The following is a 50,472-nucleotide window of genomic DNA, read 5'->3' on the forward strand; positions in this document are numbered from 1 at the left end:
AGCGCTCCGCCGACCAGGAGCAGCAGGGAGATCCGCTCCAGGGCGTGCGCGAGCGAGCGGGCCGGCGGCAGCGCGAACAGCTTCGGCACCACGGACCACAGTTTGGCCAGCAGCACCGGGATCAGGGTGATGCCCAGGGTGACGTGGACGCCCTGGTTCAGCCGGTACAGCCAGTGCGGGTCCGTCGGCCAGGCGAGGAGGTAGAGGCCGAGGATCCCCTTGTCCGGGGTCTTGTCGTTGACCGGCGCCAGGTCCGGGTTGTAGGCGGCGTACGACAGCAGGCCCGTCACGAACAGCACGGTGACGCCGGCCAGGAGGACGAGGCCCAGCACCGAGGTGAACCAGGGGCCGCGCAGAGGGCTGCGCCAGAAGCCGGGCGCGGAGGGAAGCCGTGGATCGTCTCGCATGCCCCGACCGTAGGCCCGCGCACCCCGGCGGACGGGCGCGCGACCCATGACGAAACGCTGACGTCCGGCGCCGCGGGCGGCCCGGCGCGGGCCGCGCGGCCTAGCGTTCCGGTGTGACCCGCACCCCGCGCCCCACCCGGCCCCGCACCCCGCATTCCGGCTCCGGCTCCGGCTCCGGCTCCGGCTCCGGCAGCGTACGCCGCGATCTGTACGCCGTCGGGGCGGCCGTCCTGCTGGTGACGGCGGCCGTGCTGATCGGCCGTCACATCCAGCGCGACCGCCGCACCCTGTTCGTCGACTGGCCGCCGTTGCTGGCGAGTTGGGGACCTCATGTGGGACCGGGCACCCCGGCGGCGGTCGTCCTGGCGGTGGCCTGCGTGGCGTACGGCCCCGCCGTGGCGGCCCGCCTGCCCTGGCGGGCGCTGCTCGCGGCGGTCTGGGGCACGGCGACGGCGTGGATCCTCTCCCTCGCCCTGGTCGACGGCTGGCGGCGGGGCGTCGCCGGCCGGCTCACCACGCGCCACGAGTACCTGCGGGTCGTCGACCGCTTCGCCGACGTCCCGGCCGCGCTGCGCGGCTTCGACGGGCACATCCTCCTCGACGCGCCCGACAACTGGCCCGCCCACGTCGCCGGTCACCCCCCGGCCGCCACGCTCACCTTCGTGCTGCTCGACCGGATCGGTCTGGACGGCGGGGGCTGGGCCGGGGTGTGGTGCGTCACGGTCGGCGCGACGGCCTGCGCGGCCGTGCTGGTCGCGGTGCGGGCCCTGGCGGGCGAGGAACTCGCACGGCGGGCCGCCCCGTTCCTCGTGGTGGCCCCGGCGGCGGTGTGGATGGGCACGTCGGCCGACGCCTACTTCGCGGCCGTCGCCGCCTGGTCGGTGACCCTGCTGGTCCTCGCCGTCACCGCCCGGTCAGCCCGGCGTTCGATCGGATGGGCGGCCGGTTCCGGCCTGCTGTTCGGCCTGACCTGCTATCTCTCCTACGGCCTCACCCTGTTCGCCGTCGTCGGCGCGGCGGTGCTGCTGCTGGGCCGGCGGCGCGTGCGGGAGCGACCCGCGTCGCTGCTCCTGCCGCTGCTCGCCGGGCTCGCGGTGGTGCCGTCGCTCTTCACCTTCGCCGGGTTCGACTGGTGGGAGGCGTACCGCCTGCTCGTGACGCGTTACCGCCAGGGCGCGGGCGGGGTCCGCCCCTACGGCTACTGGGTGTGGGCCAATCTCGCCTGCACCGTCCTCGTCGTCGGCCCGGCCTCGACGGCGGGCCTGGGACGGGCCGGTGCGGTGCTGCTGCGGCACCCGCGCGCGGTGCTCACCGCCCCCGGCGACCAGGACCGTCCCGCCGCCGAGGCCAGGCTGGCGCTGCTGGCCGCTTCCGCGTCGCTGGCGCTGCTGGCCGCCGACCTGTCCGGCATGAGCAAGGCGGAGACGGAACGCATCTGGCTGCCGTTCGCGCTGTGGCTGTTCCCGGCCTGCGCGCTCCTGCCCCGTACGCGCGCCTGGCCGGCCGCCCAGGCGGTCCTGGCCCTGCTGCTCAACCACCTGCTGAGGACGGGCTGGTGACGCGGGCCAGGACGCGCCGGCGAAGGCGAGGACGCGCATGCGGGCGGCGGGGGCGCGGGCGCGGGACGAGCGTGGCCGGTCAGCCGGCGGCGAGCAGTCCGAGCGTGTCGATGACGCGGTTCGAGAAGCCCCATTCGTTGTCGTACCAGGCGACGACCTTGATGTGGCGGCCGTCGACGCGGGTGAGGGCCGAGTCGAAGATCGACGAGGCCGGGTTGCCGACGATGTCGGCCGACACCAGCGCGTCCTCGGAGTACTCCAGGACCCCGGCGAGGGGGCCTTCGGCGGCGGCGCGGTAGGCCGCCAGCACCTCGTCGCGGGTCACGTCGCGGGACACGGTCGTGTTGAGTTCGACGATCGAGCCCACCGGGACGGGCACCCGGATCGAGTCGCCCGACAGCTTGCCCTCGAGGTTCGGCAGTACCAGGCCGATCGCCTTGGCGGCGCCCGTCGTGGTCGGCACGATGTTGACGCCGGCGGCGCGGGCGCGGCGCGGATCGCGGTGCGGGCCGTCCTGGAGGTTCTGCTCCTGGGTGTAGGCGTGCACCGTGGTCATGAAGCCGTGCTCGATGCCCGCGAGGTCGTCGAGGACCGCGGCCAGCGGCGCGAGCGCGTTGGTGGTGCAGGAGGCGTTCGAGACGATCGTGTGCAGCTCCGCGTCGTACGCGTCGGTGTTGACGCCGAACGCGAGCGTGACGTCGGCGCCGTCGGAGGGCGCGCTGACGAGGACCTTCTTCGCGCCCGCGTCGAGGTGGGCGCGCGCGGCCTTCGCCGAGGTGAAGCGGCCGGTCGCCTCCAGCACGATGTCGACGCCCAGTTCGGCCCAGGGCAGCTGGGCCGGCTCGCGCTCGGCGAGCACCTTGATGCGGCGGCCGTCGACGACGAGGGTGTCCCCCTCGGCGCTCACCGGGCGGCCGAGACGGCCGGACGTGGAGTCGAAGGCGAGCAGCCGGGCGAGGGCGGCGGGCTCGGTGAGGTCGTTGACGGCGACGACCTCGAGGTCGGTGTCGCGTTCCAGCAGCGCACGCAGCACGTTGCGTCCGATACGGCCGAATCCGTTGATGGCGATGCGAGTCATGTGTGGTGTCCCTTCCGTTCGCCTCCCCAGGTTCGCGCGCAGCCCGCGGCCCGGACAGCGGCGAGATCGCCACGGTTCGAAAGGATCGCGCCAGCCGCGCGTGTGCCCGGCCGGGTCGCTACTCGCCCCGGGTGAAGGTGCGCCGGTACTCGCTGGGGGTGGTGCCGAGGATGCGCTGGAAGTGCGTCCGCAGGTTGGCGCCGGTGCCGAGGCCGACATCGGCGGCGATCTGCTCGACGCTCCGCTCGGACCGTTCGAGCAGTTCCCGGGCCGCGTCGATACGGGCGCGCATCACCCACTGCATGGGCGTGTATCCGGTGTCCTCGACGAATCGCCGCGAGAAGGTGCGGGGCGAGACCGCCGCGTGCCGGGCGAGCACCGTGAGGGTGAGGGCGGCATCGAGGCGGCGCAGTGCCCATTCGCGGGTGGCCGCGAACCGTTCGCCGAGCGGCTCGGGCACGCTGCGCGGCACGTACTGCGCCTGGCCGCCGCTGCGGTAGGGGGCCGCGACGAGGCGCCGGGCGGTGTGGTTGGACGCGGCCACCCCGAGGTCGCCGCGCAGGATGTGCAGGCACAGGTCGATGCCGGAGGCGGCGCCGGCCGAGGTCAGCACGCTGCCCTCGTCGACGAAGAGGACGTTCTCGTCGACCCGCACCAGCGGGTACCGGGCCGCGAGGGCCCGGGCGTAGTGCCAGTGCGTGGTGGCACGCCTGCCGTCGAGGAGGCCGGTGGCGGCGAGTGCGAAGGCGCCCGTGGAGATGGCGGCGAGACGGGCGCCGAGGCCGTGGGCGGTGACCAGCGCGTCCACGACGGCCGGCGGGGGGTCGTCGCGGTCGGGGAAGCGGTAGCCGGGGATGAAGACGATGTCGGCCCGGGAGAGGGCGTCGAGCCCGTCCGCGACGTGGTAGGAGAGGCCGTCGCCACCGGTCACCGGCCCCGGCGCCGCGCCGCAGACCCGTACCTCGTACGGCATGCTCGCCCGCGTCGTGAACACCTGCGCGGGAATGCCCACGTCCAGCGGTTTCGCCCCTTCGAGCACGAGGACGGCGACACGACGGAGACGGGGGGCCTGCACGGGGCCAGGTTACCGGGCGGGGACCGACGGCCTCGCCGCCCGCCCACCGACAGCCCGCTCGCCCTCCCGGGCGGGGGGGGGACGCCCGGCTGCCCGGCCGTCGCCGCCTCACGGACTGGTCAGGACCTGGGGCGACAGGATCTTGATCATGGTGTTGGTCCAGCGCATCCGCCGCAGGGTCTGCGGGTGGCACGCGGTGGCCAGGGCGAGGAGGTCGTCGTCGCGGGCGGCCCGGGCGGCCCGGGCGAGCATCTCCCAATGGAGGGAGTTCCCGGTGGCGTCCAGGTGCAGCTGCCGCAGGTCGCGCAGGAGCAGCAGGCCGGGCTCGGGGCGGTGGCCCACCGCTTCGGCGGCCCTCTCCCGGAGCGTCGACAGAACGCCCGGCGCGGATGCCCCGGAGGAGTCGCCGAGGTCGAGGCCGTGGGCCCGGCCCGCGTCGCCCAGGCGCCGGACGTGTTCGCGGGACCAGCCGGCGAGGTCGCGTCGGGGACCCCGTGGGGCGGGAGGTAGCCGGCCGCCTTGATGACGGCCTTCCCGTCGGGGTTGAGGGAGCGGTACTCGACCGCGTCGGCGCTCGCGCCGGTGACCAGGTGCTTGCCGTAGCTCTCGCAGACGTCGGGGTGGGCCCAGCCGATCCCGTCGGTGTGGAGGCGTTCGGTGCCGTCCGGGGCCTGTTCGTTGCAGGGCCACTGGATGCCGCTGCCGCCCCGCAGCCTGTCGTAGGTGATGCCGATGCAGTCGCACGGCCGGCCGGCGCTGCACCGTTTCCACGCCTCGATCGACCTGGGCCGCGTTCGTCCAGCAGTTCCCGTGAACGGGTGACGATCCGGTCCAGCGCGGTGTCCCAGTCGCACTCGACGAGGCGTCCGTCGCGGCGGATCAGCGGTGTGGTCAGCCGGTCCGGGGAAGCGTTGGCCTGCCAGCCGAAGAGGTCCTTGGGCCCCAGCCGTCCGTGGTTGACCCGGTCGTCCGCCCGGCCGCGCACGCCGACCATGCGGCCGTCCAGCACGGCGATGTCCATGGCGTCGCCGTCGGGGTGCAGGATCGACGCCGCCTGCACCCACCGCTGGACCCGCGCCGGATCGACGCCCGCCGCCAGGTGGGTGTCGACGCGCACGGGCCACGGCTCGTGCGGCCCGTAGGGGGTGCGGCTGCCCCACGGCCGCGCGATCCGGTCCACTGAAACGTCCATGTCTGCCTCCCGGCGGTTCCTGGGCCATCGACCGGTGCGGCACCCCGTCCGGGCGGCTCCGCCGACCCCGGTGGCACCCGGCACGGTACCGGCGTCCCCGCGGCCCCGCGTGCTGTGCCGCCGCCCGTTCCGGTATCCCCCGGTGCCCCGGGGCCACGCCGTAACGAAGCCCGAGGCGCCTCCGCGCGGGCGCCCGGGTGCGGTCACGCCGATTGACGGCGACGCCGCCGGGGCACCCGGGCGCCACGCGGACGTTCCGGCCACGACCGGCCCGGAACGCTCCGGCGCACCCGTCCGGACGACGACACGATCCAGGAGGACCTCCCATGAACGACCACACCCCCAGCCAGGCCGAGGGCGAGCCCGAGGAGCCCGACACCGGGAACAGGACGGACACGCCTTCTCCTGACCACCCGACGCCGTCCCAGGCCGAGGGCGAGAGGGACGACGAGCCCGACAACGGAACAGGGGCGGGGGCCGGCGGCGGGACCGGGAGCTGATCCGGCACCTCACCGGCGGGTCCGGGGCGGCGCCGCGCCCGGCGCGGACAACCGCCTTTGCATGATCATGCGAGATGCTGCATACTCTTCCCATGTCCAAGGTCCTCACCTCCCTTCCCGCCGGCGAGCGCGTCGGCATCGCCTTCTCGGGCGGCCTCGACACGTCCGTCGCGGTCGCGTGGATGCGCGACAAGGGCGCCGTCCCCTGCACCTACACCGCCGACATCGGCCAGTACGACGAGCCCGACATCGCGTCGGTGCCCGGTCGTGCCAAGACGTACGGCGCCGAGGTCGCGCGTCTCGTCGACTGCCGCGCGGCGCTGGTCGAGGAGGGCCTGGCCGCACTCACCTGCGGGGCGTTCCACATCCGCTCCGGCGGGCGCGCCTACTTCAACACGACGCCCCTCGGCCGCGCGGTCACGGGCACCCTGCTGGTCCGGGCGATGCTCGAGGACGACGTCCAGATCTGGGGCGACGGCTCGACGTTCAAGGGCAACGACATCGAGCGGTTCTACCGGTACGGGCTGCTCGCCAACCCGCACCTGCGGATCTACAAGCCCTGGCTGGACGCGGACTTCGTGACCGAACTGGGCGGCCGCAAGGAGATGTCGGAGTGGCTGGTCGCCCACGACCTGCCCTACCGCGACAGCACGGAGAAGGCGTACTCCACCGACGCCAACATCTGGGGCGCCACCCACGAGGCCAAGACCCTGGAGCACCTCGACACGGGCGTGGAGACCGTGGAGCCGATCATGGGCGTGCGCTTCTGGGACCCGTCGGTCGAGATCCCCACCGAGGACGTGACCATCGGCTTCGACCAGGGCCGCCCGGTGACGATCAACGGCAAGGAGTTCGCCTCCGCCGTGGACCTGGTGATCGAGGCGAACGCCATCGGCGGCCGGCACGGCCTCGGCATGTCGGACCAGATCGAGAACCGGATCATCGAGGCCAAGAGCCGCGGCATCTACGAGGCGCCCGGCATGGCCCTGCTGCACGCGGCGTACGAGCGGCTCGTCAACGCCATCCACAACGAGGACACCCTCGCCCAGTACCACGCCGAGGGCCGCCGGCTGGGCCGCCTGATGTACGAGGGCCGCTGGCTGGACCCGCAGGCGCTGATGATCCGGGAGTCGCTGCAGCGCTGGGTCGGCTCGGCGGTCACCGGCGAGGTCACCCTGCGGCTGCGGCGCGGTGAGGACTACTCGATCCTCGACACCACGGGCCCGGCGTTCAGCTACCACCCGGACAAGCTGTCGATGGAACGCACCGAGGACTCCGCGTTCGGTCCGGTGGACCGGATCGGCCAGCTCACCATGCGCAACCTGGACATCGCCGACTCGCGCGCCAAGCTGGAGCAGTACGTCGGACTCGGTCTGATCGGCACCGGCAGCCCGGCCATCGGTGCCGCGCAGGCGGCCGCGACCGGCCTCATCGGCACCATGCCGGAGATGCCGCAGGGCGGCGCCGAGGCCATCGCCTCGCGCGGCGAGGTCACCGGGGACGACGAGCTGCTGGACCGCGCCGCCATGGAGTTCGGCACGGACTGACGTCCCGGCACGTGAAGGGCGGTCCGGCACCCGTGGGTGCCGGACCGCCCTTGCGCGTCGCTCACCGGGGGTCGCTCACCGGGCGTCGGGCCACCGGGAATGAGCCGGTCGCGTCACCGGACGCTCAGTGGACGGAGAAGCCGCCGTCCACGAAGACCGACTGACCGGTGACGTAGCCGGAGGAGCGGCCGGCCAGGAAGACCGCGGCCCCGGCGAAGTCCTCGGCCAGCCCGTTGCGGCCGACCATCGTGCGCGCGGCCAGCGCCGCCACCTTCTCCGGGTCGCAGGACAGCCGTGCGTTCAGCGGCGTCATGACGAACCCGGGCACCAGCGTGTTGCAGGTGACGCCGTGCGGTGACCACGCCTCGGCCTGGGAGCGGGCCAGGGACTCCAGCGCGCCCTTGGAGACGCCGTAGGCACCGCTGTCGGCGAACGCCCGGTGTGCCTGCTGGGAGGTGACGTGGATGATCCGCCCGTAGCCCCGCTCGGCCATGCCGGGTCCGAACCGCCGGCCCAGCAGGTGGGGCGCCTCCAGGTTCACCGCCATCGTCGCGTCCCACACGTCGTCGTCCAGCTCGCCCATGGGCGGTCGCGGGTTGACGCCGGCACTGTTGACGAGGATGTCGGGCTCGCCGAACACCGCGACCGCCCGCTCCGCCGCCGTACGCACCCCGTCTCGGGTGCTCAGGTCGCCGCTCACCCATCCCGCGCGGCAGCCGTCCGCCGTCAGCTCGTCGACGGTGGAGGCGAGTTCCCGCTCGTTGCGGGCCACGACGACCACGCTCGCCCCCGCTCGCGCGAGCGCCCCGGCGACGGCCCTGCCGATGCCGGAGCTGCCGCCCGTGACCAGGGCGGTCAGGCCGTCCAGCGAGAACAGGTCGGAGAGGTAGTCGCGCGAGGTCATGAGCGCACCCTAGACGCCCGGTGTCCGGTACACGGTGACGGCCCCGGGGCGGGGAGGTGACGGCCCCGCCGCCTCCCGCCACGGGCGCGGACCGGGAGGCGGCGGCGCGTCAGACGGCGGCGGCGTCGGCGGGGTGCTCCAGGAAGCTGAGGTAGGGCAGGTCCGTCAGGGGCTCGCCGGTGCAGAACCGGACGATGAGGTCGGCGTGGGCGACGTCCTGCTCCAGGGTGAACATGTGGTCGGCGTCGCGGAACGTCGCGAACGGGGCACGCAGTTCGCGGGCCAGCCGCCGTCCCTGGGCCGGGGTGGTGAGGTGGTCCTGCTCGCCCGTGTAGACCACGGCGGGCACGTCGAGGACGATCGGCTCGTACCACTCGTGCAGCAGCATGCGGGCGTTGTGGTCGCAGGCCTTGGCGAGGTCCTGGCCGCTCTGGGTGCGGAACTGGTGGCTGAGCATCCGCCAGACGGCCGAGTGCCGCGGGATACGGCGGTCGGGCGGCTTCACGAACGTCGCCATCAGGCTGTCGGCGAGTTCGTCGCGCCGGCCCTCCGCGACCATCGCCCGCCACCGCGGGATCATGCCGAGATACGGCTGCGGCAGCCGTCCGGTCATCGCGCCGAGCAGCAGCCGGGACACCTGCCGGGGGTACCGCTGGGCACAGCGCAGGGCGATCGCGCCGCCGTAGCAGGTGCCGAGCAGGTTCGCGTCGCGGAGGTCGAGTTCGACGAGCAGGTGGTGCAGGGCGGCGGCGAGGAAGTCGTAGCCGTGGGCGGCCGGGAGCGGGTCGGCCGCGCCGAAACCGGGGAGTTCGACGGTCACCAGTGAGGCGTGCCCGAGCAGCAGTTTCTCGTAGTTGGCCCAGGAACCGCGGTCCTGCATCATGCCGCCGATCACTACGAGCGGCCCGGTGACCGGGTCGGGCGCCTCGGCCACCCGGCAGAGATAGGTGAACCCCTCGAACTGCAAGCGGTGTTCACGCCTGCGCCCGGTCATCGGCGGCTCCGTCCGGCCGTCGGGCCGCGGTCGTGACGAGCACGGGACCACGAGCTCGCACGGTCGCTCGGCGTCGGCGGGACGGCTGTGGTGAGGGCATGTTCCATGGGAGGTTCAACGCCCGCCCGGCCCTGTTTGTCACGCTCGCCGGTGGGGCGACTTCCGCCCGCGGGGCCCGGCGGGACGGGCGGCGCCGCCGGGCGGAGGCTTCACACGGGACGCCCGAGGAGTTAACCTACAACCAAATGGTTGTAGACGAAGCCGCCGACGGTGACCTGAACCGCCTCTTCCACGCCCTGGCGGACCCGACCCGCCGGGACATCCTGCGCCGCTGCGTGTCCGGCGGCCTGTCGGTGTCACGACTGGCCGACGAGTACGCGATGAGCTTCGCCGCGGTGCAGAAACACGTCACGGTGCTGGAGGGGGCCGGACTGGTCTCCAAACGGCGCAGGGGACGCGAGCAGCTCGTCCGCGCCGAGCCCACCGCCCTGGCACGGGCGCGGCAGGCCCTCGACGAGCTGGAAGACCTCTGGCGGGGCAGGGTGGACCGCATGTCCTCCCTGCTCACGCCGGAACCCGGCACGGCGGAGCGGGAACCCCCGTAGGGCGCACACCCAGAGGAAAGGACCGGACAGATGACCGTGACCAGCGTGGACAAGGACCTCGACCGCCTCACCCTCACCCTCACCGCCGACTTCGCGGCCCCGGTCGAGAAGGTGTGGCAGCTGTGGGCCGACCCCCGTCGGCTGGAGCGCTGGTGGGGGCCGCCGACCTACCCGGCGACCTTCGAGGACCACGACCTGACCCCTGGTGGAGAGGCCACCTACTTCATGACCGGCCCCGAGGGCGACAAGCACCGCGGCTGGTGGCGCGTCACCTCGGTCACGCCGCCGGCCTCCCTGGAGTTCACCGACGGCTTCGCCGATCCGGACGGCACCCCCAGCACCGCGATGCCGACCACCACCGTGCGCGTGCGCCTGACCGGGCACGACGGCGGAACGCGCATGGAGATCACGTCCGCCTTCGAGACCCGTGAGCAGATGGAGCAGCTGATGACCATGGGCATGGAGGAGGGCCTGGCGCAGGCGGTCGGCCAGATGGACGCCCTCCTCGCCGGCTGAGCCGGCACCGGACCGCACGCTCCGTGCGACCGTCGAGCCGTTTCCTGTGCTCGCGACGAACACGACCACCGAGCCCGTTCCGGGCGCCGTGCGCCTGCTCCTCACTCCGCGTCGGCCGGTCGGTCGGCGAGGGGGCATTCCCTGAGCGGGGTGGCCGGGTCCGCCTCCGCGGGTGAGGGCGGCAGGGCCACGGCCACGGTGACGGCGCCGAGGACGGTACGCCGTCTCGTCGGCGGGGCGGCGGGGCGGCGGGGCGGCGGGGCGGCGGTGGGGAGCGGAACCATGAACGACCTCCAGCGGGAGCGGACTTGACGGCTGGAGGCCAGTCGGCGGCGGAGGGCGCCGGACATGGGTGCGCCCGCCGTGCCTGCCCCGTACTTCGAGTGGGCTGACGCCGTGCACGGCCGTTCCGTGCACGGCCGGCGTCCGTCACGGCCCCGGATCAGGGGCAGGCGGTGCCGGCGACGGTGAAGCGGCGGACGGGTGACTCCCCTGGGGGGTGGGTGACGGGTGACTCCCCTGGGGTGTGGGTGACGAAGGTGTCGTACAGGCCCATGGCCCGGCCGGATCCCTCGGCGTAGGTGTGGCCGCCGGCGGTGGTGGTACGAACGGCCTGGCCGTGGGCGTGGTCGCTTGCACGGCGACTCCCTGGGCGGCCTGGGGGGACATCGGTCCGCTGAGCGGCCCGGTGGCCGGCACCGTAGGAGTCGTACACCGGGCGACGGTACCGCCGTGGGCACCACGACCCGCCGGACACCGGGCGCATCCGCACGGGTTGCGCCGTCCGACGACAGCTGCTGGGCCCGCCGAACGGGCGGCACGGTGGTGCCCGGCGGGGTCCCGATGCGTGCCCGCGCGGGCACGTGCTGCCCGACACGTGGGGGCCCGATTCGGCAGCGGTCGCCGGAACGTGCAGGATGGGGGCATGACGACCAAGGTCTATTTCGACATCACCATCAACGACGAGCCCGCTGGGCGCATCACCTTCAACCTGTTCGACGACGTCGTGCCGAAGACCGCGGAGAACTTCCGCGCGCTGGCCACCGGCGAGAAGGGCTTCGGCTACGCCGGCTCCTCCTTCCACCGCGTGATCCCCTCCTTCATGCTCCAGGGCGGCGACTTCACGCGCGGCAACGGCACGGGCGGCAAGAGCATCTACGGCGAGAAGTTCGCCGACGAGAACTTCACCCTCAAGCACGACCGGCCCGGCCTGCTGTCCATGGCCAACGCCGGTCCGAACACCAACGGCTCGCAGTTCTTCATCACCACGGTCGTGACCGGCTGGCTGGACGGCAAGCACGTGGTGTTCGGCGAGGTCGCCGACGACGCGAGCATGGAACTCGTGCGGAAGATCGAGTCCCTCGGCTCGCAGAGCGGCAGCACCTCCGCGAAGATCACCATCGCGGCCTCCGGCCAGCTCTGATCCCGTGCCCCGCACGGGCCGCCGGCGCACGGCCGGCCCGTGCGGGGCCCGTCACGTCCCCCGGAACACCTGCGCGCGGGCACGTCCCGCCCGGGGTCCGGGCGGGACGTGCCCGCGCGGGTGCGACCCGTGCGGGGTCACTCGGCGTGCGCCACGGGCCGGTCGCGCGATGGGCCGTGTGCGCGATGTGCGGTGGGGCGTGTGCGCGATGTGCGCGCCTCCGGCCCGGCCGTGGGTCGCTCCCGGACGGCCGGGTGCCGCACCCGCAACGCCGTACCGCCCGCCGGAGCGGGCTCGGTACGGCCTCCGCTCACAGCTTGGCGCCGAAGTTCTGCGTCCACCAGGGGCCGCCGCTGCCGTCGTGGATGCCCACACCGATGTTCTTGAAGGCGCAGTTGAGGATGTTGGCGCGGTGTCCGGGGCTGTTCATCCAGGACGTCATCACCGACTCGGCGGTCTGCTGGCCCTTGGCTATGTTCTCCCCGTAGGTGGACCAGCGGTAGCCCGCGGCGGTGATGCGCTTGCCGGGGTCGCCACCGTCCGGATCGGTGTGGTCGAAGAAGCCGCGGGCGGCCATGTCCTCGGAGTGGCCCTGCGCGGCGTCCCGCAGCTTCGCGTCATCGGTCAGCGGGCCGCAACCGGCCGCCGCCCGCTCCTCGTTGACCAGGGCGATCACCTGTGCCCCGAGGCCCGACGGAGCCGACTGCGCGACCGGCGTGCGCGAGGCCGCCGGCTTCGGCGCGGGGGCCTTCGCCGTGGCCGGGGGCGTGCTCCTGCTCTCCCGGGGACTCGGGGAGGCGCTCGGGGTGGGCGACGCCGAGGCGGACGCGGACGCCGACGGGGAGGGGGAGGGGGAGACGGACGGGGAGTTCCCGGGGGTGGTGCCGGTCGTGGCGGGATCCGTCAGGAGCGCCTCGTCGACGGTCCGTGCCGCGGTCTCCCCGCCGGGTTCGTCGCCCGGCCGGGTGCCGAACCAGTAGAGGCCGCCGCCCGCCACACAGGCGGCCACGACCGCCGCGCCGGCCGCCCGCCGCCGGACGCGACGCCTGCGCCGCGCCGCGTCGCGGGCGGTGGTCCGTCCTCCCGGTGAGCGGTGGCCGCCGGACGCAACGGTCCCCACGACGCTCTCGCCCGCTCCGGGACCGCCACCGAGGCCGTCGCCGACGCTCTCGCCGGTGCCGGGGCCACCGGCAGCACTCCCGCCACCGAGGCCGTGGCCGGCGCCGAGCGGGGAGGCCGCTCCCGTCGCGGCCAGGGCCGACGGGTCACAGGCCGAGCGGACCCTGGCCGCGAGCGCGGGCGACGCCGCCACCAGCGCGAGGCCCGCGAGCAGTCCCTCCGCGGGCAACAACCCGCTCCACAGGCCCGAACAGCGCGTGCAGCCGCGCGCGTGCCGGGCTATTCGCTTGCGCCACAGCGCCGACGGCCGTCCGTCCCAGCTCCCCAGTACGCCCCGCAGCTCCTCGCAGAGCGGCTGGGCGTCGAGCGCTCGCACGACCACGCGTGCGGCTTCCAGCTGCGCCTTCATGCGCTGCACGCGGACGGCGGCGTGTTGCGGGGACAGTTCCAGGGCCTCGGCCACCTCGGCGCGGGTCAGCGCGCCGGCGCACTCGAGCCACCACAGGGACAGCAGGCTCCGGTCGTCGGGCTCGAGCCAGCGCGTGGCGCGCGCGGTCTCCTGGCGCTGCCCCGACAACTGAAGCCGCACCATGGTGAGATCGACGAAGTCGGCGCCCGGGTCGGCCAGGTCGCCGGCCTCCTCCACGGGGCCCTGGGCGAGCTGCCGTTGCTGCCAGTGCGCGCGGACCTGGTTCATGGTGATGGCCACCAGCCACGACCGGAAGCTCCCGGGGTCGCGCAGCGCGGCCAGCGAGTCCAGGGCGCGGAGCATGGTCTCCTGGACCACGTCGTCCACGTCCACGGAGCCGTTCAGCGCCCGGCCCACGATGTTGTAGACCAGCGGAAGGTACGCGCTGACCAGAGCGTCCTGTGCCGCCGGGTCGCCCCTTCGGGCAGCGGTCACCAGTGCCGCCTGCTCCCTCGTGTGCTGAGTACTCATTGCCGCTTCCCTGTCGTCGATGCCGAACACGTTGCTGTCCGTGACAAGGGAGATCTCTGAGACGGCCTCGGATAACAGTTATTCGGAAATTCGTGTGGTGCGATGTTCGTCGCACTGCCCTCGCCACCGCAATGGGGAGGATCACACCGGGCCCACCGCCCGACTCGACTGCCCGCCGTCGGGCGGCCGTCGGGCGACCGTCGGCAAGCCGTCCACCGCGTCCGCGACGTCCTGCCCGAAGGCGGTGGGCGCGACGAGGAGGGTGAGGACCGGCGGTGCCGCGCGACGGCTCCCGGAGCGGCGCGCGCCCCGCCCGTCCTTCCGGGCGCGTCCGTACGGGTGGCATCGGCCGGGCGGCGAAGCGGCACGGGGCCGGGCGGCGTTGTGCAGGACCCAACCACCGTCATCGGGAAAGGCACTTCGATGCGACGTACGTTCCTCCTCGCCGTCTGCGCCCTGATCACCGCGGCCGCCACCGGCTTCTTCGCCACCAGCGCCCTGCGCAACCGCTGAGGCGCCCCCATCGGACCGGTCACCGGAAGGACACCGGCTCCGCGACACACGCACACACCAGCCCAGCGCCTCGACACACGCACACCCCAGCCCAGCGCCTCGGCGCGCGCCGACCCGGCGTGCGCCGAGGCGTGCGGCTGTCGGGGCGCACCCGTGTCGGGGCGCGCGCCACGGAGCCACCGGAAACCGAAGTCTGTGATTGGCATGGACCTGTCCACGACGGATGGCTACCCTCTACCCATCCGTACGAGAGCGCTCTCAGACGCGGTTGTTCCACCCCCACCCCGCTGGAACGACGAAGGGGCAACTCCCTTGAGACACCGCAGACTCAAGTACGCCGGACTCGCCGTCCTGCTCCTGGCCGGCAGCTGGACCACCGGCTCCGTCCTGCCCGCGGCGGCGAACGACTCCCCCGCACCGGCCGCCGCGGACTCCCGGCCGGTCTCCACCGGACTGCTGGCCGCGATGCAGCGCGACCTCGGCCTGTCGAAGCGTCAGGCCGAGGAGCGGCTCTCGGCCGAGCGCACCGCCACCGCCGTGGAGCCGCGGGCCCGCAGCGCCGCCGGAGCGTCCTACGGCGGTGCGTGGTTCGACGCGGCGGAAGGCCGGCTGACCGTGGCCGTCACCTCCGACGCCTCCCCCGCGACGCTGCGCGCCGTCCGCTCCACCGGCGCCGCCGTGCGCACCGTCGAGCACAGCGCGCGCGAACTCGACGCGGCCAAGGAGCGCGTGGACCGGCTGCCCGCCCCACAGGGGGTGAGCAGCTGGCACGTCGACCCCGAGGCCAACACGCTGGTGGTCGAGGTGGTCCGGGACAGGGCCGCCGACAACGATGTCCGCCGGTTCGTCTCCCGGGCCCGCGAGGCCGGTCCCGTCAGCGTCGAGACGGTCGCCGCGGCGCCGCGGACCTTCGCGGCGGGCACGGTCGGCGGCGACCCGTACTACACGGGCAACGTCCGCTGCTCCATAGGCTTCTCGGTGCACGGCGGGTTCGTCACCGCGGGGCACTGCGGCCGGGCGGGCGCCGGTGTCAGCGGCTGGGACCGCTCCTACGTCGGCACCTTCCAGGGCTCGTCGTTCCCGGACAACGACTACGCCTGGGTGAACGTCGGCAGCGGCTGGTGGACCGTACCGGTCGTGCTCGGCTGGGGAACCATCCCCGACCAGCTGGTGCGCGGTTCGGCCGAGGCGCCGGTCGGCAGCTCGATCTGCCGGTCGGGCTCCACGACGCACTGGCACTGCGGCAGGGTGCTGGCCAAGAACGAGACGGTGAACTACAGCCAGGGCGCGGTGCACCAGATGACGAAGACCAGTGTGTGCGCGGAACCCGGCGACTCGGGCGGCTCGTTCCTCAGCGGTGACCAGGCGCAGGGCGTCACCTCGGGCGGCTGGGGCAACTGCGCGAGCGGCGGGGAGACCTGGTTCCAGCCGGTCAACGAGATCCTCAACCGCTACGGGCTGACCCTGCACACGGCCTGATCCGCGGCGGACCCGGGAGCCCCGGCCGGCAGGCCGGTCACGCCCCCGGGTCCGTACGCCGGCGCCCCGGGTCCGTACGCCGGCGCCCCGGGTCCGTACGCCGGCGCTCCCGGGCCCGCCCCGGTCGCCGCGGGTTCAGTCCTCCAGTGCCAGCCGCATGATGGTGAGGTCGAACCACCGGCCGAACTTCAGCCCCGCCTCGCGCACCGTGCCCACCTCGGTGAAACCGAACCGCCGGTGCAGCCGGATCGACGTGGCGTTGCCCGACTCGATCCCGGCGATCATGCTGTGGTGCCCGGCCCCGCGCGCCGCCTCGACGAGGGCGCCCAGCAGCGCGCCGCCGATCCCCAGGCCCTGGCTGCCCTCACGGACGTAGACGGAGTTCTCCACGGTGTGGCGGTAGCCGTCGAGGTCGCGCCAGGGGCCGTAGACCGCGAACCCGACGACCTCACCGCCGGACTCCGCGACGAGCGCCGAGCCTCGCGCGAGGTGCGCGGCGAGCCAGACCGCCGCGTCGGCCGGCGACTGCCGGGTGTCGGTCCACAGGGCCGTCGAGGTGGCGACGGCGTGGTTGCGGATGACGCGGATGGCCTCGCCGTCGGCCGCGGTCGCCGGACGGACCCGCACCACCTCACGCTTCTCATATATTGTCACCATGTCCAACATAGTAGATCCCCTGGTGGGGCGGATCGCCGTCCGCGTGCGCGCCGAGCGCGAGCGACGCGGCTGGACCCTCAACGAGCTGGCCGAGGCCTCCGGGGTCTCCCGCGCGATGATCCACCGGATCGAACGGGGCGAGAGCAGCCCCACGGCCGTCGTGCTCGGCAAGCTGTCCGCCGCCTTCCGGCTCAGCGTCTCCTCGCTCCTGGCGCTCGCCGAGGCCGAGGGCCACGGGCCCGACGGCACGGCCGGGGTCAGGCGGTACGGCGACGCGGCCGAGTGGCGCGATCCAGACACCGGTTACCGGCGCCGTCAGATCACCGGACCGCGCTTCCCCGTGGAGACGGCGGAGATCCGGCTGCCCGCCGGGGCGGCGGTGTCGTACCCGGCGGCGTCCTTCGCGTTCGCCCGGCAGGTGGTGTGGGTGCTGGACGGACGGTTGACCTTCCACGAGGGGAGCACCGTCCACGACCTCGGCCCCGGCGACACCGTGGAACTCGGCGAGCCCGCGCCCTGCACCTTCGCCAACGACGGCGACGCCGAGTGCCGGTACGTCGTCATCCGCGCCCAGGCCGACCGGCCGTGAGCGGCCCTGCCCTCCCCCGGTACGGCACCCTGCTGCTCGCGGGCACCGCGGCGACGGCGATCGCCAACAACTACGTCCTCCAGCCCTCCCTCACCGACGTGGCCGCCGACCTCGGCCTGTCCCCCGCCACGGCGGGGCTGGTCCCGACGGCCACCCTCGTCGGCTGCACGACGGGGTTCGCGCTGCTGCTGCCCCTCACCGACCGGATCGCCCCGCACCGGCTGGTCGGCGTCCAGCTGTGCGCTCTGGCCGGGGCGCTCGTGCTGGCCGCCGCCGCGCCGAACGCGCCGGTCCTGCTGGCCGCCTGTGTGCTCATCGGCGCGATGGCCGGGGTCGCGGCGCAGGCCGGTGCCATCGCGGGCCGGTACGCCGCACCCGGCCGGCGCGGCAGGGCCATGGCCACGGTCGCCACCGGCCTGTCCGCCGGCATCCTGCTGAGCCGCTGGGCCGGCGGGAGCCTGGCCGACCTGCTCGGCTGGCGCCGCATGCTGCTGGTCTTCGCCGGCCTCGCCCTCCTCGGCGCGATCGCCGCCTCGCGGCTCCTGCCCCGCGAACGCCCGCGCCCCGCGGAGGGGTATCCCGCCGCGCTCGCGGCCATGGCACCCCTGCTGCTCCGGCGCCGCCCGCTGCGCCGCGCCGTGGCCCTGGGTGGCCTGTGGTACTTCGCGTTCAACGTCGTCTGGGTGGCCCTCGCCCTGACGCTGGCGCGTCCGCCCCACTCGCTCGACGCCGCCGCCATCGGTCTGTACAGCCTGGCCGGTCTCCTCGGGTTCGCGGCGCTGCCGTTCACCGGCCGCCTGGTCGACCGGTACACGCCGGGCCGGGTCACCGTCGGGGCCGTGACGGTAGCCGCGCTCGGCACGGCGGTCCTGGCCGCCGGTTTCCCGCACCCGGCGGCGACCGTGGTGGGGCTGGCCCTGTTCGACGCCGGCTGCTTCGCCGCGCAGGCCGCCAACCAGAGCGTCGTCGTCGCCGTCGACCCCCGCCGCGCCGGCAGTCTCACCGGCGTCTACCTCGTGCTCTACTTCGCCGTCGGCGCGCTGGGCGCGGCCGTCACCGGGCCCCTCCTCGACGCGCTCGGCTGGCGGGGCACGATCCTCACCGCGCTGAGCGCCCTCCTCGCCGCCGGCGGGCTCGCCGCCGCGCGCCGGGGAGGGACCCGGCAGGACGAGGACGCCGGAGAGAACCGGCACCGGCCGGCCGCCCCGTGCCGCCCCTGACCCCGGGGACGTGGGACGTGGGACGTGGGACGTCGAAAGGGTCCGCCGATGGAACGGGCCCGGCCGCCACGGCCGGCCCGGCGGCTCCGGCACGTCGGCCCGTCCGGTGCCCGCCGGCGGGACGGTGACCGTCCCGCTCACCCGGACGGCGACGACCGGGCCGACCCCGCCCGCCCCGATGCGCGACTTCCGGCGGCCGGCCGCCGCGGGCGGGTTCGCGGCCGGGTGTGACGGCCGCTGTCGGGTGTGACGTCCGCGGCCGGCCTGCAACCGCTCTGGCCGAAAACGTGTCTTCGTCCGCGTGGCCCGGTGTGCCGGGGCGCGGTGACACGGGCGTGGTGCGGGCTGGGGGACGGCGATGAACACATGGGCGGTACCGGGGTACTCCGAGTCGCTCGAACTCGGGTCCGGGGCGAGCGGGCGGGTGGTGCTGGCCGTCCACGAGCCGACGGGTGTGCCGGTCGCGGTGAAGTACCTCAGCGAGTCGCTGCGGACGCGGCCGGGCTTCGTGCACGGGTTCCGCGCGGAGGCGCAGCTGCTCGCCGGACTGAGCAGCCCGCACGTGGCCGGTCTCTACGAGTACGTCGAGGCCACGAACGGCGCCGCCATCGTGATGGAACTGGTGGACGGCGTCTCCCTGCGGACCGCGCTGGCCCGGCGGGGCCCGCTGTCGCCCGAGGCCGCGCTGGTCGTCCTCAAGGGCTCGCTGCTCGGTCTCGCCGACGCGCACCGGGTCGGCGTGGTCCACCGGGACTACAAACCGGAGAACGTCCTGGTCTCCCCCGAGGGCGTGTCCAAGCTGGTCGACTTCGGCATCGCCGTGGACGCCGGTGTGCGGGCCGGCGCCGCGGGGACGCCCGCCTACATGGCCCCGGAGCAGTGGACCGGCGCCCCGGCCTCGCCCGCCGGTGACGTGTACGCCGCCACGGCCACCTTCTTCGAGTGCCTGACCGGGCGCCGGCCCTACACGGGCGACAACCTGGCCGAGCTGGCGCTGCAGCACGTCGAGGGCGCGATCCCGGTCGCGGAGGTGCCCGAGACGGTGCGGTCGCTGGTCGGCCGGGGTCTGGCCAAGTCGCCGGAGCAGCGGCCCTCGGACGCGACGGCGTTCGTCGCGGAGCTGGAGGGGGTCGCCGTGGCGGCGTACGGGAGCGACTGGGAGGAGCGGGGACGGGGCCGGCTGGCCGCGCTGGTCGCGCTGTTGCTGTTCCCCCGTCCGGCGGGCCGGGAGACGCCGTCGGCCGCCACCGACACGGCCCGTACGGTGTTCGGCCGGGGCGCGGGCGGCGGCCTGCGCCCGTGGCGGCCCACCTGGCCGGGGCTCGCGGTGTCCGTGGCCGTCGTGCTCGTGGCGATCCTGGCGGGGCGCGGCGTCGGCGCGGACACCGTCGCCGACTCCCGTCAGGCCGCGCAGGCCCTGGCCACCACGAGTGCCGTACCCGCCGTACCCGCCGCGCCCACGGGCACGGTCCCACCGAGCGCCGCGTCGCCGACGCCGACGCCCTCCGACGCGCCGTCCGCCACCGCCTCGTCCGGCAGCCCGGCTCCCCCGTCCGTGTCCCCGGACCCCTCGCCCTCCGCGTCGCAGGCCACCCCGAGCGCGGGGCCGGCCACCGCGGAGCCCTCGGTGCCGGCCTCTCCCGGCGCGACGGCCGGCACCTCCGCTCCCCCGGGCCCGCCCGCGGTCGAGGACGTCACCGTGACCGGCTTCCGGCAGACCGGGCCCGGCACGGCCACGGCGACGGTCACCGTCACCACGGACGGCACCGGCCCGTTCTCCGTCACCGTCGGCTGGTTCACCGGGAACGTCGGCGGCCGGCCGGGGACCGGCGACGGGACACCGACGACGCAGCAACGCAGCGGTGCCACCCAGTACTCCTTCACCGTCGACCACGCCTTCCAGGGCACCGGCTGCTACTGGACGGTCCAGGTCGGCACCGGCGCCGCCGCCGCCGGCGGCGGCGCCTCCCAGCAGCTCCTGACCAGGCAGTGTGAACTCCGATGACCACCCCCGACGGCGCGACGCCCGCACCCGGTTCCCTCCCCCCGGCGAAACCCGGGGCCGGGGACGACGACTACAGCGCGACCGTGCTGGCCAGCCACTGGGTCCAGCTGCCCGACCCCGGACCCGCCTCCGCCCCGGGCCCCGCCCCGACCCTCGTGGCCGGCACGGTGGCCGTCCCCGACGACGGGACCGTCCTGCGCTTCGGTCCCGGCGTGACGGCGGCCCCGACCCGGCGCCCGCGGCCCACGCCGTCCGCGCCCGTGGCTCCGCCGCCGCGCCGCCGGCTGCGGCGACACGCGCTGCCCGCGCTGGTGCTGGTCGCCGCCGTCCTGTTCGTGTTCTGGCGTCAGCACACGGCATCCACGGTGGGCGTGCGGGAGGTGTCGGTGGCGGTCGCGCGGGAGCTCCAGGGCTGTGACACGACCGCCGGCGTGGTCGGGGTCGTCCGCACCGACGGCCGGCCTGGCACGCTCTCCTACCGGTGGGTGCGCAGCGACGGCACCTCCTCCGCCGTACGGCACGCCACGGTCGCGCGGGGACAGCGGCATGTGCGGCTCCAGTTGCTGTGGACCTTCCGGGGGCCCGGCCGGCACGCGGCGGTGGCGGGGCTGCGGGTGCTGTCACCCGAGCGGCGGTCGGCCGAGGCCCGGTTCGTGTACGACTGCTCCTGATCGTCTGTTCCCGGTCGCCTGTTCCCGGTCGCCGTCCGGCACCGCTGCCGCCGTCGGCGCGTCGCCTCGCGCGCCCCTGTGGAGGTAGAAAGGAACGGACGCCACGGGCCTGCGCTTCCCGGTGGGCCGAGAGGAGGCCACGGCAGCCATGAGGACGATCGGAACGGGTGGCCCGGGTCCGCGCGAGCGGCTGGGGCAGGGTCTCTTCGCGCGCGTCGCCGGGCCCGAGGGGGCGCGCAACCGCGCCCGCATCCACGGCACGCCGGGCCCGCGCTGGTTCGGACCGGAGCGTCCCGTCCGCCGGGTGCACGGCGATGCCTCGATGTTCGTCGGCGGGCTGTCCGCCCTGCTGCTCCAGTCGCTGCATCCGCTCGCCATGGCCGCCGTGGCCGCGCACTCGGGCTTCCGGGGCGACCCGTGGGGCCGGCTCCAGCGCACCAGCACCTTCCTCGCCACGACGACGTACGGCACCGCCGAGCACGCCCAGCAGGCCTGCGACCAGGTCAGCGCCGTCCACGAACGCGTCCGCGGGGTCACCGCGAGCGGGGAGCCGTACCGCGCCTCGGACCCGCACCTGCTGGCCTGGGTGCACGTCGCCGAGGTCGACAGCTTCCTGCGCGCGCACCAGCGCTACGGCCTGCGCCCCCTGTCGGACGAAGAATGCGACGGATACGTCGAGGACACGGCGCGGATCGCCGTCGCCCTCGGCATCCCCGATCCGCCGCGCAGCAGGGCGTCGCTCGCGGCGCGGCTGTCGGCGTACCGCCCGGAGCTGCGCGCCACTCCCGAGGCCCGGGACACCGCCCGCTTCCTCCTGCTGAACCCGCCGGTCCCCCTCGTCGCCCGCCTGCCCTACGCGGTACTGGCCGCCAACGCCGTGTCGCTGCTGCCCGACTGGGCCGCCGCCGAGCTGCGCCTCCCCCGGTTCGCCGTGGTCGACAACCTGTGCGTACGGCCGCTGGGCGCCGCGATGACGGCGGCGATCCGCTGGGCGATGACGCCGACGCGGCGTGCGGTGGTCGCGCCGCCGGTCTGACGGGGCGGTGCCGCGCGTGCCGGCTCACGCCGCCCGTATGCGCTCCCGGGTCCGGACCGGGGCCGGGACCGCATACGGGCGACGGGTGGCCGGGGGTATGCGGGTGGGTGGCTGGGCGGTGCGCAGCGGCCGGACCCGGTAGGTGGTCTTCGTGGGGTCGGTGAGGGGGTCGCCGAGGGTGATGCGGCCGGCGGCCTGCAGTTCGTCGCACTCGGCGGTGGGGAGGGCGACGTAGCAGCCGCCTCTGCCGGTGGTGGAGTCCAGCGGGCGCCAATAACTGTACCTGCGGCGGCCGTTGGCGTGCACGGTGACGAAGACCGGGGTGCGGGCGTCCGAGACGATGCGCAGGATGTCGGCCGTGGCCGGGGTGCGAGGCGTGTCGGCGGACTGCGGCCGGATCGCGGTGAGCGGCATCAGCGGGACCTCTTTCAGGGCAGGGACTCGAGATCGCCTACCCCGTCTTGCCCGGAGTTGATCTCTCTTTCTCTCATTCTTCAACATACCGCTGACAGTTCGTCGGGGGGCGGCGCCTCGGGCGTGGCGCCGCCCTTTTCTCAACTCCTGCTGCTACAGGGCGCGTTCCAGGCGTTCGGCGAGGAGTTGCGTGAAGCGGGCGGGCTCCTTCGGCCGGCCGCCTTCCGCAAGTACCGCGAGGCCGTGGAGGAGTTGCGCGTCCTCGGCGAGCGCGGCCCGGTCCGCACGGTCGCGCAGGGCCCGGTTGAGGCCCTTGACGAGCGTGTGGTCGGGGTTGAGTTCGAGGATGCGCCGGGCGCGGGGGACGTCCTGGCCCATCGCGCGGTAGAGGTTCTCCAGCGCCGGGGTCAGGTCGTCGGTGTCGGAGACCAGGCAGGCCGGGGAGACCGTGAGTCGGGAGGACAGCCGGACCTCCTTGATGTCCTCGCCGAGCTGCTCCTTCATCCAGGTGAGCAGGTCGGCGTACTCCTCGTTCTGCTTCTCCCGGCCCTCCGCGGGCTTCTCCTCGTCGCCGTCGCCGTCGAGGGCGAGTTCGCCCTTGGCCACGGACCGCAGCGGCTTGCCGTCGAACTCGGCGACGGCGTCGGTCCACACCTCGTCGACCGGGTCGGTCAGCAGCAGGACCTCGATGCCGCGGTCCCTGAAGGCCTCCATGTGCGGCGAGTTCTCGATGGCGTCGCGGGAGTCGCCGCACATGTAGTAGACGGCGTCCTGTCCGTCCTTCATCCGCTCCGCGTACTGCTTGAGCGTCGTCGGCTCGGAGGCGTCGTGCGTGGTGGCGAACGACGAGACGGCGAGGAGGGCGTCACGGTTGTCCGCGTCGGTCACCAGCCCCTCCTTGAGGACGGGGCCGAACTCCCGCCAGAACGTGGCGTACCGGTCGGGGGCGGCGTTCATCATGTCCTTCACCGAGGACAGGACCTTCTTCGCCAGCCGCCGGTGCATCAGCTGGATGTGGCGGTCCTGCTGGAGGATCTCACGGGACACGTTGAGCGAGAGGTCCTGGGCGTCGACGACGCCCTTCACGAACCGCAGGTACGGCGGGAGGAGGGCCTCGCAGTCGTCCATGATGAAGACGCGCTTGACGTAGAGCTGGACGCCGCGCTTGTGGCCCTGGGTGAACAGGTCGTGCGGGGCGTGCGAGGGGATGAACAGCAGCGCCTGGTACTCGAAGGTGCCCTCCGCCTGGAGCCGGACGGTCTCCAGCGGGTCGTTCCAGTCGTGGCTGATGTGCTTGTAGAGCTCGTGGTACTCCGCGTCCTCGACCTCGTCGCGGGAGCGCGCCCAGAGCGCCTTCATCGAGTTCAGCGTCTCGGGTTCGCGCGCGGCGCCGTCGCTCTCCCCGCCGTCGCCGGCCGGGGCCTGGGGGGCCATCCGGATCGGCCAGGTGATGAAGTCCGAGTACCGCTTGACGATCTCCCGGAGCTTCCACGGCGAGGTGTAGTCGTGGAGCTGGTTCTCGGGGTCGGCCGGCTTGAGGTGGAGGGTGATCGTGGTGCCCTGCGGCACCCCGTCGACGGTCTCCAGCGTGTAGGTGCCCTCGCCGCGCGAGGACCAGCGCGTGCCCTGTGCCTCGCCGGCCCGCCGGGTCACCAGGGTGACCTCGTCGGCCACCATGAAGCTGGAGTAGAAGCCGACGCCGAACTGCCCGATGAGGTTCTCGGCGCCGGCCTCGTCGTCGGCCTGCCGCAGCTGTTCGAGGAACTTCGCCGTGCCGGAGTTGGCGATGGTGCCGATCAGCTCCGCCACCTCGTCGTACGACATGCCGATGCCGTTGTCCCGCACGGTCAGGGTGCGGGCCTCGCCGTCGGCCTCGATGTCGATGTGCAGGTCGGACACGTCGGCGTCCAGCGTGTCGTCGCGCAGCGCCGCCAGGCGCAGCTTGTCCAACGCGTCCGAGGCGTTGGAGACGAGTTCACGCAGGAAGACATCCTTGTTCGAGTAGATCGAGTGGATCATCAGCTGCAGAAGCTGACGGGCCTCTACGCGGAACTCAAACGTTTCGGTCGGCATGATGGGTGACTACCTCTCCGTCCCAGGTCATCGGGAACTGACTGACGGCAGTCACTTTAGAACAGTCGGTCACCGGCCCGCCCGGCCGGCTACCGCCGGGTGCGCAGCCGGTCCAGCAGCCGGCGCGCCTGGGCCCGCCGGCGCGGGTCGGAGGCCGTGCGGCGCACCTGCTCCATGGTGCGGCGGCCCTGGGGGCTCCTGCTGAACTCCTTGATGCGCTGGATGACGGTGCCCATCGTGGTCCTCCTCGGATCGGATCGGTCGCTGTCCCCGTCCGCCTACCCTGCCGGACGCCGATCAGGCACAAGGGGGCTCGACCGGCGGACGGGTTCGGCCGTCGCGGGTGGCGCGCCGACCGCGGGCATGGGCCGGGACCCAGGGGGCAACCGACCTGCACCGCCGGCCGCGACCGCGCGGACGGCACCGCGACCGCGTTCCACGTACCGGAGGGAGTCACCATCATGACCTCGGCCCAAGACCCGTATGGACAGCCCCGGCCGCCGTACGGCACGACGCCCGGGCACCGCAACGGATTCGGGATCGCGGCGCTCGTGCTGGGCATCGTGGCCGTCGTGCTCTTCTGGACCGTCTTCGGCGGCATCGTCCTCGGGCTGCTCGCCCTGGTCTTCGGCGTCCTGGGACACCGCCGCGCGAGGCGTGGCATCGCCACCAACGGCGTCATGGCCATCGTCGGCGCGGTGACGGGAGCCCTCGGCCTGATCGGTTCGTCGGTCATCCTCGCCGCGGGTGTGTCGCTGCTCAACTCGGACGAGTTCAAGAACTACTCCGACTGTGTCGAGCACGCCGGCACGCAGGCCGAACGCGAGCAGTGCGCCAAGGACTTCGACCGGGACGTCGACAACTGATACACCGCTCCCGGCCTTTCACGCCGTGCCACCGCACGCCCTGACGCCACGCCTCCGCCGCCTCGGGGCGTGGCGTCAGGGCGTGCGGTCCGAGGCGGGCCACACGTAGGGCAGGTCGTCGGGCACGTCCGGGAAGAGGGGGCCGTAGAAGTCCGGGTCCTTGCGCACGAGTGCGGACCGGTGGCTGCGGTGGAACTCCGGGTCGCCCAGCCACGGCGGCAGTTCACCGGCGTCGGCCAGCTCCCGCTGGGTGCGGACACGGGTTTCGCCGCGGTCGCCGGTGAAGCCGGTCAGCAGGGAGACGGCGCAGGTGTCGGCGCGCCCGGCCGCGGTCCACGTTCCGCAGACCTCCAGGCCGTACCGGACCAGCGCCTCCTCGTAGCCGGTCCACATGCGGACCGCCGGATGGTGCCGCCAGCCGTAGCCGGGGACGGTCAGGCCGCGCAGCACCTGGAGGGTCTCGACGCGCTGTTTTCCCAGCCTGCGGGGGTCGAGGGTCACGGCGGACGCCGTGAAGTCGGCATGCGGGAGGAAGGTCTGCACGGGCCGCTCCTGGCGGGAGAACGCCGGAGAAGGAGGAGCCGTGGGGGGCGCCCCGGCGGGGGGGGGGGGGCCCCCGCCCCCCGCGGGGGGGGGCGGGGGGGGGGGGGGGGGGGCGGGGGGGCGCCGGGGCGCGGGGGGCCGCGCCGCCGGGGGGCCCGCGGGGCCCCCCCGCCCCCCCCCCCCCCCCCCCCCCCCCCCCCCCCCCGGGCGGGTGGACGGGCCTCGTGGGCCGGTCGGCCGGTCGGCCGGTCAGGCCGGGACTCGGCCGGTCAGGCCGCGGTGAACCTGTCCCACGCGCGGTGCTCGCCCAGGAGGCGGGTGAGCTGCTCCAGGACGGCCGTGCCCGAGGTGCCGGCGACGACGCCCGGTGCGCCGGCGGGCACCCCGGACGCGTCGAGGACGGCCTCGCCGCCCGCCCAGGCACCGAGGGCCTTGCCGTGCCGGAAGGCCTCCGACACCAGCAGGCCGACGCGCGGGTCCAGGGGTGCCGGACCCGCGGCGGCGGGGAGCCCCTTGGCGTCACGGGCACCGTAGGCGTCGCCGCCCACGGCGGGAGTTCCCGCCAGCAGCAGCGCGTCGAACTCGACGGACCGCGCGGTGGCGTAGGTGCGCTGCACCGTCAAGGGGCCCAGGGTGCCGCCGACCGGGCCGATCACCAGGGGGACCATGCCGCCTTCGAGGACGGCGTCGCGCACGGCGCGTACCCCGTCGAGGTCGCCGTCCGGACCCGCGACGATGCCGATGATCCGGCCGTCCGTGGGCCAGGTGCGGCCCACCTGCGACAGGGCCGGACTGGGCTCGACGTCCGCGAGCGGCACGGTCGGCTGCGGCGCCGGCAGACCGAGGCCCGTCGCCACCTCGCCGCACAGCTCCGGGTCGATGTTGGCCAGGACCTGCAACGCGCGCTCCCTGATGGCCTGTTCGTAGCACTTGGAGAGTTCGAAGGTGTAGGCGCCGATGATGTGCTCGCGCTCCACCGGGCTCATGCTGAGCCAGAACCGACGCGGCTGGCTGAAGTGGTCAGCAAACGACTCGGGTGCCTCACGCACCTTGGTGGCCGCGGGCACCGGCACCGGCGACTCGATGTAGGCCCCGGTGTCCGCGCCGGCGGTGAACGGGCAGCCGCCGTCGAGGGAGTTGGGCCGGTAGGGGGCGACACCCCGGTGCACGGCCGTCTGGTGCATGCCGTCGCGCAGCATGTCGTTGACCGGCGCGTGCGGCCGGTTGATGGGCAGCTGGGGGAAGTTGGGGCCGCCGAGCCGGGTGATCTGGGTGTCGAGGTAGGAGAACAGGCGTCCCGCCAGCAGCGGGTCGTCGGTGATGTCGACGCCCGGCACGAGGTGGCCGACGTGGAAGGCGACCTGCTCGGTCTCGGCGAAGAAGTTCGACGGGTTGCGGTTGAGGGTCAGCAGCCCGACCGGCCGTACGGGTGCCAGTTCCTCGGGGACGAGGTTGGTCGGATCCAGCAGGTCGATGCCCTCGAAGGTCTGGTCCGGGGTGTCCGGGAAGGTCTGGATGCCCAGCTCCCACTGGGGGTACGCGCCCGCCTCGATGGCGTCGGCGAGGTCCCGGCGGTGGAAGTCGGGGTCGACGCCGTTGATGATCTGCGCCTCCTCCCAGACCAGGGAGTGCACACCCAGCTTGGGCTTCCAGTGGAACTTCACCAGCGTCGTGCCGCCGTCGGCGGCGACCAGGCGGAAGGTGTGGACGCCGAAGCCCTCCATCGTGCGGTACGAGCGCGGGATGCCCCGGTCGGACATGTTCCACAGGGTGTGGTGGGTGGCCTCGGTGTGCAGGGTGACGAAGTCCCAGAAGGTGTCGTGCGCGCTCTGCGCCTGCGGGATCTCGCGGTCCGGGTGCGGTTTGCCCGCGTGGATGACGTCCGGGAACTTGATGGCGTCCTGGATGAAGAAGACGGGCATGTTGTTCCCGACCAGGTCGAAGACGCCCTCGCTGGTGTAGAACTTCGTCGCGAAACCGCGGGTGTCCCGCACGGTGTCGGACGAGCCGCGCGAGCCCAGCACCGTGGAGAACCGCACGAAGACGGGCGTCTCCTCGTCCTCCGCGAGGAAGGCGGCCTTGGTCACGGAGGCCGCCGTGCCGTAGCTCTGGAACACCCCGTGGGCCGCCGCGCCCCGGGCGTGCACCACCCGCTCCGGGATGCGCTCGTGGTCGAAGTGCATGACCTTCTCGCGCAGGTGGTGGTCCTGGAGCAGTACGGGGCCGCGGGGTCCGGCCTTGAGCGAGTGGTCGGTGTCGTGGAGGCGGGTCCCCTGGGCGTTCGTCAGGTAGCTGCCGGACTGCGCGACGCGGGCCTGGTCGGCTCCCGTGGGCTGTCCCGTCGGGGACACGGTGTCGGGCCCGCTCTGGTCCGGCTTGGGCGGCAGGGGGTCCGCCGGGGTCGTCGGCTCGGCGACCGGAGGGGACTGGGGGCCCGGCTTCCCGGGGATCCCGTCCTCGGGGCCCGCCCCGTCGGCGCGCAGGGTGTCGACGACCTTCTCCGCCGCCCGCTTGATGGGATTGCTCTCGCTCATCGCTTCCTTCGCTTCTCACTCGTGGCGCGGATGTGTGCCGGGGCCGCGTGGCGGTCCGGCTGCCGACGGCAGCGGAGGGCGTACGACGTCCGCCTCCACCTGCTCGCGGGTGGCGGCGGGCCATGGGGACCACGGCGTCCAAGGCGCACAAAGGCCTACGAAAAGGTGGTTCCGTGCATCAATCTGGCACGGCGGGGAGTCCGCCGCAGTGGCTCGTCCACCAGCCGGGTGACCGACGGCAGCGGGACCCGGGCAGAACCGGAACGGATCGCCGGAAGGGGCGCGCGCCGCGGCTGGACGCACCGGGCGGGCTCGGCGCTACGCCGCCTTCGGCCCGCCGGAGGCGCGGTGGTCCTCGGAGCGGACACCGGCCTCCTCCATCGCCTCGCGCATCGTGCGGCCGGACGCCGTGCCCGGACGGGAGGAACCCCCGGAGCCGGCGCCCGCGTCGATCGGCTCGTCGGTCGTGTCGGTCTTCTTCCGGTTCTCTTCCGGCACCGTCATCAGGGCCGTCCCTTCCGCGAACGTCGAACAGATCGCGGGCCGAGTACCCGATACCCGCGACGCACACACGGCGACTTCCGGCCGCCGCCGCGTGTCCGCCGGGAGCCGCCGCCGTGGACGGTGCAGCTGGTCCGCACGGTCGCTCACCCGCTCAGCGGTGGGTGCGGGGCCGGCGAGCGGGGCCGGGGGCGCGCCGCGGACCGGTCGGGCGGCGCGGGTGCGGCCGGACGGTCTCCGGCGGGCGGGTGCTGGGACCGATGACGCGATTCTCGCCGAAGCCGTGTCCGGCGGAGGTGGCGGTGCCGTGCGGTGCGCAGGTGCGGCGCGGGGCCCACTGGCCGTCGGCGCGGTCGCCGGTCACGCTCACGGTGGCGTCGCAGTCGTCGACGACGGTGGTGGTGGTGGGGCGCCGGTCGGCGTAGTGGTGCGCGCGGTCGCGGGCCTGCGTCCCGGGCGGGTGGGCGATCGCGGCGTGTCTGGCCGCCGGGGTCTGCGGCAGGACGGTGAGTGCGGCGGCCGGCCGTGGCCGCGACCTGCGCAAGGGGATGCGGCACGGCTCTTCGCCAAGAGGTGAGGGTGGCCGGATGGATGGCTGTGGGGCGTCCTGACGCGCCGTCCTCACGGCTCCTCACCTCTCGCGCAAAGGGACGAAGTGCTCTCAGACGTCGTCCGGCCGTGAAACGAAGCGGCTGCTCGGCACGGGTGCGAGGTCTGCGCGTCCCGTCAACCGGTCTGGTGTCACGACCGGCGGGAGCGGTTCACTCGGGGCGGCCCCGCACGGCGAGGAAGTGCTGCGCGGGCAGGTTGCCGGCGGCGGACGGGGACGGGATGACCGAGGCGAGATCGCGCTGGATCCGCTCGGCCTCGCCCCTCACCTGGGTCGGGATGTCGCCCCGCTCGGCGACGAGACGATGGAAGATCGGCGTTTCCTGGAACACGAAGGGACGTCACTTTCGGCAGACGGCGGCCACGACAGGGCCAGTTGGGCCGGCGGACAGGCACGGTCGACGAGGCGGTTCGACGCCGGTGTCGACCCCTGTCCACCGAGTCGGACCGGGTCACCGGACGCCGACTCGCTCCCACGCCGGTCGGGCAGGGGCCAGGACATCGTAGACGGGTGCGAGGGGAGAGCTTCCGCCGCCCTCCCCCGACCGGCGGGAGCCCCTCCGGGGGACCGCCCGCGGGCGGCGCGGAGCGGCCGGACGCCGGGGCAGGAGGTCCCCGCGAGACGGGCACGGGAGGCCTCGCGAGACGGGCACGGGCGGCCCCGCCGGACGCCGCGACCGGGCCACCGCCGTCGGCGCGGGTCACCAGGACGACACGGCCCGGTTCGACGCCCGCGCAGCGCGTCACGGCGGGGATGACGGCGAGGCCGGACGCGTCCCCGACGGTGATGCCGCCGGGGCGGGCAGCGGCGCCCCCGGGGACCACGGCCCGGTCCGCAGGCGGCGAGGAGCGACGGCCCGGTCCGCGGGCGGCGAGGGCTGATCGCCGGAGGCGGGGTGGAATGACGGTCCGTCACCCGGAAGGCCGCACAAAGGGCCGCGCGCGGGCGTGACGGCGGGCGGCGGCGAATTCATACACTTAATGTCACTTGTCATGTTTTCACTTCAGAAACACCTGACGCGCCGTCATGCGCGCGGACCACTGCGGTCGGCCCGCCCCGCCCTGTGGCTCGGCCTGCCCGTCGCCGCCCTCCTGACCGTCACGGCCCCCGCCGCCGGGGCGGCCCCGAACATCCCCGCGAAGGCCGACTGGGACGCCATCGCCCGCTGTGAGTCCGGCGGCAACTGGCGGGCCAACACCGGGAACGGCTACTACGGCGGCCTGCAGTTCTCGCAGCGCAGCTGGGTCGCCGCGGGCGGACTCAGACACGCGCCGCGAGCCGACCTGGCGAGCAGGAGGTCGCAGATCGCCGTCGCCCGCCGACTCGCGGCGATGCAGGGCATGAACGCCTGGGGCTGTGCGTGAACCCCGACGCGTGAACCTCCCGGTGCCCCCGTCTACGGGGGCACCGGGATCTCCTGCTCGGCCCAGATGATCTTGCCGCCGGGCGTGTAGCGCGCCCCCCAGCGATGCGCGAGCTGGGCGACGAGGAACAGGCCCCGGCCCCCCTCGTCCGTGCTGCGGGCGTGCCGGAGCCGGGGGGCCGTACTGCTGGCGTCGCATACCTCGCAGGTCAGCCGGGCGTCGCGGAGCAGGCGGAGCCGGATGGGGGGGACGGCGTGCCGGATCGCGTTGGTGACCAGCTCGCTCACGACGAGTTCGGTCGTCATCGCCAGGTCCCCCAGCCCCCACGCCTCCACCTGGCGGATCGCGCGGGTCCGTGCGTCGGCTACGGCGGCCGGGTCCACGGGGACCTCCCAGGACACGACGTCGTCGGCGTCCAGGGCGCGGGTGCGGACCAGGAGCAGGGCGACGTCGTCGGGCCGGGGCGCGGGCACGAGGTGCCGTACCGCCGTCGAGCACAGCGTGTCGAGGTCGCCGTCCGGGTGGGCCAGCAGTTCGCCGAGCCGGGCCATGCCCCGTTCCATGTCGCGGTCGGCCCCCTCGATGAGGCCGTCGGTGTAGAGGCCCAGGAGGCTGTTCTCGGCGAGTTCGATCTCGGTGGTCTCGAAGCCCATGCCGCCGAGCCCGAGCGGGGGCCCGGCGGGAACCTCCGGGAAGGTCACCCGCCCGTCGGGCGATACCACGACGGGCGGCGGATGCCCGGCCCGGGCGATCGAGCACCGCCGGCTGACGGGATCGTAGACGGCGTAGAGACACGTCGCGCCGAGGAAGGTGTCCGCCGTCGTGCGGGCCGCCTCGTCGTCGCTGCCCTCCGCGCTCAGCCGGAGCACGAGGTCGTCCAGGTGGGCCAGCAGTTCGTCCGGGGGCATCTCCATGTCGGCGAGGGTCTGCACCGCGGTGCGCAGCCGGCCCATCGTCGCCGCGGCGGTGATGCCGTGCCCCACCACGTCCCCGACCACCAGGCCCACGCGGGCCCCGGAGAGCGGGATGACGTCGAACCAGTCGCCGCCCACGCCGTCCGTCGGGTCGGCCGGCAGATAGCTGGAGGCGACCTCCAGCGCCGAACCTCCGGTCAGGACGTCCGGCAGCAGGCTGCGCTGCAGGGTGACGGCGGCCGTGTGTTCCCGCGTGTAGCGCCGCGCGTTGTCGACGCACAGGGCCGCCCGCGCGACCAGTTCCCGGGCCAGCAGCACGTCGTCGGACTGGAAGGAGACCGGGTTGAGCGAGCGGATGAACGTGGTGACCCCCAGGACGGTGTTCCGCGCCCTCATCGGCACGGAGATCAGCGAGTGCAGTCCGAACTCCCGGATCCGCTCCGCGCGCGCGGGCTCCTCCGCCACCCACAGGCCCTCGGAGGGATCGAGGACCGGGATGAGGACCACGTCCCCCGTCATGAGCAGATGCATCCCGTGCGGGGGCGGGAGGAAGCCCACACGGTCGCCGATCTGCGCCACCGCCTCCGGGCAGCCCTCGCGCACCGACCTCAGCGCGGCGCGGCGCATCACCGGCCTGGCGGGCGCCGGGCCCGCGTCGGTCAGCCACGCGCCGTGCCCCTCGGTGCTGAGGACCGGCTCCAGAAGATCGACGATGACGAAGTCGGCGAAGCCCGGAACGGCGAAGTCGGCGAGTTCCTGGGCCGTCCGCATCACGTTCAGGGTGGTGCCGACGCAGGTTCCGGCCTCGTTGACCATCGACAGCAGGCGGCGCGCGTTCCACCGCTCGGTGACGTCCAGGACCATGTAGCAGACCCCGGTGACCACGTCGTGGACGTCCACCAGCGGGAAGAACGAGGTCGAGTAGGCGTGCTGCCGGTGCGGGTCGGCCCAGCTCCATCCCACGTACTCGTAGTCGGTGACCGGGGCGCCCGTCTCCAGGACCTTGCGCATCAGGCCTTCGAGCGTCTCCGCCTGGAGGCCGGGCAGCAACTCGCTCAGCCGGTGTCCCAGCCGCTGCTCGCGGGGGACGCCGCCGAAGCGCTCCAGGGTGTCGTTCAGCCACACGTACCGCAGGTCCAGGTCCATCACCGCCATGCCGATCGGTGAGCGGGTCAGGAACCCGTCGAGGACGGACTGGCCGACCGCCCACCGCGTCCGCCGCTCACGGGCCGAGAGCAGGAAGCACTCGTCGTCGCCCAGGCGGAAGGACGCGGAGACGCGCAGGTCGACGTCCAGGGGCCGGCCGTCGCGGTGGCGTACGGAGATGTGTCCGTTCCACCCCATTCCGGCGCGGCAGCGCTCGGCGACGGCGGCCACCCGCGCCGGGTCCGCGGACATCGCCACCAGAGGTGCGGCGGAGCCGCCGACCACCTCGTCCGCCGGGCGGCCGAGCAGCGCTTCGGCGGCCCGGGTCCAGCCCATGACGATGCCGCCGACGGTGACGACGGCCGCCGCGTCGGTGGACGCGTCGAGAACCCCGCCGGCTCCGCCGGCCGCCGACTCACCGGATCCCCCGGCCGGCGGCCCGCCGGGAACACCGCCGGGCCCACCGGCCGCCGACACACCGGGAAGACCATCGGGCTCACCGGCCGCCGACACACCGGGACCGCCGTCGGCGCGACCAGGTGCAGGCCCACCAGGGCTCCGGCCCGGCCCGGCGGGCGGCGGGCCACCGGAAACATCCCCGGACCCACCGCGCAGCAGGCCGCCGGGCATGTCTTCGGGCTCATGGGGCGCCACCCCACCCTGGCCCCCGCACGGCTCACCGAACGCCGGCCCACCGGGGACCTCCACCGGCCCACCAGGGCTCCGGCCCGGCCCGGTGGGCGGCGGGCCACCGGAAACATCCCCGGACTCACCGCGCAGCAGGCCGCCGGGCATGTCTTGGGGGCCGTCGGGCGTCGGCCCGCCGGGGAAGTGTCCGGGTCCGTCGGGCGGCGGACCGTCGGGAGTGCCTCGAGCAGATTCCATGGCTGCCATCCTCTTCACGACCATGGTCCTGCTAGTCCGGCCGATGCGCACGGCACCGGCCGGGCCGGCCGGTGCCGACGGCGGCCCGGCTTCCGGGATCCGCCGTGCGGAGGGAGCATGGAAGGGCCGGTGCCCGCGATCCGGGTGTGCGGCGGTACCGGCCGTCGCCGCCCCGTTCCGCCGGCCGGTGGAGGAGGCTCAGGGATGACGTCCGATTCCTTCCGGTCCGACAACGCCCCGTACGGTCTCGAGCCGCCCCGCACCACTGGCCTGCTGGACATGCTGAGCGTGGCGGCGGTGGTCCTCGACACCGAGGGACGCATCGTCTTCTGGACGCCGCAGGCCGAGGAGCTGTTCGGCTACACCGCGGCGGAGGCCCTGGGCGCGTACGCGGCGCGGCTGTTCATCGACCCCGAGCACCTGCAGGCCGTCGTACGGCTGTTCGCGGAGGTGCTGGAGACCGGCCGTGGCTGGGCGGGCGCGTTCCCCGTCCGGCACAAGGACGGCAGCAGCCGTCTGGTGGAGTTCCGCAACATCCGGCTGCAGGACGACCTGGGGGACGTCTACGCCCTGGGCATCGTGGCCGACCACCAGCTTCTCCAGCGCGTCGAGACGGACCTCGCGCTGTGCGAGCGGCTCATCGACCAGTCCCCGATCGGTCTGGCCCTCGTCGACACCGAACTGCGGTACCTGCTCGTCAACCCGGCGTTGGAGCGCATCGACGGCATTCCCGCCGGGGACCACGTCGCGCGTCGGCTGCGGGAGGCGCTGCCCCTGCCCGACGTCGACACCGTCGAGTCGGCGCTGCGCCAGGTGATCGCCACCGGCACCCCGCTGCTCGACCAGTTCCACGTGGGCCGGCCGCCCACCGACCCGGACCATGAACACGCGTGGTCGCTGTCCTTCTACCGGCTGGAGGATCCGGGCGGCAAGGTTCTCGGCGCGGCCCTCTCGCTGGTCGACGTCACCGAACGCCACCGTGCGGCCGCCGAGGCCGACCGGGCCCGCAGGCGCCTGGCGCTCATCGCCGACGCGTCCACGCGTGTGGGCACCACGCTGGAGGTGGAGCGGACCGCCCGGGAACTCGCCGAGGTCGCCACGCCGCAACTCGCCGACGTGGTCGCCGTCGACATCCTCGACTCGGCGCTGGCCTGCCGCCGCAGACGCCGGCCGGACGACGGGCCCGAGCTCTTCCGCGCCCTCGCGCTCAAGGCCTCCCACCCCACCGTGGCGGAGCGCGCCGCCGACCCGCCGGGCGACCTCACCACGTACGAGGGCGACCGTCTGGTCACCCTGTGCGTGCACAGCGGCCGGCCGGTCCTGGTACGGCACGTGGGCGAGCGCGATCTGCCGCGCATCGCCCGCAGCGCCGAGGCCTGCGCGCTCCTGGCCCGGGCCGGGGTGCACTCGTACCTGGCCGTTCCGCTGATCGCCCACGGCGAGGTGCTCGGCGCCCTGGACCTGAAGCGCACCCGCAATCCGCTCCCGTTCGACGAGGACGACGTCATCCTCGCCGCCGAACTGGCGGGCCGCGCCGCCGTGGCCATCGACAACGCGCGCTGGTTCCAGAGCGTGCGCAACACCGCCCTGACCCTCCAGCGCAGCCTGCTGCCCGACCATCCGCCCCGGCACCCCGGTCTGGAGCTGGCCTCGCGCTACCAGCCCGCCCAGGCCACCAGCGAGGTGGGCGGCGACTGGTACGACGTCATCCCCCTCACCGACGGCAAGACGGCGCTGGTCGTCGGAGACGTGATGGGCAACGGCATCGACGCGGCCGCCACCATGGGACGGCTGCGCACCGCCACGTGTGCGTACGCGGATCTCGAACTCGACCCCGGCTCGGTGCTCCAGCACCTCGACAAGATCACCCGCGGCCTGGAGCACTACATCGTCACCTGCCTCTACGCCGTCTACGACCCCCGTACGGGCCGGTGCCGGATCGCCAACGCCGGCCACATGCCGCCCGCGCTGGCCGGCCCCGGTCATGAGCCCCGGCTGCTCGACCTGCCCACCGGGGCCCCGCTCGGCGTCGGCGGCGTGCCCTTCGAGACGACCACGACCGACCTGGTCCCCGGCGACATGCTGGTCCTCTACACGGACGGCCTCGTGGAGACCCGTCACCACTCCATCGACGACCGTCTCGACGCGCTGCTCGGCTTCCTCGACGAGCCGGGGCGTCCCCTGGAGGAGACCTGCGACCTGCTCCTGCACGGCCTGCGCCACCCCGAGGACCACGACGACGTCGCCCTTCTCCTCGCCCGGACCGTCTAGGTGACGGATCGTCGGACCGCTGTCCGGCGCCGATCCGACGCACCTGTCGCCGGGCGGGCCCTGCATCGCTCACCCACCCACCGCCTGGGCGGTCACCGCCTACGCACTCCTCGCGCGGGAATGACGCCCGGAATGGGACGGGCGGGTCCGGCGGCGGGATCCGTTCCGCCGCCGGACCCGGCGCGAGCCGGCGGTCAGGAGCGCTGCCACAGGGCCGGGGCGGCCTCCGGCGATCCCGTGCCCTGCGCCTGGTGGTTCTGGAGGCACCGGTAGTCGACACCGCCGAAGGAGACGGTCTCCCCCACCTCGTAGACCCGGCCGGGGGCCCAGGTGTCGGTGGAGGCGCCCGGCTGCGGAGCGGGCGTCACGGCCTCGCCCGCGGTCTTCAGGGTCAGCCCGTACCGGCTCAGGAGGGGGTTGACCGGCTGGAAGAACGTGGTGCCGCCGCGCGTGCAGTCCCCCGAGCCGCCCGAGGTGACGCCCTGGGCCTGGGTTCCGGCCAGGAACGGCCCGCCGGAGTCGCCGGGTTCGGCGCACACCGTCGTGCGGGTCAGGCCGTCGACGGTTCCCTCGGCATAGGTGACGCTCGCGTCGTGCTGCTCGACCGTGCCGCAGTGCCAGCCGCTGGTCGAGCCGGAACGGCACACCGACGCGCCCACGAGCGCCCGGACCGAGCCGGAGACCTGGACCCTCGCGCCTCCCTCCCCTTCCACGTCGGGGGTGGCGGTCCAGTCGGCGTTCACGCCCACCCAGGCCATGTCCTCACCCGGGAAGACGGACGCCTGGAACGACCCCTGGTCGGTCCCGTCGGAACCCGTCGTCGTGGCCCCGGCCCTGCCGCAGTGACCCGCCGTGGCGAAGCCCTGCTGCTCCGCCCTGGTGACGGAGAAGCCCACGGAACAGCGGGCGGTGTCGTCGATGTAGTAGGCGTCGCCGCCGACGATGTCCGCCATCAGGCGCGGGCGCTCTGCCGCCACCCGGATGCCGATGCCCTTGCCCTGGGCACCGGCCGCCTCGATGAAGGCGTTCGCGGCCGCCCGGCTGGTCGCCTGGACCACGACCCGGTTCGCCCTGACGTCGACGTACCAGACGGGCGTCTGCGCGGTCCGGAACCGGCCGGCCGCCTCGTCGAGGGTGTTCTTGAGGGAGAGCAGGCCGCTGAGGGGGGTGGTGACGACGGCGGCCCGCGCGCCCTCGGCGCGGATCGCGGGTACGTCGGCCGCGTCGGTGGTGGCGACCGTGAGGGCGTCGGAGGTCCGGCCGGTCACCCACGCCCCGGCGAAGCGCGCGCCCAGCGCGTTGTGGAGCCGGCCGGCGCGGGGGCCCGCCTCCGCCTCGTTGGCCAGGCGTGCGGTGGCCTGCTCGGGCGTCAGGCGCAGGTCGCGCCGGAGAGCGCTCAGCACCTCCCGCGGGGGCTCCTCCACACCGGGTGTGCGGGCTGCGGCGGCGGATCCGGGCCGTGCGGAGTGCGACGGCCCGGCGGCCGCGACCACCGGAACGGCCGCCAGGACGAGGGTGCTGACGGCGGTCAGGGCGGCGCGGCGTCTGCCGGCGAGGGGTCTGGCAACCATGCGGAGTGTCTCCTCGGGTCAGGGACGGATGACGCGAGGCCTTGCCCATGGCGCACGAAGGGATGCCGGAGGCAGGAGGGTTTAGCGGCTTCGGGGGACGCCCGGGACTGCCATGTGCAGTACACCGGCCGACGGGGCGGGGTCGAGGCGGAGACGGTGTCGGGGTGCGGGCGGTACGGGCGGCGCCGACGCACCCCCGCCGCTGACCGACGGCGGTCCGGCAGTCCGGCGGTCCGCCATCACCGGCCGCTCCACCCAGTCCTCCCGCCCCGTCACCACCCGCCGCTCCACCCCGGCTCCCTCACCACCCCGCCCCGCCGTCGGCGCCGGCCGGTGGAGGGCCGACCGGTAAAGGGCCGGCCGGTAAAGGGCCAGCCGGTAAAGGGCCGGCCGACCGTCACTGTTTCGCGGCTCGGTTCTGCTTGCCCCTGGCCTGTTCCTGGCCCTTGGCCGCCGCGGCCGGCGCCTGGGTCTTGTCGGGCTTGCCACGCGTCCGAGGGCCGCCGGCCGCCTGGGTTTCCTGCTCACGGCCGTCGGCCTCGCCGTCCCGCCCGGCCGACGGGGTACGGGCCGCGGGGGTCGCGGGCACGGTCTCGTCCGCGGCTGCGGAAGGGGCGTCGGAGGCCGGGCCGGCCGGCGTGTCCGGGGCGGTCGCGGGCGGGTTCACCGGTCCGGTGGCGGGCGGCGCGCCGGTGCCGGCGTCCTTCGCGCGCGGGGTGCCGTCGTCGGGCGCCGCTCCGATCGACCCGGTCAGGGTGACGCCGAGCACGGCGGCCAGCGCGGCGCCCGCCACCGCCAGGGCGCGCCCGCCCGGCCGCCGGGAAGCGGCGGGGGTCGCCGTCCGGCCCGCGGCGGCGCGGGACTCGTCGGCGCGGGCGAAGAAGGCTCCCCCGACGCCGGACGTCACGGCCGCGCCGGTGGCGGGGGCGTCCCGTGTGCTCATGGCGGCCAGCGCACGGGCGCACGAGGCGGCGCCGGGGCGGGCTTCCGGGTCCTCGGCCGTCATGGCCGCCAGCAGGCCGGTCAGTTCGTCGTCGAGGAAACGGGGCAGGACCGGCGGACGGTGCAGCCGGGCGATCGCCGCCTGCAGCGGCGCGCCGGGGTACTCCAGCTCGCCCTTGACGCACTCCAGCAGGGTCAGGCCGAGGGCGTAGACGTCGGCGGCGGGCCCGGCCTGACGGGACAGGACCTGTTCGGGTGCCAGGTAGGCCGCGGTGCCCTCCAGTACGTCGGGGGCCGTCTGCCCGGTGCCGTCGGCCGGGCGTGAGATGCCGAAGTCGGACAGGTGGGGCGCGCCGGCGGTGTCCAGGAGGATGTTGGACGGTTTGACGTCGCGGTGCACCACGCCCGCGGCGTGCACGTACGCGAGCGCTTCGGCGAGGGCCGCGCCGAGCTCGCGAACGGTGGCCGGGGGCAGGGCTCCGGCCCCTATGCGTGCGCGCAGTGTCGGTCCCTCGAGGAACTGCATGACCAGGAAGGGCAGCTCCCCGTCCCGGCCGGAGTCGTAGACGGTGACGAGGCCGGGGTGCTGGAGTCCGGCGAGCAGGACGGCCTCGTCGGTGAAACTCTTCTCCGACTGTTCCGCACCGCCCCGGAACACCTTGACCGCGACCCGCCGCCTGAGCCGGAGGTCGAAGCCCGCGTGGACGTCGGCGGCGCCGCCCCGCCCGACCAGGGAGCCCAGCCGGTAACGGCCCGCCAGCACCCGCCCCTCGCGGGGGCGTTCCGCTACCGGGGGCCGGGGGTGTACGGACACGCGCTCCCCTGTCGCGGGGATGCGGGAGGTCGGAGATATCACGCAGCCCCGGGTACCCGTCCTTCGGCCGTGCACTCCGCCCCGCGATCGACCTCGACCGACTTCGCGCCAGTTGGGTCTTTTACGGCAATTTTCGCAATTTCCTGCTGATCGTCCGTCAAACAGGTGCGTCGATGAAGGACTGGATCGCCGTGGCCGCGGCCCCGCGCGCCCACTCCTCGAAGGGCAGCGGCCTGGTCTGTACGTCGCACCGCGCGGCCGAGCCGAACGCGGCGGCCGCGAACGCCTCACGGATGTGCTCGGCGAACAGGTCGTAGGCGGCCAGGCCCTCGCCGGAGATGATCACGCGGGAGGGTCCGAGCAGGTTGGCGACGGTGGCGATGCCGCGGCCGATGGCGTTCCCGGCCCTGGCGTACGCCTCGCGCGCCCCGGCGTCCCCGTGCCGGGCCCGGTCCACGGCCTCGGCGGTGTCCGCGACCCCGGTTCCGCCCGTCTCGCGGATGCGGGCGAGGATCGCCGCGTCCGCGGCGACGGCCTCCACGCAGCCGCGGTTGCCGCAGTGGCAGGGCGGCCCGTCCGGGTCGACGGTCACATGGCCGATCTCGCCGGCCACGCCGTGCGCTCCCGCGACCACCCGGCCGTGCACGACCAGGCCGCACCCGATGCCCGCGCCGACGGTGACCACCGCGAAGTCCGACAGGCCCACACCGGCACCGAACCACTGCTCGGCGACGGTGAGGGCCCGTACGTCGTTGTCGACGGTCACCGGCAACCCGGTGACGGCGGCGGCGAGTTCGGCCAGCGGGACCTCGCGCCACTCCAGGAACGGCGAGTACCGCACCACGCCCTCGGCGCGGTCGACGTCACCGGAGACGGCGACGCCCAGGCCGGCCACCCGGACGCCGTAGCCCTCCGCCTCGGTGAGCAGTTCCCGCACGAGGTCCGCGGTCGCGTCGAGGACCGCCCCGGGGGCGCGGTCGGCCAGCGGTACGCGACGGTCGACGAGGCTGCGGCAGCACAGGTCGGTGAGCACGCCGATGATCTCGTCACCGGTCAGCTTCACGCCGATGAACAGCGCGCGGCCACCGTCGACGCGCACCAGGCCGGCGGGCCGTCCGAGCGCCGGACGGGCCCCCGCGTCCGTGTCCTCCACCAGATAGCCCGACTCGATCAGGGGGCGGACGGCCTTGGTGACCGCGGCCGGGGACAGACCGGCCCGCCGGGCCACCTCCCCCCGGGTCAGGGGGCCGCGGGAGAGGACGGTGGTGAAGACGTGTGAGGCGGCCGGGGTGGCGGCGGGGAACTTCTCGGCGTCGGTGGGCGAGGACATGGCCGGGAACCTAGGTCCCTTATTTTCCGCTGTCAATGAAAGAACCCGCCAACCCTTGAACGGCCGACAGGACCTGTGATCTCCTTTGCAAGCCGCGATGAGGGCGGAGTCCTGTCATGTGATCGAAGGTCACGCTCGGCTTCGCGCCACTTCGCCCCTCCTTCGTCCGTTCATCCACGTGAGGCCCGACACCGATGATCTCCTTCTCCCCGGACACCGGGATCTGGCTGCTGACCACCCCGCGGACCTCGTACGCCCTGCGGATCGACGAGACGGGCGCCCCCTGCCATCTGGCGTGGGGGCCGCGGCTGACCCTTCCGGAGGCGGAGGGGCTCCTGCCCCCCGCCGGGCCGGCGGGCGACAGCTTCGAGGGGCGGCCGGCGGTGGGCGAGGAGCTCCCCGTCGACGGGGGCACCCGCTTCGGCCCGCCCTCCCTCCAGGTCCGCCACTCCGACGGCTCCCGCGCCTTCGAGTGGGAGCCCGTCGGGCACCGGGTGCACGAGCCCGCGCCCGGCAGCGCCGAACTCGTCCTGGAGTTCCGCGACCGCCTCTACCCCCTGCACGTGGCCCTCCACTACCGGGTGCGCGAGGACACCGACGTCATCGAACGCCGGACCGTGCTGCGCAACGCCGGGGACCGGCGCGTCGAGCTCCTGCGGGCCGACTCCGCCGCCTGGACGCTGCCCGTGCTGCCCGACTACCGGCTCAGCCACGTCACCGGGCAGTGGTCCGCCGAGAGCCAGCTGCGCCGGGACACCCTCCCGTACGGCGAGACCGTGCTGACCAGCAGGCGCGGCATCACCAGCCACCACGCCAACCCGTGGGTGATGCTCGACGCGGGCGACGCCGGCGAGGACCACGGACGGGTGTGGAGCGCCGCCCTCGCCTGGTCCGGAACCTGGCGCGTCACCGTGCAGCGCACACCCGACGGGCGGGCCGGCTGGAGCGGCGGCGCCGGTCACGAGGGCACGAGCCTGCCGCTGGCTCCCGGCGAGGAGCACGCCACCCCCGTGTTCGCCGGCCTGTGCACCGACGGCGGGTTCGGCGCCGCGAGCCGTGCCTGGCACGCGTACACGCTCGCGCACGTCCTGCCGCGCGGCCGGGAGACCGCGCCGGTGCTCTACAACTCGTGGGAGGCCACCGGCTTCGACGTCGACGAGGCGAGCCAGAAGGCCCTCGCCGAACGGGCCGCCGCACTGGGCGTCGAGCTGTACGTCGTCGACGACGGCTGGTTCGGCTCGCGCCGCAGCGACCGCGCCGGTCTCGGCGACTGGACGCCGGCGCCCGACCGCTTCCCCGACGGCCTCGGCCCGCTGTCCGACGCCGTGCACGGGCTCGGCATGCGGTTCGGCATCTGGGTGGAGCCGGAGATGGTCAACCCCGACAGCGACCTGTACCGCGAACACCCCGACTGGGTCCTGCACATCCCCGGCCGGGTCCGCAGCGAGCTGCGCAACCAGCTCGTCCTCAACTTCGCCCGCGACGACGTGGCCGACTGGGCGTACGGGTGGCTGACCCGGCTGGTCGGCGACCACGCCGTCGACTTCCTGAAGTGGGACATGAACCGCGCCTTCAGCGAGGCGGGCTGGCCCGGCGCCGCCCCGGACGGCGACCGGCTGTGGAGCGCGTACGTCACCAACCTGTACGGCGTCCTGGACCGGTTGCGCGCCGACCATCCGGGGCTGCGGATCGAGACGTGCAGCGGGGGCGGCGGGCGCGTCGACCTCGGTATCCTCGCGCGCACCGACCAGGCCTGGGCGTCGGACAACACCGACGCCGTCGACCGCCTGGTCATCCAGCACGGCTTCGGCCAGGTCTACCCCGCCCGCACGATGTCCGCCTGGGTGACCGACGTGCCGAACCAGGTCACCGGCCGCACGGTGCCGTTGCGGTTCCGCTTCCACTCCGCCATGGCCGGGCTGCTGGGCATCGGCGGCGACCTCACCCACTGGTCGGAGGAGGAGCTGGCCGAGGGCGCGACGCTGGTGGCCGAGTACAAGAAGGTGCGCCACCTCGTGCAGCACGGTGCGCTGTACCGGCTGTCCGAGCCGCTCGGCGACCGTCCGACGGTGGTGCAGTACGTCGCCGAGGACGCCGCCGAACTGCTCGTGCTGGCCTGGCAGCGCGGGCCCCGGCACGGCAGCCCGCGCCTCCCCGTGCGCCTGCCGGCGCTCACGCCCGGCGCCCGCTACCGGGACACCCGAACCGGCACCGTGCACCACGCCACCGTCCTCGCCGAGTACGGCCTCCACCTCGACCTGCCGCGGGGCGACTGGTCGAGCACGGCCGTCCACCTGGTCCGTACGGACTGACGGGAGACGACCGGACGGAGACCACCGGGCAGGTGACGACCGCGGGGGGACACGGGCGGGGAGACATCAGGCCGACTCCCCGCCCGGGAGACCGGGACACGGGACGCCGGGACGACGGAGCCGAAGCCCGCCGTCCCGGGTCCGCCCCCCGCGGACGCCTCGGCGACCCCGGGGATCAGGACACGCGCGCCTGCACGTACGGCACCAGGCGCACCGGTCCGACCAGGCCGTGGTCCTGGCGGGCGACGCCGCCGAACACGGCGGGCTGCGCCACCCGGAGACGGTTGATCAACGGGGTCGCCACCTCCACCTCGACGACGTTGGCACCGGGCCGCAACAGGTCGGTGCCGAGGTCGACGACGGGGTTCAGCCGGTCCACCGGACCGAGGCGTACGCCGTTGACGCTCACCCTGCACGTGTCGCTGACCTGGCCCAGCTCGAGACGGGCGCCGTGGGAGGCGGTCCAGTCGGCGGGCAGGTCCAGGGTGGTGCGGTAGCGGCCGATCCCCGCGCTGTCCGCCAGTTCGGGGATGCGTGACCAGGGCAGCAGCGCGTCCAGCCTCACGGTGACCTCGACGCGTTCGGTGCGGGTCGCACCGGTGCCGGGCCGCCAGTCCTCGACGTCCAGCCGCCACGGGCCCGGGGTGATCACCGCGGGGACGGCGCGGACCGTCGTGGTGACCGGCCGCCCCCGGTCCGGCCGGGTCGTGTACGTACCGGGTGCGCCCGCCCGGACGACGAGTCCCTCGTCGGTGAACAGGGCCTCGTCGGCATCGGTGGTGACGACGTGCGGGCGGGAGCCGTGGCGGTCCCCGAAGAGTCCCGGCCGGCCCAGCGCGACGACGACCGTCTCCCCCGGCTGGAGGGTGATCCGCAGGGTGAAGTCCTCGCCGTCCCGGGTGTACCGGGCGAGCCGGACGGCCTCGCCCGACCAGGGGTCCAGGAGGTAGGGCACCGCGTTGCCGGACCCGGTGCGGCGCAGCGTCACCTCGTGGTCGATCGCCGCGACGGCCGGCTTCACGGTCTCCGCGTGCTTGCCGTTGCAGAGGTAGTAGAAGTCCGCCCCGGGGGTCGCCCGGTGGGCGTTGAGGAGGGTGGAGGGGGTGCTGTGGCGGACGTCCGGTGTGACGCCGAGCCGGTTCAGGGCGTCGCCGACGAGCGCCTTGTCGGTGACGCGGGCGACGTTCGGCAGGGCGAGCAGTTCGGCGAGGACGTCCCGCAGCCGGTCGGTCTCGCCGTCCGCGGGCACGCCCGGCGTCAGTGCCTGGTCGAAGGCGCCGAGCAGGACCACCGGCAGCCCGGCCCCGGCGAGGGCGAGCACCTTGCGGGCGTCGTCGAGGGCGAGGGTGGGCGTGGAGCCGTAGAAGAAGTCGCCCTCGACGAAGAGGGCCTTGTACGCCGGGCCGTCGGGCGCCAGGCGGCCGTCGCGCACGGTGGCGGAGGGCAGGTCGAGCAGCGGGCCGCTGAGGAACTGGTGGGTCCAGCCGAGCGGGACGCCCGTCGCGGTGAACCAGGAGGCGCCGATGCCGGTCGCGGTGTAGCCGGTCTGCCGCAGGATCGCCACGTCGGCCCGGACGGTGCCCGACTGGAGCACCCGGTGCACCCGGCCGAGGTAGCCGGCGATGTCGGCCACGTGCCGCCAGGTCGGCTGCCGCGGCCCCCAGGACTCGCCGTAGCCGGAGGTGCCGTTGTACGGGCTGAACGCGGCGAAGCCGGGCCAGCTCACCTGGGGTGCGGTGGCGTACGAGAAGCCGTGCAGGACCGTCTGGTTGACGCCCGCCGCGTAGGCGCCGCCCATGGTGCGCAGGAAGCGGTCCCAGGTCGTGCTGTACGCGGATCCGTTGTAGGCGCCCGCCTCGCAGGACAGGACGGTGTGCCCGGCCATGTCCCGGCCGCCGGCCAGGCAGCGGTAGTCGTCGAGGTTCTTGAAGCCGAGGGACTCGCCCTCGGCGATGTCGAGCAGGGCGGCCGAGGCGATGGCGTCGGTCTGCAGGCCGTAGGGCTGTGCGCGCAGTTCCATGCCGAGGGAGTGCGCCCAGTCCCGCAGGGCGCGGACGTGGTGCCGGTTGAACAGGTCGGACACGGTCGCCCAGAAGTCGTGCCGGATCTGCCGGGTGAGCTGGGCCTCGAACGCGAAGACCTGGTTGCCGTTGTCGAGCACGACCGCCGGCAGGTACGGCAGGAGCGGCCGTCCCGTGCGCTTCTCGAAGGCCTCCGGCAGCGCGGAGGTCCAGCACAGTGCGTCGGTCTCCAGTTCCACGGAGTCCTCGAAGAAGGCGCCGCCCGCGGCCTCCAGCAGTTTGCGCAGCCGGGGCGTGAGGATCTCGCGCTCCCAGTGGCCGGTGACGGCCGCCGTGCCCGCGGCGCTGAAGTGGTCGACGACGTGGGCCGCGGGCGCGGAGTGCGGCCCGGACTCGGGCTGCTGTCCCGAGCCGCGCCGCCAGTAGGAGATCAGCACCCAGTCGCCGTCCCCCGGCGCCGTCCAGGACAGGGTGCCGTCGGTGACCAGTGAGGTCAGGTCGCGGACGCCGGCGGGGTCGAGGCCGGTCTCCTTGCGGGTGGAGTTGGCGGTGTCGACGCGGGCCGCCTGCACGGCGAGGAGCCGCTGCCGGGTGACGCCGGAGGCGGGCGCGTGGACGGGCGGGGGCACCGGGCCCTCGTACACCGCTCCGCCGGCCACGGCGACCCGGCCGTGGGCGAGTTCCTGCGCGGCCGCCTCGTCGTCGGGAGTGACGCCGGGGACCGCGACGGGCCAACTGGGGCCCAGGGTCAGGTCGATGGTGACGCCGCGTCTGGCGGCTCTGCTCAGGGCCGCCTCGACACCGTCCCGCCAGGCTCCGCCGCCCCAGCCGTGCCGGGCTGTGTCCAGGACGGACTTGTCCTTGATGCTGTGGTGGACGGCGGCGATCTCCATGCCGCCGAAGCCGGCGTCCGCGATCTGGTCGATCTCGCGGGCGATCTCGTCGGGGTCGACCAGTCCGTCCGGCCACCACCAGCGGAACTTGGGGCGCACGGACCGCGGGGGCTTCGCGAACCAGTCGGCACCGGGGCCGGCCTCCGCGACCGCGGTCCCCGCGGCTTCGGTCGCGGGGGCCGCGGTCGCGGGAGCGGCGGCCGCCACGCCGGGCAGGGCGCCGAGGACCGTCGCCCCGGCCCCCGCCGCCAGTCCCGCGGCCAGGGCCGCCCGCCGGGGTATGCCGCCGCTCTGCGTCATGCCTTCATCCATGGTGCGCCTCGAGTCCGGGAGAACAACTCATGATTGAATCGTTTCAATCATGATCGACGCGGGAACGCTAAACCGGCCGTTCGGACCAGGTCAAGAGGTCGGACACGGCCGGCTGCCCCGGGGACCCGTGGGCGCGGTCCCGCGCCGGGGCCCTACCGGGTCACCGTCCGGACCCAGTTCAGCGTGCGGACGAAGAGGTCCTCGACCCGCTCGTCGGGCAGGCCGTGCCAGACGTGGTCGGCGCCGGGGACCGTCCACAGGTCGACCGGGACGCCCGCCTCCTCCAGCCGGGCGGCCAGGGCGCGGCTGTGGTCGCAGCCGACCATGGTGTCGTCCTCGCCGTGGGCCAGCAGGAACGGCGGCGCGCCGGGCCGGACCCGGGCGACGGGGCTCGCCTCGCGGGCCGCTTCCGGCACGTCGGCGGGGGCGGCTCCGAGGAGCAGCGCCTCCGGCGTGTCGGCGCCCTGCCGGGTCAGGTCGCTGGGCGCGTACCAGGCGACGGCGCCCTTGAGCCGGGACGCCCCTTCGGACAGGGCGAGCAGGGCGGCGAGGTGCCCGCCCGCCGATTCGCCCCACACGGCCGTCCGGTCGGCGTCCACGCCGAGTTCGGGGGCGCGCAGGGCGAGCCAGCGCAGGGCGGCGCGCAGGTCGTCCAGGGGGGCGGGGAAGACCGCCTCGCCGCTGAGCCGGTAGTCGACGGAGGCGACGGCCAGTCCTGCGGCGGCGATCCGGGCGAAGGGGCCGGGATCCCAGTCCCGCGTCCGGTGTCCCATGTCCTCGCGCCTCCCCCGGCGCCAGGCCCCGCCGTGCACGAACAGCACGAGCGGGACGGACGGCCCGCCGGGGCGGTGCTCCGGAAGCCACAGGTCGAGTTCGAGCGGCCGCGCCCCCGGCACGTCCGCGTAAGGGACGCCGCGCAGGAGGCGGACCCCGCCCTCCAGGTGTGCGGCCGGTGGCAGCGGGGCCCCGTCCGGGTGGGGGGCGGCGATGACGGCGAGCAGGTCGGAACGCGCGGTCACGGGGTGCGCCACTGGTGGTCGGGCAGGAACCGCACGTCGTACTGCTGGGGCACGGTGGCGAACTTGCTCCGTTCCGGGACGTACGGCGACGCGGGCAGACCGGGGCCCTCGACGGGCGTGCCGAGGTTCTCGAAGAAGCGCTCGAACGTGCCTCCGGGGCCGGCGGCGACGCCGACGATCCGGCTGCCGTGGCGCTCGATGCGGTAGGCATGGGGGCAGTTCTTCGGGACGAAGCCGAAGTCGCCGCTGGTCAGGAGCTTTTCGTACTGCTCGCCCGCGGTGTCCTCGACGAACAGCCGCACCGCACCGTCCGTGACGAAGAAGACCTCGTAGGTGTCCGGGTGCAGGTGGGCCGGGATGGTGTCGCCCTTGGGGCCCTCGCAGGTGAAGAAGTTGAACGTGTTCTCCGTCTGCTCGCCGCCCGCGTAGACGGTGAACAGGTCGGTGAACAGCAGGGCGCGGTCGCCCATGCCCCGCTCGATGAAGTACGGCTTGCCCGGGTCGGGCGGGATCTGCGAGGCACGGCGGTACTGGGTGGCGTACTCGATGGTCACGGCTCTCCTCGGTGGTGCGGCGGCCTGCGGTCGGCGGCCGGCGGTCACGCGGCGGCCGGTCGGCGGTCGCGCGGCTCGGCCACCGGCGTGTGCGGACGTGCGGCGACCGCGTCGACGCTGGGTGTCAGCCAGGCTGACATAATGGTTCGGGAGCGTGCAAGACTTCGCTGATCTTTTCTTCTTCCGACCCTGGGGAGCGCATGGACGCCGGACGCCGCAGCCTGCCGCAGCTGCTGGGCGAGGCCCGTCGGTGGTTCGACGACGCCCTGCTGACGGCCCTCGAAGCGGACGGCGCCGAGCCGGTGTCGTCGACCCAGCTGCAACTGTTCGCGGTCCTCGACGAACGGGGCACGACGGTGTCCGAGCTGGCCCGCCGGATGGGCGTCACCCGGCAGACCGCGCACAAGGCCGTGCACACCCTGGTCGCCCTGGGCCTGCTGGAGCAGGTCCCCCACCCCACCTCGGCCCGGCAGCTGCTCATCCGCCGGACCCCGGCGGGCCGGCGCGCGCACGACCGCGCGACGGCCGTCCTCGACGCGCTCGAACGCACGCTGGCCGAGCGCCTCGGCGGCCGGTCGGTGCGGGAGCTGCGGGCCGTGCTGGAGATGCCCTGGGGGGAGCCTCCGGAGCCGTCCGGCTCACAGGGCTGAGCCGGACGGCGCCGCGAGCCGGGCAAAGAGCGCGGTGCCGGTCTCGGCGAGCGGGAAGCGGGCGCCGAGCTGACCGTCGGGGCGCACGACGAAGCCGGTGGGGCCGTCGGGGTGGTAGAGCCGGGCGAACTCGCCCTCGGTGTCACGGTACGCGGGCACCGGCAGGGTGTCGGGGGCGACCGACGCGGCTTCGCGGGCGAGGAGGACGACCGGCGACGGGCCGGCCGGGGTGCCGTCGGCGCCCGCCCTCCCGGCGGCCTCGGCGAGTGCGGCCGCGTCGGCGCCGTACAGGAGCACCACGTGGTCCGTGCGGCCCCGCAGGACGTCGAGCAGGCGCAGCGGATAGCAGGCCACCGGTGTGGTCAGCCCCGCACAGTCCGGTGCCCGGTCACCGGGCCGGGGTCCCTCACCGGGGCCGTACGGGTCGGCGCCGAGCGGGCCGTCCCGGTAGGTCACCAGCAGTTGGGCCTCGCGCAGCATCGTGGTCCGCGGGTCGTCGGGGTCGTTCTCGATGCCCTGCGTGGAGTGCCGCACGGTCCGGCCGACGACCTCCTCGCCGACCGGGCGGCGTTCGGCGTCGTAGGTGGCGAGCAGGGCGGGCCCCGCCTCGCCCCTGACGACACGGGCGAGCTTCCAGGCGAGGTTGCAGGCGTCCTGGATGCCGGTGTTCATGCCCTGGGCGCCGGTGGGCGGATGGATGTGGGCGGCGTCGCCGGCGACGAAGACCCGTCCGTCGCCGTAGCGGTCGACGATGCGGTGGCTGATGCGGAAGACGGACGACCAGCGCAGCCGCGAGAGGGTGGCCGGTTTCGGCGCGAGACGGTCGACCACGGCCTGGATGTCGGACAGCTCCGGGGCGCGGCCCTCCTTCGGACCGTGCTCGACCGGACCGTGCTCGACGCCGTCCGCCCGCGCCGGCCCGCGGCCGGCCGAGAGCTCGGGCGGGACCAGCATCGACATGCGGTAGCGGTTGCGGCCGGGCAGCGGGATGCAGACCAGCAGGTCGTCGGTGGAGCCGTCGGCGGCACGGTGGGTGGAGCGGATGCCGTACCCGTGGGGCATCTCCCAGTCGGTCTCCACGTCGGCCAGCATGTACTCCTCGGCGAAGGCCGCGCCCTCGTAGGCCAGTCCGAGCCCCTTGCGGACGACGCTGTGCGCCCCGTCGCAGCCGATGAGATAGCCGGCCCGCAGTTCCTCCTCCGCGCCGGAGACGGTGCGCAGCCGGGCGGTGATCCCGTCCCGGTCCTGCGCGAACGACAGCAGTTCGGTGCCCCGCTCGATGTGCGTGCCCAGGCCGGCGACGTACTCCTCCAGGAGGCGCTCGGTCTCGTACTGCGGCAGCGCGGCGAAGCCGTACGGCACCTCGGGCGGCAGGGCGAGATCGATGCGCGCCCGCTCACGGCCGTTCACGTAGGTCAGCTGGCCGCGCATCGGGGCGGCGCACTCCAGGACCGCCCGGGCCAGGCCCATGCGGTCCCAGATCTCCAGGGTGCGCGGTTGGACGCCGACCGCCTTCGCGTACGGCAGGCGGGCCCGGAGCCGGTCGACGAGCCGGCAGCGCACTCCGTGCCGGCGCAGCTCGGCCGCCGCGCTCAGACCGACCGGTCCGGCGCCCGCGATCAGTACGTCGGTCGTTCCGTCGTGCGTCACGGGCGCCTCCCGCCGTCTGGATGCCGGACCGGTCCATGGTCGCGCGCCGGCGCCCGGGCTGCGAGGCGGGCCGGGGGCGGCCGTGCGCCGCGGCGGGGGCATCCGGCACCTCGGGTGTCCCCCGCCGCGAGCCCGGTCCGGGCGTGCGGTCAGCCGGTGGTGCAGGAGACGGTCGGCCAGGTCCAGTTGCCGTTGGGCTGCACGGTGACGCCCCAGTTGTTGCCGCTGCCGTCGGGCTTCGCGGTCAGCACCTG

General features: G+C 74.4%; 41 protein-coding genes and 3 pseudogenes (1 of these 44 only partly in view). 17 read left to right on the top strand and 27 right to left on the bottom strand.

The window, feature by feature from the left end; translation table 11 throughout:
* Positions 1 to 407 carry the 5' portion of a molybdopterin-dependent oxidoreductase gene (locus tag ACGFQC_RS27720; RefSeq protein WP_363089593.1) on the bottom strand. It extends 898 nt beyond the left edge of the window, so only the first 407 of its 1,305 coding nucleotides appear in the window; it begins with the start codon at positions 405 to 407; its stop codon lies beyond the left edge, outside the window.
* Positions 408 to 520: 113 nt separating this feature from the next.
* On the opposite strand from ACGFQC_RS27720, the gene ACGFQC_RS27725 reads away from it, so the two are divergent.
* Positions 521 to 1,966, top strand: a complete 1,446-nt coding sequence (locus ACGFQC_RS27725) for a hypothetical protein (protein ID WP_393288822.1) — start codon at positions 521 to 523, stop codon at positions 1,964 to 1,966.
* A gap of 79 nt (positions 1,967 to 2,045) precedes the next feature.
* On the opposite strand, the gene gap is transcribed toward ACGFQC_RS27725, so the two are convergent.
* The 4 genes and pseudogenes from gap to ACGFQC_RS27745 all read right to left on the bottom strand — a co-directional run.
* Complete coding sequence (gap, locus tag ACGFQC_RS27730; protein WP_363089594.1) at positions 2,046 to 3,044, bottom strand: type I glyceraldehyde-3-phosphate dehydrogenase; 999 nt, start codon at positions 3,042 to 3,044, stop codon at positions 2,046 to 2,048.
* A gap of 118 nt (positions 3,045 to 3,162) precedes the next feature.
* Positions 3,163 to 4,119, bottom strand: coding sequence for a helix-turn-helix domain-containing protein (locus ACGFQC_RS27735; protein WP_363089595.1), 957 nt, complete (start codon positions 4,117 to 4,119; stop codon positions 3,163 to 3,165).
* Between the two features lie 108 nt (positions 4,120 to 4,227).
* Positions 4,228 to 4,599, bottom strand: a pseudogene (locus tag ACGFQC_RS27740) (hypothetical protein); the annotation flags it as partial.
* 301 nt (positions 4,600 to 4,900) lie between these two features.
* Positions 4,901 to 5,311 (bottom strand): annotated as a pseudogene (locus ACGFQC_RS27745) (molybdopterin-dependent oxidoreductase); the annotation flags it as partial.
* A 326-nt stretch (positions 5,312 to 5,637) separates the two neighbouring features.
* Between ACGFQC_RS27745 and ACGFQC_RS27750 the strand changes: the two are divergent.
* The gene (locus tag ACGFQC_RS27750; protein WP_363089596.1) at positions 5,638 to 5,811 is read left to right on the top strand and encodes a hypothetical protein; all 174 of its coding nucleotides are present in this window, start codon (positions 5,638 to 5,640) and stop codon (positions 5,809 to 5,811) included.
* Between the two features lie 92 nt (positions 5,812 to 5,903).
* Positions 5,904 to 7,358 carry an argininosuccinate synthase gene (gene argG / locus ACGFQC_RS27755; RefSeq protein WP_363089597.1) on the top strand — a complete coding sequence of 485 codons (1,455 nt, stop codon included), beginning with the start codon at positions 5,904 to 5,906 and terminating at the stop codon, positions 7,356 to 7,358.
* 124 nt (positions 7,359 to 7,482) lie between these two features.
* Here the strand turns inward: argG and ACGFQC_RS27760 are convergent, their stop codons facing one another.
* Both ACGFQC_RS27760 and ACGFQC_RS27765 read right to left on the bottom strand, forming a co-directional pair.
* Entirely contained in the window at positions 7,483 to 8,262 is a 780-nt protein-coding gene (locus ACGFQC_RS27760; RefSeq protein WP_363089598.1) for an SDR family oxidoreductase, read from the bottom strand.
* 109 nt (positions 8,263 to 8,371) lie between these two features.
* Positions 8,372 to 9,256: an alpha/beta hydrolase gene (locus tag ACGFQC_RS27765; RefSeq protein WP_363089599.1), complete on the bottom strand. Its 885-nt coding sequence runs from the start codon at positions 9,254 to 9,256 to the stop codon at positions 8,372 to 8,374.
* Positions 9,257 to 9,501: 245 nt separating this feature from the next.
* Here ACGFQC_RS27765 and ACGFQC_RS27770 point away from each other — a divergent pair, with 245 nt between their 5' ends.
* Positions 9,502 to 9,861 carry a metalloregulator ArsR/SmtB family transcription factor gene (locus tag ACGFQC_RS27770; protein WP_363089600.1) on the top strand — a complete coding sequence of 120 codons (360 nt, stop codon included), beginning with the start codon at positions 9,502 to 9,504 and terminating at the stop codon, positions 9,859 to 9,861.
* Positions 9,862 to 9,891: 30 nt separating this feature from the next.
* The gene (locus ACGFQC_RS27775; protein WP_363089601.1) at positions 9,892 to 10,377 is read left to right on the top strand and encodes an SRPBCC domain-containing protein; all 486 of its coding nucleotides are present in this window, start codon (positions 9,892 to 9,894) and stop codon (positions 10,375 to 10,377) included.
* Positions 10,378 to 10,478: 101 nt separating this feature from the next.
* On the opposite strand, the gene ACGFQC_RS27780 is transcribed toward ACGFQC_RS27775, so the two are convergent.
* The gene (locus tag ACGFQC_RS27780; RefSeq protein WP_363089602.1) at positions 10,479 to 10,661 is read right to left on the bottom strand and encodes a hypothetical protein; all 183 of its coding nucleotides are present in this window, start codon (positions 10,659 to 10,661) and stop codon (positions 10,479 to 10,481) included.
* A 641-nt stretch (positions 10,662 to 11,302) separates the two neighbouring features.
* Between ACGFQC_RS27780 and ACGFQC_RS27785 the strand changes: the two genes are divergently transcribed.
* Positions 11,303 to 11,800, top strand: a complete 498-nt coding sequence (locus tag ACGFQC_RS27785; RefSeq protein ID WP_363089603.1) for a peptidylprolyl isomerase — start codon at positions 11,303 to 11,305, stop codon at positions 11,798 to 11,800.
* Between the two features lie 310 nt (positions 11,801 to 12,110).
* Here the strand turns inward: ACGFQC_RS27785 and ACGFQC_RS27790 are convergent, their stop codons facing one another.
* On the bottom strand, positions 12,111 to 13,859 hold the full coding sequence (locus ACGFQC_RS27790) for a sigma-70 family RNA polymerase sigma factor (RefSeq protein ID WP_363089604.1): 1,749 nt from the start codon (positions 13,857 to 13,859) through the stop codon (positions 12,111 to 12,113).
* 825 nt (positions 13,860 to 14,684) lie between these two features.
* Here ACGFQC_RS27790 and ACGFQC_RS27795 point away from each other — a divergent pair.
* Positions 14,685 to 15,851, top strand: coding sequence for a S1 family peptidase (locus ACGFQC_RS27795; protein WP_363089605.1), 1,167 nt, complete (start codon positions 14,685 to 14,687; stop codon positions 15,849 to 15,851).
* Between the two features lie 135 nt (positions 15,852 to 15,986).
* Here ACGFQC_RS27795 and ACGFQC_RS27800 read toward each other — a convergent pair whose 3' ends face one another.
* Complete coding sequence (locus ACGFQC_RS27800; protein ID WP_363089606.1) at positions 15,987 to 16,508, bottom strand: N-acetyltransferase family protein; 522 nt, start codon at positions 16,506 to 16,508, stop codon at positions 15,987 to 15,989.
* Between ACGFQC_RS27800 and ACGFQC_RS27805 the strand changes: the two genes are divergently transcribed.
* The 5 genes from ACGFQC_RS27805 to ACGFQC_RS27825 all read left to right on the top strand — a co-directional run bounded on the left by ACGFQC_RS27805 (position 16,507) and on the right by ACGFQC_RS27825 (position 22,029).
* On the top strand, positions 16,507 to 17,097 hold the full coding sequence (locus ACGFQC_RS27805) for an XRE family transcriptional regulator (RefSeq protein WP_363089607.1): 591 nt from the start codon (positions 16,507 to 16,509) through the stop codon (positions 17,095 to 17,097). The two genes, ACGFQC_RS27800 and ACGFQC_RS27805, sit on opposite strands and share 2 nt — an antisense overlap.
* On the top strand, positions 17,094 to 18,317 hold the full coding sequence (locus ACGFQC_RS27810; protein ID WP_363089608.1) for an MFS transporter: 1,224 nt from the start codon (positions 17,094 to 17,096) through the stop codon (positions 18,315 to 18,317). Before ACGFQC_RS27805 ends, ACGFQC_RS27810 begins: the two co-directional genes overlap by 4 nt.
* A gap of 358 nt (positions 18,318 to 18,675) precedes the next feature.
* Positions 18,676 to 20,322, top strand: coding sequence for a protein kinase (locus tag ACGFQC_RS27815; protein WP_363089609.1), 1,647 nt, complete (start codon positions 18,676 to 18,678; stop codon positions 20,320 to 20,322).
* Positions 20,319 to 20,993 (top strand): hypothetical protein, encoded by a 675-nt coding sequence (locus tag ACGFQC_RS27820; RefSeq protein WP_363089610.1) that lies wholly within the window; start codon positions 20,319 to 20,321, stop codon positions 20,991 to 20,993. The genes ACGFQC_RS27815 and ACGFQC_RS27820 overlap by 4 nt, the downstream gene beginning before the upstream one ends.
* A gap of 148 nt (positions 20,994 to 21,141) precedes the next feature.
* Positions 21,142 to 22,029, top strand: a complete 888-nt coding sequence (locus ACGFQC_RS27825) for an oxygenase MpaB family protein (protein WP_363089611.1) — start codon at positions 21,142 to 21,144, stop codon at positions 22,027 to 22,029.
* Positions 22,030 to 22,053: 24 nt separating this feature from the next.
* Here the strand turns inward: ACGFQC_RS27825 and ACGFQC_RS27830 are convergent, their stop codons facing one another.
* The 3 genes from ACGFQC_RS27830 to ACGFQC_RS27840 form a co-directional block, all read right to left on the bottom strand.
* Positions 22,054 to 22,443, bottom strand: coding sequence for a hypothetical protein (locus tag ACGFQC_RS27830; RefSeq protein WP_363089612.1), 390 nt, complete (start codon positions 22,441 to 22,443; stop codon positions 22,054 to 22,056).
* Between the two features lie 153 nt (positions 22,444 to 22,596).
* Positions 22,597 to 24,516, bottom strand: a complete 1,920-nt coding sequence (gene htpG / locus ACGFQC_RS27835) for a molecular chaperone HtpG (RefSeq protein ID WP_363089613.1) — start codon at positions 24,514 to 24,516, stop codon at positions 22,597 to 22,599.
* A gap of 89 nt (positions 24,517 to 24,605) precedes the next feature.
* Complete coding sequence (locus tag ACGFQC_RS27840; RefSeq protein WP_363089614.1) at positions 24,606 to 24,752, bottom strand: hypothetical protein; 147 nt, start codon at positions 24,750 to 24,752, stop codon at positions 24,606 to 24,608.
* Positions 24,753 to 24,977: 225 nt separating this feature from the next.
* On the opposite strand from ACGFQC_RS27840, the gene ACGFQC_RS27845 reads away from it, so the two are divergent.
* Entirely contained in the window at positions 24,978 to 25,382 is a 405-nt protein-coding gene (locus ACGFQC_RS27845; RefSeq protein ID WP_363089615.1) for a DUF4190 domain-containing protein, read from the top strand.
* A 75-nt stretch (positions 25,383 to 25,457) separates the two neighbouring features.
* Here the strand turns inward: ACGFQC_RS27845 and ACGFQC_RS27850 are convergent, their stop codons facing one another.
* From ACGFQC_RS27850 to ACGFQC_RS27870, 5 genes are all read right to left on the bottom strand, one after another.
* A complete protein-coding gene (locus tag ACGFQC_RS27850) occupies positions 25,458 to 25,925 on the bottom strand; it encodes an MSMEG_6728 family protein (RefSeq protein WP_363089616.1) in 468 nt (155 codons plus the stop codon).
* Positions 25,926 to 26,194: 269 nt separating this feature from the next.
* On the bottom strand, positions 26,195 to 28,459 hold the full coding sequence (locus ACGFQC_RS27855; protein WP_363089617.1) for a catalase: 2,265 nt from the start codon (positions 28,457 to 28,459) through the stop codon (positions 26,195 to 26,197).
* Positions 28,460 to 28,777: 318 nt separating this feature from the next.
* Entirely contained in the window at positions 28,778 to 28,963 is a 186-nt protein-coding gene (locus ACGFQC_RS27860) for a hypothetical protein (protein ID WP_363089618.1), read from the bottom strand.
* A gap of 151 nt (positions 28,964 to 29,114) precedes the next feature.
* Positions 29,115 to 29,504, bottom strand: coding sequence for a hypothetical protein (locus tag ACGFQC_RS27865; protein ID WP_363089619.1), 390 nt, complete (start codon positions 29,502 to 29,504; stop codon positions 29,115 to 29,117).
* Between the two features lie 217 nt (positions 29,505 to 29,721).
* The gene (locus ACGFQC_RS27870; protein ID WP_363089620.1) at positions 29,722 to 29,901 is read right to left on the bottom strand and encodes a hypothetical protein; all 180 of its coding nucleotides are present in this window, start codon (positions 29,899 to 29,901) and stop codon (positions 29,722 to 29,724) included.
* A gap of 661 nt (positions 29,902 to 30,562) precedes the next feature.
* Between ACGFQC_RS27870 and ACGFQC_RS27875 the strand changes: the two genes are divergently transcribed.
* On the top strand, positions 30,563 to 30,934 hold the full coding sequence (locus ACGFQC_RS27875; RefSeq protein WP_363089621.1) for a transglycosylase family protein: 372 nt from the start codon (positions 30,563 to 30,565) through the stop codon (positions 30,932 to 30,934).
* Positions 30,935 to 30,966: 32 nt separating this feature from the next.
* On the opposite strand, the gene ACGFQC_RS27880 is transcribed toward ACGFQC_RS27875, so the two are convergent.
* Positions 30,967 to 33,471, bottom strand: a complete 2,505-nt coding sequence (locus tag ACGFQC_RS27880) for a SpoIIE family protein phosphatase (protein WP_363089622.1) — start codon at positions 33,469 to 33,471, stop codon at positions 30,967 to 30,969.
* Between the two features lie 612 nt (positions 33,472 to 34,083).
* On the opposite strand from ACGFQC_RS27880, the gene ACGFQC_RS27885 reads away from it, so the two are divergent.
* On the top strand, positions 34,084 to 36,150 hold the full coding sequence (locus ACGFQC_RS27885) for a SpoIIE family protein phosphatase (protein ID WP_363089623.1): 2,067 nt from the start codon (positions 34,084 to 34,086) through the stop codon (positions 36,148 to 36,150).
* Between the two features lie 194 nt (positions 36,151 to 36,344).
* Here ACGFQC_RS27885 and ACGFQC_RS27890 read toward each other — a convergent pair whose 3' ends face one another.
* The 3 genes from ACGFQC_RS27890 to ACGFQC_RS27900 all read right to left on the bottom strand — a co-directional run bounded on the left by ACGFQC_RS27890 (position 36,345) and on the right by ACGFQC_RS27900 (position 40,807).
* Positions 36,345 to 37,721 (bottom strand): trypsin-like serine protease, encoded by a 1,377-nt coding sequence (locus tag ACGFQC_RS27890; RefSeq protein WP_363089624.1) that lies wholly within the window; start codon positions 37,719 to 37,721, stop codon positions 36,345 to 36,347.
* Positions 37,722 to 38,118: 397 nt separating this feature from the next.
* The gene (locus ACGFQC_RS27895; protein WP_363089625.1) at positions 38,119 to 39,477 is read right to left on the bottom strand and encodes a protein kinase; all 1,359 of its coding nucleotides are present in this window, start codon (positions 39,475 to 39,477) and stop codon (positions 38,119 to 38,121) included.
* A gap of 157 nt (positions 39,478 to 39,634) precedes the next feature.
* Complete coding sequence (locus ACGFQC_RS27900; protein WP_363089626.1) at positions 39,635 to 40,807, bottom strand: ROK family transcriptional regulator; 1,173 nt, start codon at positions 40,805 to 40,807, stop codon at positions 39,635 to 39,637.
* 194 nt (positions 40,808 to 41,001) lie between these two features.
* On the opposite strand from ACGFQC_RS27900, the gene ACGFQC_RS27905 reads away from it, so the two are divergent.
* On the top strand, positions 41,002 to 43,119 hold the full coding sequence (locus tag ACGFQC_RS27905; RefSeq protein ID WP_363089627.1) for an alpha-galactosidase: 2,118 nt from the start codon (positions 41,002 to 41,004) through the stop codon (positions 43,117 to 43,119).
* A 175-nt stretch (positions 43,120 to 43,294) separates the two neighbouring features.
* Here ACGFQC_RS27905 and ACGFQC_RS27910 read toward each other — a convergent pair whose 3' ends face one another.
* The 3 genes from ACGFQC_RS27910 to ACGFQC_RS27920 form a co-directional block, all read right to left on the bottom strand.
* Positions 43,295 to 46,345, bottom strand: a complete 3,051-nt coding sequence (locus tag ACGFQC_RS27910; RefSeq protein ID WP_363089628.1) for a glycosyl hydrolase — start codon at positions 46,343 to 46,345, stop codon at positions 43,295 to 43,297.
* 152 nt (positions 46,346 to 46,497) lie between these two features.
* The gene (locus ACGFQC_RS27915) at positions 46,498 to 47,364 is read right to left on the bottom strand and encodes an alpha/beta hydrolase (RefSeq protein ID WP_363089629.1); all 867 of its coding nucleotides are present in this window, start codon (positions 47,362 to 47,364) and stop codon (positions 46,498 to 46,500) included.
* A complete protein-coding gene (locus ACGFQC_RS27920; protein WP_363089630.1) occupies positions 47,361 to 47,918 on the bottom strand; it encodes a quercetin 2,3-dioxygenase in 558 nt (185 codons plus the stop codon). The genes ACGFQC_RS27915 and ACGFQC_RS27920 overlap by 4 nt, the downstream gene beginning before the upstream one ends.
* A gap of 200 nt (positions 47,919 to 48,118) precedes the next feature.
* Here ACGFQC_RS27920 and ACGFQC_RS27925 point away from each other — a divergent pair, with 200 nt between their 5' ends.
* The gene (locus tag ACGFQC_RS27925) at positions 48,119 to 48,568 is read left to right on the top strand and encodes a MarR family winged helix-turn-helix transcriptional regulator (RefSeq protein WP_363089631.1); all 450 of its coding nucleotides are present in this window, start codon (positions 48,119 to 48,121) and stop codon (positions 48,566 to 48,568) included.
* Here the strand turns inward: ACGFQC_RS27925 and ACGFQC_RS27930 are convergent.
* Positions 48,557 to 50,218 (bottom strand): FAD-dependent monooxygenase, encoded by a 1,662-nt coding sequence (locus ACGFQC_RS27930; protein WP_363089632.1) that lies wholly within the window; start codon positions 50,216 to 50,218, stop codon positions 48,557 to 48,559. The two genes, ACGFQC_RS27925 and ACGFQC_RS27930, sit on opposite strands and share 12 nt — an antisense overlap.
* 149 nt (positions 50,219 to 50,367) lie before the next feature.
* Positions 50,368 to 50,472: pseudogene (locus tag ACGFQC_RS27935) on the bottom strand (1,4-beta-xylanase); the annotation flags it as partial.

It is taken from the genome of Streptomyces sp. NPDC048734 (assembly GCF_043198675.1).
Lineage (GTDB): Bacteria > Actinomycetota > Actinomycetes > Streptomycetales > Streptomycetaceae > Streptomyces.

Bases quoted from the DNA above. Each gene is read 5' to 3' on its own strand.
- gap (WP_363089594.1), bottom strand. From the start codon at position 3,044: ATGACTCGCATCGCCATCAACGGATTCGGCCGTATCGGACGCAACGTG.
- ACGFQC_RS27750 (WP_363089596.1), top strand. From the start codon at position 5,638: ATGAACGACCACACCCCCAGCCAGGCCGAGGGCGAGCCCGAGGAGCCC.
- argG (WP_363089597.1), top strand. From the start codon at position 5,904: ATGTCCAAGGTCCTCACCTCCCTTCCCGCCGGCGAGCGCGTCGGCATC.
- ACGFQC_RS27760 (WP_363089598.1), bottom strand. From the start codon at position 8,262: ATGACCTCGCGCGACTACCTCTCCGACCTGTTCTCGCTGGACGGCCTG.
- ACGFQC_RS27765 (WP_363089599.1), bottom strand. From the start codon at position 9,256: ATGACCGGGCGCAGGCGTGAACACCGCTTGCAGTTCGAGGGGTTCACC.
- ACGFQC_RS27770 (WP_363089600.1), top strand. From the start codon at position 9,502: ATGGTTGTAGACGAAGCCGCCGACGGTGACCTGAACCGCCTCTTCCAC.
- ACGFQC_RS27775 (WP_363089601.1), top strand. From the start codon at position 9,892: ATGACCGTGACCAGCGTGGACAAGGACCTCGACCGCCTCACCCTCACC.
- ACGFQC_RS27780 (WP_363089602.1), bottom strand. From the start codon at position 10,661: ATGGTTCCGCTCCCCACCGCCGCCCCGCCGCCCCGCCGCCCCGCCGCC.
- ACGFQC_RS27785 (WP_363089603.1), top strand. From the start codon at position 11,303: ATGACGACCAAGGTCTATTTCGACATCACCATCAACGACGAGCCCGCT.
- ACGFQC_RS27790 (WP_363089604.1), bottom strand. From the start codon at position 13,859: ATGAGTACTCAGCACACGAGGGAGCAGGCGGCACTGGTGACCGCTGCC.
- ACGFQC_RS27805 (WP_363089607.1), top strand. From the start codon at position 16,507: ATGTCCAACATAGTAGATCCCCTGGTGGGGCGGATCGCCGTCCGCGTG.
- ACGFQC_RS27800 (WP_363089606.1), bottom strand. From the start codon at position 16,508: ATGGTGACAATATATGAGAAGCGTGAGGTGGTGCGGGTCCGTCCGGCG.
- ACGFQC_RS27815 (WP_363089609.1), top strand. From the start codon at position 18,676: ATGAACACATGGGCGGTACCGGGGTACTCCGAGTCGCTCGAACTCGGG.
- ACGFQC_RS27820 (WP_363089610.1), top strand. From the start codon at position 20,319: ATGACCACCCCCGACGGCGCGACGCCCGCACCCGGTTCCCTCCCCCCG.
- ACGFQC_RS27825 (WP_363089611.1), top strand. From the start codon at position 21,142: ATGAGGACGATCGGAACGGGTGGCCCGGGTCCGCGCGAGCGGCTGGGG.
- ACGFQC_RS27830 (WP_363089612.1), bottom strand. From the start codon at position 22,443: ATGCCGCTCACCGCGATCCGGCCGCAGTCCGCCGACACGCCTCGCACC.
- htpG (WP_363089613.1), bottom strand. From the start codon at position 24,516: ATGCCGACCGAAACGTTTGAGTTCCGCGTAGAGGCCCGTCAGCTTCTG.
- ACGFQC_RS27840 (WP_363089614.1), bottom strand. From the start codon at position 24,752: ATGGGCACCGTCATCCAGCGCATCAAGGAGTTCAGCAGGAGCCCCCAG.
- ACGFQC_RS27845 (WP_363089615.1), top strand. From the start codon at position 24,978: ATGACCTCGGCCCAAGACCCGTATGGACAGCCCCGGCCGCCGTACGGC.
- ACGFQC_RS27855 (WP_363089617.1), bottom strand. From the start codon at position 28,459: ATGAGCGAGAGCAATCCCATCAAGCGGGCGGCGGAGAAGGTCGTCGAC.
- ACGFQC_RS27860 (WP_363089618.1), bottom strand. From the start codon at position 28,963: ATGACGGTGCCGGAAGAGAACCGGAAGAAGACCGACACGACCGACGAG.
- ACGFQC_RS27875 (WP_363089621.1), top strand. From the start codon at position 30,563: ATGTTTTCACTTCAGAAACACCTGACGCGCCGTCATGCGCGCGGACCA.
- ACGFQC_RS27885 (WP_363089623.1), top strand. From the start codon at position 34,084: ATGACGTCCGATTCCTTCCGGTCCGACAACGCCCCGTACGGTCTCGAG.
- ACGFQC_RS27890 (WP_363089624.1), bottom strand. From the start codon at position 37,721: ATGGTTGCCAGACCCCTCGCCGGCAGACGCCGCGCCGCCCTGACCGCC.
- ACGFQC_RS27900 (WP_363089626.1), bottom strand. From the start codon at position 40,807: ATGTCCTCGCCCACCGACGCCGAGAAGTTCCCCGCCGCCACCCCGGCC.
- ACGFQC_RS27905 (WP_363089627.1), top strand. From the start codon at position 41,002: ATGATCTCCTTCTCCCCGGACACCGGGATCTGGCTGCTGACCACCCCG.
- ACGFQC_RS27910 (WP_363089628.1), bottom strand. From the start codon at position 46,345: ATGGATGAAGGCATGACGCAGAGCGGCGGCATACCCCGGCGGGCGGCC.
- ACGFQC_RS27925 (WP_363089631.1), top strand. From the start codon at position 48,119: ATGGACGCCGGACGCCGCAGCCTGCCGCAGCTGCTGGGCGAGGCCCGT.